A 42,896-nucleotide genomic window follows, 5' to 3' on the forward strand; every position below is an offset into this window, starting at 1 on the left:
GTTCCATGTGCGTAGTATCGCATAAACAGTGTCAGTAGTGTTAACAGGCCCTAGTTTAGGCGCTGCTCTCTGCCTGGCGGCAGGAGTAGCCGGTTGTTCAGGAGACGATCCCGCGACGCCTGCGGCAGGGCCCGCGCCTGCACCTACGCCTACTGCCACAGTCGACTTTAAAGTGACGGATATCCCGGGGCATTTCTTCGATCTTGATGGCATGACCAACCCAAATAAGGCGACTCGCTCCCTGGCGATCGTTCCCCCTGGCGCCAAGATTAATTTCTGGCAAGAGATTAACGGTGTGAAGGTTGCCGAAAGCAAGCACACCGTAACAAGCCTGATCTGGCCGTCTACGGCCTCGGTAAACGAGAGGATCGACCAAGCGTCGGCAAATCAGGACAATCATAGTGTGACGTTGAAGACGCCGGGCTTGTATGTTTACGTTTGCAAGCTGCACCCCTACATGCTCGGGGCGGTTGTGGTTGATGATCCAAATACCAAGACAGCCAAGGGTGATCCAGCCTTTGATATCGGTGAGAAGCTCACGTTACTCATCAAGCGAGAGGTGACAGATCCCGCGAACCTCACCTTTGACAGTTTTTCTGATCTCGGACTGCGAGCGTTACGTGCATTTTTCATCGTGACCGAACCGTCCAATTGGAAGGACTACACAAAGACGGCCTATAACCCGGCCTATCCCCCAGTACCGGTAGTCGTCACAGGCGGTACCGTGGTTGACGATCTGAATGCAGCGCTCCAGGATGCATTCCCCGGAGGCCCCATTGCTGCAAGTGCGACAAAAAAGCCCACAGTTAAGGGTGTCGGTGACGTGTGGGTCGATACTCAGTTTGAGCTAACCGAGAAGAAGGGGCCGGACTATCCCGGCACGATGACCAAACTGTCGGCTAGCACTTGGGAACTTGCACGAAAGGTTGGGCTGCCTGATCAGAAGATGAATAACGGCCACAACATCTGGCCCAGCCACGATCAAAAAGAACTCTATCAAACGGAATGGCAAGGCAATAGCCTCTATGTGATCAATCCTGAGACTGGGGCACTTATCCAAGAGCTGGATCTCGTCAATGGACCTGAGGTCACAAGCAAGGGGATTAAGTGTCATGACCCAGCTCACGTCATGACCCGTGTCGATACGCAGCAAGTACATACTGGGTGTAACGGTGATGATGGAGTGCTGGAATTGAATCGGTTGGCAGACGGAAAGCTTGAGATCAATCGGCTCATCTCGATGCAGGATCCGAACAAGCCAACAAAGCAAACCCAGCCGCATGCACATTGGATGGGATTCGACGGTAAACATATGGTCACGCCCAACTCCAATTCGGCAGACTCAACGATGTACAACTTTACCGGCTTGGCTACCGGCCAAGTGGTGTCCAAGAATGAGACCGGCGCGGTGTCCATCGCGAGCGGTATTATGCCGGATTCGAGTAAATATTACGTCACGAACTATTTAGGTCAATCGATCTCCGTGATGAATGGCCCGAACCCCCTGACGAACTATACGGGCACTGGTGGACTCAAAGGCGCCGGTCCCTATGCGCCGGGGGAGAAAATCAAAGACATTAGCTTGCTCGAAGGCTATGACCCGAAAACCGGATGCGGTGCCGGTTGCGTGGATGGATTGATCGGTGGATTCCCAGTGCAAGTTCCCGTCAGTCCGGATGGAAAATTTGCGATTACGGGTAATACCCTGGGTGCCACCATTTCTATTGTGGATACGGCAACCGATACCCTTGTGCGGCTCATCCCCTGCGATCCAGGCTGCCACGGGGTGAACTTTGGAGCAAAGGAGCCTTCGGCCAAAAATTCCAAAGGTGGGTACTACGCCTATATCACCAGCAAGTTCGCCAACCGTTTGATCGTCTTGGATTATGACCCGAACGGTGACGGCAAGGTGGATGATGCAGAAATTGCGGGAGCCGTTGTTCTGGCAAACGACACCGTACCAAATGACGATAAGATCGCAGGGAACAAGGGCCAGGGCGGCCAAGGCATCATGCCGGTGCCCAATGTTTACAACGGCTGGGTGCAGAAACTTCCCAAGAGCTTCTGTGATCAGCTTACAAAGGAGCAGCGGAATCCGATTGGGGCACCTGTTGAACAGTGCCCAGAGGAGGATCCCCAGTAGCCCGAGTGATGGATTCGCCTGAATCTGACACTCTGGCATACGTAGCGTCGTAACGGGCCCGGGGCGGTGGTGTTTACCACCGCCCCGGGCTCCGTACTTTTTGCTCCTCTGACCAAATCAACAATCCTCGACTGCGTTCGCCAGAATACTGACCTTCACAGAAATCCTATTACGAAGTTCCCAGACTCACCGAGCCCCGACTCCTCAGTCTCAACAGAAAACTGTTAGAGCTGTGCATCGTTTCTACCGCCGACAAGATCCAAATAGGTACACCTTGTATCTAAAAGGATACCTAATAATGTGGCGACGCGGGCACTGCAACGCCAAACAACGATTGTCCCGTTGAAATCATGGAAGATTTTGCAGGAGACGTTCCCCAGAGACCGAATGACGTTCGGCATTACTCTTGCTTTACACCAGGCCGTTCTAGGCTGCGCCTAGCAACAGACTCCAGCTAGTTCTCATAACCATTTCTTATTCTTAGGAGGTGTGTTCATGGAGAAACCGCGATTTCGGGTGTGTCTGCTTACCGCGGCTCTATCGCTTACAGCGATGGGCCTGCTTCCTGTCGCCCATGCCGACGATACGGTCGTCGTGACTTGGGATAAGGCAGCACTCCAAGCCATTCGGGATACACATCCCGGTCCGCCGATTGTGGCCAGGATGCTGGCAGTCACGCACACTTGTATCTACGACGCATGGGCTGCATATGACTCGGTTGCCGTTGGAACGAGACTCGGCGGGACATTACGCCAACCGGTGTCGGAACGAACTCCGGCAAACAAACAGAAGGCCATGAGCTTTGCGGCCTACCGAGCGCTCGTCGATCTGTTCCCGACAGAAGTCCTCAAGTTCAACACCGTGATGACTCAACTGGGGTACGACTCTACTGACACCTCCACCAATGTGAGCACCCCTTCAGGAGTCGGGAATGTGGCGTGCCAAGCGGTGCTGGACTATCGGCACCAGGACGGCTCCAATCAATTGGGGGATCTCCATCCAGGCCCCTACACTGATTACACCAACTATGTATCAGTGAACGATCCTGACCACATTAACGACCCAAACCGATGGCAACCTCTTCGTGTGAGTGACGGACACGGCGGATTTGTGATTCAGAAGTTCATCACGCCTCACTGGGGGCACGTCATTCCATTCGCGTTGAAACAGCCTGACCAATTCGCGCCGAAGGATCCGAATTTCTATCCCAAGGATGCAGCCCAATACCTGAAACAGGCTCAACAGGTCTTGGACTACAGCGCGAATCTGACGGATCGGCAAAAAGTTATTGCCGAGTATTGGGCTGATGGGCCAAGTTCCGAGCTGCCACCTGGCCACTGGGCATTGTTTGCCGAGTTCGTTTCAGGTCGGGACCACCATACCCTGGACCAAGACGCGAAGATGTTTTTCGCCATGACAAACGCCGTGTTGGATGCCAGTGTCTCCTCCTGGCATTTCAAGCGCGTCTATGACTATGTCCGTCCGGTGAGCGCCATCCACTTTCTCTTTACCGGACAACAAGTACAAGCTTGGGCCGGCCCTGGCCTCGGGACTCGGTTGATTGATGGTGCTAGCTGGCAGCCCTACCAGGCCACCACGATCGTCACCCCTCCCTTCCCGGAATATGTTTCAGGCCATAGCATTTTCAGTGGTTCTGCTGCGAAAGTCCTCAAGCTCTTCACGGGAAGTGATCGATTTGGCAACTCTGTGACCATTCAGGCCGGCACTTCACGGGTGGAGCCAGGATTGGTTCCAGTCTCGGATATTACGTTGCAATGGCGCACATTCAGTGATGCCGCAGCAGAGGCAGGTATTTCACGCCGGTACGGTGGCATCCACTTTATAGACGGCGATATCCAGTCCCGCAAGATGGGGAAAAAGATCGGGAAGCAGGCCTGGCGGAAGGCCCTCACCTACTTCCAGGGCACGGCCGGAACACCGCTGGACGACAGCAACCGCCCTGGACTGGAGAACGAGGACGACGATCGGGACGACAGAGACTAGAACTGTCGCCCACTGAAGCCTCATGGGGAGGTGGGGACATCCCTGCCTCCCCGTCCGGCACTGCATTCGCTAAAAGTCGACTCCTCCTCAGTCAATCACTCCACAAGACCTTCATCCTTCATTGATCACCGCCAAGACTCGCCGGCCGTATCGTTCTGCTTTCATCTCGCCGATGCCTGGAATCTCCAATAACGCTGCTCGCGTCTCCGGTTTGGAACCGGCGATGGCCTTCAACGTCTTGTCGTGAAAAATGAGAAACGGGGCCACACCCTCTTCCTCGGCCAGTTCCGAGCGGAGTTGTCGCAACCGTTCAACAAGCTGCCGATCCGGCAGCAATGGCACAGGAGTACCCGTAGGTACAGCATCCAAGCGACGCGGCTTTTGTCCTGGCCCGCGAGATGAAGTGTCTTCCCCTTGTTCCAGTTCAACCGTACGAAGCCCTTGCAGCACCTCCCGTCCGATGGACGTCACCTCAAGCGTCGGGTACTCCATCCCTTCTATACGCAGGTATCCGGAACTCACCATCGCTTTCACATGGCTTGTGACGGACAGCTTCGTCTCCGTTCGACAAACACCGTAGGTCGGACAGTCCGCGACACCGCACGCCGCAAGCACCTTCGAGCGGCTTCCGCGAAGAATATCGACGATCCGCCCCAACCCGAACCGCCCTCCGCACCAGGCCACGGTATCCAGGATGGCCTGTGCGATCGCATGCCCTTGAGGAACAACCTTCCGGCTTGGTTGTCGTGCCGGCGTCACACAGCGGTCACAGAGGCCGCACCGGCCCAGGGCGATCTCAGCCTGATCACTAAAATATTCCAGAATCGCGAGCTGCCGGCAGGTTGAGGCTGACACATACCCCAGTAATTCTTGTAAGAGCGTCGTCATGCGTCCCGCACGTTCAGCGCCGTCGGAATCCTTGGATGCCTGCGAAATGAAATATTCCTGCGTGGCCACATCCCGTTCATGGAACAGCAACACACAGGCCGCCGGTAGGCCGTCCCGTCCTGCGCGGCCGGCCTCCTGGTAATAGGCCTCTACGCTTCCTGGAATGTCGAAATGGACGACCAGTCGGACATCCGGCTTATCAATCCCCATCCCGAAGGCATTCGTCGCCACGAGGATTCTTACGGCCCCTCGGCGAAAATCCTGATGCACCAGACGCCGGGCGTCATCGGACAGACCCGCATGGTAGTAGCCGACCGACGGATGAGATTGCCCCAGCCACGCCGCCACCTCCTCCACCGTCCGACGGGTCGCGCCATAGATGAGGATGGTACCAGCCCCAGTCTCGCGAACTAGTCGGTCCACGCGGTCAAGTTTGTCCCGGAGGTTCTGACAGTGATGCACCGAGAACGCCAAATTCTTCCGCCGAAATCCGGCGACCAGTCGGAACGGATCCTGAAGCGACAGCCGCCGGCACACATCCGTCTGCACACGCGCCGTGGCCGTCGCCGTCAAGGCCAGGCAGGGCGGATTCGTAAGTTCCTGGCGCAGCCGGCCGATCTTCAGATAGTCGGGTCTGAAATCATGGCCCCACTGGGAAATGCAGTGCGCTTCATCGACGACCAATAACGAGACCCAGAGAGTCCGTAACAGGCGGAGAAATCCTTCATGCTGCATCCGTTCCGGTGCAAGATAGAGCAGTTGCACGCGCCGCTGTTGGAGATCCTCCAGTACGAGACTCTTTTCCAGCCCAGTGAGTCCGGAGTGAAACGCCGCAACCGCGATCTTGCGCTGCTTCATGGCCGTCACCTGATCCTGCATCAACGCGATGAGCGGCGAGATGACCAGCGTCAGTCCCGGCAGAATGGTCGCCGGCAGTTGGTAGCAGAGGGATTTGCCCTGCCCCGTCGGCATGACCGCCATGACATCGCGCCCGGCCAACACGGCGCGAATGACTTCTTCCTGACCAAGTCGGAATGCCGAAAACCCGAACCGTTCCTTGAGCTGTCGAGTCAGATCATTCACGGGGAGGCAAATCAGAGGGATAGGATAGTGATCAAGACCACGCGAGAAGGGAGTATAGATGAGCAGTTATAGGCAAGTCGAGCTGGTCGGACAAAAACCGGGAGTGAACAGATCCCTGTCGGCAGTCGCTGCATACCCTCGGGGAAAGCCGTCCTGAGGAATAGGACGAGAGCCCACTGAGCAGAGCGATATCGATGGAGGAATGGTCAGGCTGCCAGTGAATCGTCCTCCGCAGCCTGGTCTTCGACTTGATTGATTCCATCAAGTCGCTGAATCCTCGGCTGATAAGCAATCACCTTGCCGAGAATCATGGCTCGTAGATCTTCATCCTCGATGTGGGAGAGTGCGTCGTGAGCCCCGAACATATCTCCGTCTTGTGCCATATGAGCGGCGATGCCGATGAGCGGGAGGACCCCCGCGTTGCCCATCGCCTTCGCAATCTCAACGGCCCCGGAGCGATCTCCGGCTTTGAGAAAGAGTTGCGGAAGCTCCAGATAGAAATGACTGGCTAATAGTGACGGATCGGGACAGGAAAGAATCGTGTCTTTCACAGCCTGCACATTCCCCCGTTCCGACTCGACGAAGAGCATCATCTGCCAGGCGTCTCGCAGATATCGTGTGTCCACAATCTCGTTCGCCGTCTGTTGCGCTCCCGCCGTATCTCCCGCCAGCACTTGCCTGATCACCTGATTCTTCAACTCTTCATCGGTCGGTGTGTGAGTCGGCATCATCATGTAGCTCCTTTGTTGGCGTGAGTAGCTGAGTCAATCAGAAATTCTGAACACCTGTTTCGAAATGTAACCGTCAACGTTGTTCTTGTCGACTTTTTCTCGCAAAGCGACAACCGATCGCCGCAAACGTTTCGCCTGACCCGCGAGGAGGATGAAAATCTAACTATGGCGAGGAAAGAGCAGGGTAGTTCTTCATCTCTCTCCCTGTATCAGTGAGTCACTGAATACCCATGTTTGGTCGTGAGGCTTGAAGCTATCTCGCCCGTCGGAGACCAGCAAAAGGTGATCTGGCCTCGTCTGGGTGTTGCAGTTCGGATTGGAATATGCGGTGCTCTTAAGGATGTTGTGCGTGAATGTGAGGCCTGTCCAATTCAATGATTCCACAATTCTCTAACTACTCACCGTAATACAGACCGAATGGATCCCCCTATTGAAGTATCTTAGATGTACGAACAATCCTCTCGACTGCTTCTATGCCTTCCGGAGAATACGGAATCTGCGACACATGGAGATCCACGCATTTCCCATTTTTAACAAAGTAGCCGTGTGAATTCACTAAAGCAAACCGTTTCCCTTTGTACTCCCCCTCCGATCGATAGGTCACTCCAAGAAGAGCGGGTGTTTCGAAGAGCTCTGCGGACCCCTTGATGATATAGGGACTGGCTTGGGTTCTCTTCCAGTACTCGTCCCGACACTCTTTATGCGAGCCTCCCCTCGCATCCTCGGTGTGGATGCTAAACGTAATCCCGCTATTACCATCTGCCCCGGTATAGCTGAAACGTCCGCCGACGGTCGTGCTTTCAGAACTCGTTAGTGGCGGCGCTTCTACAACCAGATGCCAACCCTGAGTTGGAATCGTCACAATCTGTGGTTCAGCAAACGCGCTCGTGCTCACCAGGACCAACCCCAGACACAGACACCGCTTCATATTTCTCCTCCTCTGGTGCTTCCTTGGCCTGCCTATCGCCTCACGGTAAAAGCCCCACGGGCCGTGACCCGGCGCATCATGTACAGAAAATCCTGATACAGCTGATCGTTCACAGACTGTGAATGCCCGATTGCCATGAAGCCGTAACCCTCATACTGCGAATAAGCGATAGAACGATGGCGATAGGTTCCAGGCGGTAGGTTTGCCTTGCTTTGGAGCCTGGCATCGGTTGCAGAGCAGTACCAGACGTTACGCTCCACCTGAGATTTCTGGATGGACACGATACCTTCTGCGGATCCTGAATTCAGTCCCGCACACAGATCAACTATTAGTTCATCTCCGAAGCCCTCCGCGCGATGCCTTGCCTTCTCAGCATTCTCAACAAACACCGTGAACGAAAAATCTTTCACTCCAGGCCGCTCGTAGTGCACAAACTTGATGACATGGCTATTAGCGGCAGGATCTCGCACTACAGAGGCCTGGAAACCCGACGGCGGTTCAAACATCACAACAGGACCTTCTGGCAATTCAATCTCTGCGCTAAGAACAGCGCCCACGCCCACACAGAAGAAAGCGGTCAATATGCCGCACAGACAGGAACTCACCATCATGAAACGTCGCATGATCAAAATTCGCCTTGATTCCATGACCCACCGCCGTCAAGTGTACCACCAGCTACGCAATTGTAAAAAATCCACTAGGGTCAATAGGTGGCCACTAGCATCGATTGGTCGTGCGCAACAACAGGGGGCGAATACGACATAGGCCTTGCAATCCAACGCCTTTACGCACAAGGCTCTAGAAACAGAAACACCTTGATTCACTTACTCCCTGCTATTGATTTCAACAAAGGTTTTGCAGGGAGGTCTTGGACGGTTACAGTATTCTGAAGTTTTCAAGCGTCCACGCCTCTTTTGATAAACTCGCATCGTCGAATCGATTAGGCGAGAAGGAGGGGTTACTTATGTCAAGGTTGACGTGCGGCTTCCTCACACTTGGTTTACTGCTCTGCACAAGCTCGCTTCCTGCTTCAGCATCCGAACAGGTCTCGATTCAAACCCTCTTATCACCTGATGCAGGCAGTTATCAGCGTCATACGGTAACGATTGAAGGGGTAGTCAAGAATATGTCAATTCATCCTCCTGGAATGGATCGACAGGGTTGCGTCGTCTATGGCACCAGCACCTTCACGTTGGATGATGAAACTGGAAGCACGATACCCACAGAAGTCTTAGGGGCATGTAAGCCCTCTGCCGCCTTGGGGTTGCCAAAGAACGGGGATCATGTACGGGTGATCGCCGTAGTAAACGTATTTCGTAGCGATCATCCACGGAAAGTGAGGCTCCAGGCGACCAGCATAGAGGTCCTCAACACCCCGTGATCTCGTGATCTACGGAGACTCGTTGTTGACTGAAGTGGGATCTGGCTGTTCGAACCCATTCCCTATAGACCTTGGGCAAAACAGCCTCCGGTGTTGTCAGGATTCACCGGCTCAGACCCGCAAGTCCTCATGGCGATGACTGAGTAGAGTCCCACCATGGGACTACGCAGGACTGGCGTTACAACTCCTTCATGCGGATGTCTCAGGCTATTCCACACCGCACAGAAATCAACGGACACTTCATAAAGAAACATCATCAGAACGTTTAGCGATCCACATATCAAGCGTTGAGTCACCTGATTCCCCAAGGTCGCTTTTCGATGAGCGTGGCTCATCGAAAAATAGTTAGCCAGAGAGCCGAAGACCACAGGTACGTCAACGCTCCAACGCGTTGGTTTTCTTAATATTTACACCAATCGACACCGCTCAATTCTGTTTTCCGTCTTCACTTGCGCATATAAAATGTCCGGCTATACTTTCCAAATGCGTTCCTCCAAATACATTCTCTGGCAAGACGACAACGGCTGGCGCGGCTACCTGGAAGGCTACCCCGAGTACGAAGTCCAGGGTGAGTCATTCGAAGAACTGCAAGTGAAGCTGTGGCAGCTGCACCAAGAGCTCACGGGCCAGCATCAAGAATCTGAACTCGTCCAAGATCAAGGCCCCTATCAGCAGTCCGATACGAAAGAGTCCCATCAGTCTCACGGTCACGCCCATAGTCACACCCCTACCCTGCCTCGCCCCATGTCGCGCGCACAGAGCAAGCGCCGTGCACGAGTTGAAGAGCTGATGTTTGCGATGATCAGCAACCATTGAGGACCACGAACTTCGATTTCCCATGATCTTGTTTTCTGCAGAACGTGTCACAAGCTTGTGCGTCGTATGAACGCGGCCAGGGAGATGCTCTCGGAAAGGCTGGTTGGCTGATACGAAATCGCGTATTGGAATGAGCCCGTACGGTGACGAACCGTCCGCTCAACGGAAGGATGGAGTACCGATGCAAGCGATCAAGTGCTACTACTTGGATGAAGAGAAGCAGTGGCTGGGCTATCTGCCGAACTTCCCCGACCACTGGGCGCACGGAGAAACGCTTGAGGCCCTTCAAGCCAACCTCTATCGTTTGAACTTTGACCTGACCTTGGTGGAAGCCCTGCGAAAAGTGTCTGAACTCAGCCTCCCACTATGATGAGCGACCAAACACCCCTCCGACAGCCCGAGACCAACAGCTACTTCTGCCTGATCACCTTGTGAAATCAAAAACTCCTTCCTCAGTTCTACCTTCGCGATAAGCCTCCTGTAAGGTTTTCTTCTGGAAGTCGACTTATCTGAGTGAACAGCGTGGCAGCTGTCGACTTCAGCACAGGTAACCGAACCACATGTCCCGATTGACCTCGCAGCTGAAGATTGGTACATAGAGCCAGCTTCATATCATCCAGACAATCCTACGAGGCCTGGCATGCCCACCGATGCAATCACCCAGAAAGTCAGCGAACGCTATGCAAAAGCCGCCAATACCGGCGAGCAGATGTGTTGCCCCACCAGCTACGACATGGGGCACCTCAAAACCTTCATTCCCGAAGAAGTCCTGAGGATCTCCTATGGCTGCGGCACACCGGCCGGACTTAAAACCGTACGTGCGGGCGAGACGGTCTTAGACATCGGGTCGGGAGGTGGCATCGACTGTTTTGAAGCCTCTCGGCTGGTTGGTCCTACCGGACGCGTGATCGGCATCGACATGACGGATACTATGTTGGAGATCGCCCGCAAGAATGCGTCTGTCGTGGCGGCAAACCTTGGCTATTCCAATTCGAATGTGGAATTCCGAAAAGGCCTGGCCGATGCGATGCCGGTCGAGGACGGCACGATCGACCTCATCATCTCAAATTGCGTGATCAACCTGGCGCCGGACAAGCGGAAGGTGTTTCGCGAAATGTACCGGGTGGCCAAACCCGGCGGGCGATTCACGATCTCCGACATCGTATCGGACCAAACCGTGCCGCAGTACCTCGTCCACGACACCCAGAAATGGGGCGATTGCCTCTCCGGCGCCTTAACGCTCACGGCCTATATGACGGGCATGACGGAAGCTGGGTTTCTCGGCATCCACCTCGTCAAGTTTTCACCCTGGCGCGTGATCGACGGCCTCCACTTTTTCTCTGTTACCTTGACCGGCTACAAACTGCCTCCGGCAACAACCGCCTCTTCGGTTCGGTACGCCACGCTTCGAGGCCCCTTCAGCCGACTTGTGGATGAACGAGGTATGACCTATCACCGTGGGATTCCACAATCGATCACACCGGATGAGGCACGACTGTTGAGCGTGCCTTCCCTTTCTGAACACTTCCTTCTGACGACCGAACCGGTGACACTGGACAACCGCGATCCGCGTTGGAGCGCCGTCCTCCCCGCCGATGCTCCTTGCACCTGGCAAGGTCATTATGCGCTGCTGGCCGGTCCCTTCGTTGAAGCAGTCGATGACGATCACCATGTCTATCGCCGAGGGGAACCGCTGGAGATTTGCTCCAAGACGGTGGCAGTTCTAGAGACCAATGGCTATCAGCCCCATTTCGTCATTCTGAATCGTGCCGGTGAACCTGTGGGCGGTGAAGCTGTCACCTGTTCACCTGACGGAAGCTGCTGTTGATGAAGCGCGCCATCAATGCCAACGTACTCACTCCACGCCAATGCGCGTCGATTCTCAGGGCCCTGGGTGATGAAACCCGACTGCGCATCTTGGAATCCTTGCTCGTCGGTGAAAAGTGTGTGACGGATCTCGTGCAAGAGCTGGGGTGCTCTCAGCCTCATGCCTCCCATCACCTCCGCATTTTGCGAGACTCCAGCCTGGTTGAAGGCCACCGGTGCGGCAAACAGGTGTGCTACAGAGTGACGCCCGAGATTCAGCGTGCTCTCGCAAACGGGCAAGGACAGGCCCTGGATTTTGGTTGTTGCGAATTGCGATTTCCTGAGTCGGCCTTGATGACGATCGTCCGTGCGCACTGATGACCGTTATGTAGTGAGAAGATTCCAGTCGTCTGCTTGGAACCGATATGCCGCTGACTTTACCGGGGCAGCACAATCCTCTGGCCTCCGCCGCTGAACAGCTCAAGGTACTGGAACAGCCAAACCCGCACCTCTCTTTTCAGACTCAGCTTGATCGAGTCGGCCTATTTCCTCTGTACTCCACAGGGATCACGGTCTTCCAGATCAATGTCGGCAAACTCTGCAATCAGACCTGTCGCCATTGCCATGTCGATGCCGGTCCTGATCGTTCTGAAACTATGTCCTTAGAAACAGCAGAGCACTGCATGAAGGCTCTGGCCAGGACCGACATTCCGACGGTGGATATCACGGGCGGTGCGCCGGAACTCAATCCGCATTTTCGGTGGCTCGTTGAACAATCCCACAGACTCGGGCGCCACATCATGGATCGTTGCAATCTGTCTGTGTTACTGCTTCCCTCACAAGCTGACTTGGCAGAATTCTTGGCCCATCATCAGGTCGAAATCATCGCGTCATTGCCGTCCTACCAAGCCTCTCAAACCGATGCGCAACGAGGCGAGGGAATCTTTGAGAAGTCATTGGAGGGGCTTCGGCTCTTAAACCGACTTGGTTACGGTCGACCAAACAGCGGCCTGGTCTTGAACCTGGTCTACAATCCAGTCGGCGCGTTCCTGCCTCCAAGACAAGACGCCATTGAAACTCAATTCAAGAAGGAGCTACGGACTAAACACGGCATTGAGTTCAACCGGCTCTACACCATCACCAACATGCCCATCAGCCGGTTCCTGGAATTCCTGATCGAAAGCGGCAACTACGAGCAATACATGACGCGCCTGGCTCATGCATTCAATCCCGCTGCCGCCGCCGGCGTCATGTGTCGCTCGACCCTGTCGATCGGCTGGGACGGAAGGCTGTACGATTGTGACTTCAACCAGATGCTGGAGCTGACGGTCGACCATGGCGCACCGTCGCATATCCGTGACTTCGATCCGGCTCAGCTTCAGCACCGCCGAATCGTGACACGCAACCATTGCTACGGCTGCACGGCCGGTTCTGGGTCATCCTGTGGTGGAACCGTTACATAACAATTAATCTTATCTAAGATATGGAGATGTGTTGATGTATCGATATCTTGATCTTTACCGCCAAAAGAACGGCGCCTTGATCCCTGCGGTCCTGTTGCTTGCACTGTGGGGAATACCAGCAACCGCAATAGCCCAAACGACCGGAACTGATCAGCTGTCCGGCAAACTCGTGGTCACGGGTGCCAGCACCCTCGCCCCGCTGATCAGCGAGATCGGCAAGCGCTTTGAGAGTCTCTCCCCCAACGTGCGTGTGGATGTTCAGACCGGCGGCTCCTCTCGCGGTGTCGCCGATGCGCGCCAGGGACTCGCCGATATCGGCATGGTCTCGCGCGCGATGAAAGACGAGGAGAAGGATCTGCATGCTTTTCCGGTGGCGCGCGATGGCGTGGGAATCATTCTGCACAAAGACAATCCCGTCCAGTCCCTTACCGACGAACAAGTGATCGCGATCTATACGGGCAAGATCACCAATTGGAAAGACGTCGGTGGGAAAGACGCTCCCATCACTGTCGTCAACAAGGCCGAAGGCCGATCGACACTGGAAGTCTTCTTACACTACTTCAAACTGAAGAATGCGGACGTCAAAGCGCAGGTGGTGATCGGCGACAACGAGCAAGGCGTCAAGACTGTCGCGGGTAATCGCAACGCAATCGGATATGTCTCCATCGGAACAGCTGAATATGATGAATCACAAGGCGTGCCGATTAAGCTGCTCCCGGCCGGAGGGGTGGCTGCCTCTACTGAGACAGTGCGGAACGGAACCTTTCCGATTTCTCGCCCACTCCACATTGTCACACGAACTCAGCCGGCCGGATTAACCAAAGCCTTTATCGACTATGCTCAGTCCAAAGCCGTCCATGACATCATTGCACAGCAATACTTTGTCCCATTGGTCAACTGACGACTGCCTCTGCTGGTTCTTGCGTGTTCTTGCCGCCGTTGCCGGCACGATCGTCATACTCATCGTCACGTTTCTGATCATGGAGGCACTTCCTGTCCTTCAGGGAATCGGCCTGCTTCGATTCTTTACGGACCCGTCTTGGCACCCGGCCGAGGGCTTCTATAATCTCACGCCCATGCTATGGGGCACCTTGTTCGCCATGGCTGGTTCTGTGTTGATCGCCACACCCTTGGGCATTCTCTCAGCCGTTTTCTGCCACTATTACGCACCCGTCTCTCTTGGCAGACTCTATCGACGCCTCATTGAGCTACTCGCCGGCATCCCATCCGTTGTCTACGGATTCTGGGGACTCGTGGTGCTGGTCCCGATGCTTGGCGAGATCCACCCTCCAGGGCCCAGTCTCTTGGCGGGCATCCTTATCCTCACGATCATGATCCTGCCCACCATCGCCTTGATGGCCGATGCCAGCCTTGCCAACGTACCGCAACAGTATTTGCGCGGGGCGGCAGCCTTGGGACTTCCACGATGGGCGACGATTCGAAGCGTGGTATTTCCAGCGGCAAAGTCGGGATTGTTCACCGGCGTGATTTTGGAAACAGGACGAGCCATCGGGGAAACCATGGCGATCTTGATGGTCTGTGGGAATGTCGTCCAGACTCCTTCCAGTCTCTTCGACCCGATTCGTACGTTGACCGCCAATATCGCCCTGGAAATGGCCTATGCGCTCGGCGACCATCGCGCGGCGCTGTTCGTCAGCGGACTCGTCTTAATGGCCATGATCGTCGCCCTGGCAATCGCCGCCGAATGGATCAGCCGTGGGAGAATCTATGGTTAAGACACTGAGCCGATCGCAGAATCCTCGTGAAAGGTTGGCATTCGTCCTTGTGTGGGGAGCGGCGGCCGTTGTGACCGCCACCTTCTGCTGGCTGTTAGGAGACATTCTCTGGCACGGACTGAGTCGTCTCTCTTGGACGTTTCTGACTGCCCCGCCGGAAAACGCCGGACGACGGGGCGGGATCGGCCCGATTCTGGTTTCGACATTCTTGATTCTGGGCGTCTGCCTTGCCGTATCCCTCCCCATCGGTGTCGGCACCGCCGTCCTCCTCGCCGAATTTACCTCGGACCAAGGTCTGTTCGGGCGGATGACTCGCCGGAGCCTCGATGTCCTGGCCGGTGTACCGTCGATTGTATTCGGCCTTTTCGGCAACGCGTTTTTTTGCAAGACGCTTGGCCTCGGCTTCTCGATCCTGTCCGGTGGGTTGACGTTGGCCTGTATGGTGCTGCCTATTTTGATTCGATCAACTGAGGAAGGATTCCGCGCCGTTCCAGCCAACTACCGGCTATCCGCTGCCGCGCTTGGGCTCTCACGCACGACGACACTCCTTCACCTCCTACTACCCGCAGCAGTACCTGGCCTTATAGTTGGCCTGGTTCTTGGAGTTGGCAGGGCGATTGCCGAAACTGCAGCGCTCATTTTCACCAGCGGTTACGTGGATCGGATGCCGGAGTCGCTTCTTGATTCCGGTCGCGCACTCTCCATTCATATTTTTGATCTGTCCGTGAATGTCTCCGGAGGGGACGCCAACGCCTATGGCTCCGCACTGGTTCTAGTTGTCCTACTGCTCCTGATCAACAGCACCGCGTCATGGCTGGCAACCGTTGGGCTTCACCGAAAGATCGTGTCCGTATGATACCGATCGAACCATTCGCAGAACAGCGCCAGCAGCATCCTTCCAATACGGAACCTGCTTGCTGCAAACCTCACCCCTTCGTTGATGTGGATCGTCTCAGTTTGTATTACGGGGAGAAGTCAGCGTTTCAAGACGTGACTTTGTCGATCAGCAAGGGATGCATTACAGCTCTTGTGGGACCATCGGGATGCGGGAAGACCAGCTTCCTCACCTGCCTGAACCGCCTTACCGATCTGATCCCCGCATGTCTGGTCTCTGGACGGATCACGATCGACACGCTTGATGTGTTAGCGCCTCAGACCGATGTCATCCGACTCCGCCGCCGCATCGGCATGATCTTCCAGAAGCCGAACCCATTCCCTCTGTCGATCCGAAGAAACCTTGAGTTCCCGCTGCGTGAGCATGGCATGCGCGATCGGACACAGCTCAGCACTGCCATCGAAACCGCCTTACGGGATGTCGGGCTCTGGGATGAGGTCAAGGATCGGCTGGATTCGCCCGCATTGGCTTTGTCCGGCGGCCAACAACAACGCCTCTGTATTGCCAGAGCTTTGGCGCTTTCCCCGGAGATGCTGCTGATGGATGAGCCCTGCAGCGCCCTCGATCCGATTTCCAGCGGCATCGTTGAGGATCTCATTGTCAGGCTCCGTGGACGCTACACGATTCTGATCGTCACGCACAACCTGGCTCAAGCGCGCCGTATCGCGAACGATGCCGCCCTGTTCTGGGTTCACAACGGAGCGGGCCGGCTCATCGAAGCAGGCCCAGCCAAGCAAATCTTTGAAGACCCTCGTGATCCATTGACCGCCGCGTATGTCAGCGGGATGCGAGGGTAAATCATGGGGCATCAACAATTTTAGACAAGACAACGGAACCCACTGTCACGAGCTACCTTGAGGGAGGGAAATATAATGCACCAATCTCGGAAAATATTCGCACTAGGATGTACTCTGCTCGCTGCGTTTCACCTTGTCAGCTTTGTTGAGCATGCGTCGGCCGAGCACAGCGACCCCCTCACTACCTTGAATGTGAGTTCTGGACTCGCTCATTACGAGTCAAAAAGCCACGTCTCTGGTGGGTTCAAAGTACAATGTTCGGAAGCGTTGTATCCCCTGCTCACTCGCATTGCCATTGATTTTCAGAAATTCCAGCCAAAGATGCACATTGACGTCAGAAAGGGAAGCTCCAAAGCAGTCGCCGAATTTCTGCAGCCACCTCTTCACAAAACCGGCAAGATCAGAATGATCGACGATCGGGCCTCCAGCTTTCAACTGCTTGCTACTACACACCAGCTCTCTGAGACTGAGGTCAAAGAATTCATCGCACAACATGGCTATCAACCGACCATTGTGCCTGTGGCCGTTGATGCGGTTGCATTGTACGTGCACAAAGAAAATCCGCTCGTGGGGCTTACACTGGACCAAGTCGATGCCTTGTTCTCCTCGACTCGGAAACGAGGGGCGACAGCGTCTATTTCTCAATGGGGGCAACTTGGCTTGGCCGACGGCTGGAAAGAGGCTGCGATCCAACTTCATGGACGTGACCACCAGTCCGAAGCACGGGCGACCATTCAGGAGCAGGGCCTAGGTGGAGGAGATTTCAACGGAAACGTCCGGGAACATCCTGGGGCTGCATCTGTCGCCTTAACCATTGATCGCACCCCGACAGGGATCGGTTACAGTGGATTGGGCTTATACACATCGAATGTGCGAGCGGTTCCGATTGCGGAAAAAACTGGAGTGCCGTTTGTCATGCCGACTCCCGAGACCGTGGCTGATCACACTTATCCACTGCAACAAGTCTTGCACCTCTACATTGACAAATTACCCAAAGCATCGTTGCCTGATACGGTCAAAGAATTTCTTGCGTTTCTGATGAGTCATGAGGGGGAAGCTACGATCCTAAAAGCCGGATTGTTCCCCTTATCACCTACCCAAAGCGAAAGCCGAGCCGTGGCACTAGGTATATCTACAGGAAACGTGCAATCAAGAAATCCCCCAAACGTCCAATGAAAGCGGCTAGCCTTCAGGCTTGAAGCCGTATCGATTTTCTACTCAGGAGGATCTTGCATGAGAGGGTTGTACAGAATGTGGCATGCGCTTCATGTGATGGTCGTTGCTGTATTGAGCGTCGTTTCCGTCACGATGGCACAGGAAGCTCCGATGAACCAAGTTTCATCTCAGGCTCAAACGGACATTGCTCAGCGAACTGACTCCGTACAGGAAAAGCAAGGTCCACCGCCTGCCGCCCAAAAGCTGCCCGGCGGGATCTCACTTGAAGATCTCCTGCTCCAGAAGGGAACCATTACAAAGGACGAATGGCTCAAAATACAGGCGGAACAAGAATATCGAGCTGTTGAATACACCCGACGCGTGGATACTTTGGAGGACTGGAAGAGCAAAACCGAAGTCCTGCCGCTCCTACGGGACAAGGTCAATTTCGGTCTCAACGCGTTGCAATTTCTGTATGGACACGTCAATGCTAATGTTCCGGAAGGAAGAAGTCAGGACAGTTTCTCCGTTCGCCGCGCTGAAGTACTGTTCTGGGGAAAATTGAGCGACTACCTTCCTCGTTGGCACATGCTGATGGAATTCCAAAGTACCGGTAATACCAACAACACTCCCCTCACCGGAGCCTCCACAACGTCTGTGGGGACCTTCTTTCGAGAAGCCTACATCGATGTTCGCCCCATCCAATCATGGGCACCAAACCTGAATATGACCAGGATGGGGATCTTCCGAATGCCATTCGGTATCTTTACGGAAACGTCCGGGGGACTACGGGATATCATCAGTTCACCTTATCTGAATGGAGTAGGTGGTGGAGGGGGGCCGGGACAAAACCAGAATGGGACGGGTGGCGCCATCGAATTTCTTCAGGAACGCGATTACTTTGTCGATGCACGTGGAAAAATCATGAACCGGCTGGAGTACGTGGTTGGAATCATGAATAATAACAACTATCAGGCTAACGGCATCGTCAGTAACACGTCAGGAATTGGAGGAGCCAATCAGCCGAAAGCGGTATACATGCGACTCCGGCTCTTTGGCGACGATGTCTCGTTTGTCAGTTTCACCATGATTCAAGGGACCTCAAATAACGCCGGGACCTTCATCAATGGGCGTGGCAAGGGGCATTTCGATCGGTATGGGATCGATGCTCGCTGGAGCCCGAAGTTTCTCCCGGGTTTTACGACATATGGAGAATATTGGCAGGGGCATGACGGGTCGAATGCGACTACGGTGGGGACTGCCGCGAATGGGGCTTGCCTTGATACGTGCGGCGGCTCTCATGCCCCAGGGGTCCAGCGACGCACCTGGTACATCCTGGCGAAGTATCTCTTCACGGAAGGACCTCTTGAGAACTTTGAGCCGGTCTACATGTATGAGGAGTTCGATCCTAACACCAGACAGTCGAATGATCTCTATACCAGGCACATCGCTGGCCTGACCTACTATTTTGAAAACTTCCCTCCGAAGATGCAGTCCAAAGTGCAGTTCAACTATGAGTTTCGGCACCATTCGGGGTTGGGACCTGGCATTCCTCTTAATGCTGGCACGGACCCCTTTGCCCAAAATGCGTTTTTCTTCCAGTGGCAGGTGCGGTTCATGTAGCGATGCCATATCGTCTGATGAGGGAGATGTGTGACACCAATCCTAGAACAGTGCAGGAACGTCGTATAAACTGTCTCCCCACAGGTGAGCAAAAACTTGGTAAGCGATCCGCGCCGCGAAGGGCAAGGCGTAACACTTGAGAGGGCACATATGTGTAAACAGCCCATGGTTCTTCCGCTTTGCGGTCGGATTCGGACGATGCCTACAACGCCCTCAGAGAGCCCGCTCGTCGCATTACACTCTCTGTTGACTTGGAGCGCGTTCAGCCTGTGGTTGCTCATCACAGTCATCACCGGTCTAACTGGGTGTAGCTTTTTGAACAATGATCGGGTGGTGTACAACCAAGCCGGCATTCACATCGGACTGGAAGACGATCCCACAATCGCCCGCTCACATCAGCTTGTTTTAAATAATCATCCCCAGGACCTGACGCCGCATGAGATTGAATCGCTTCTTCAGCCCATTCAGGTCAGCGGGTACAGTGGTACGCTTACCGGCTTGATAATGAAGCCGCAGCCGGTTCCCCTTTTTACTCCTGCGGAGTTATCGAGGATCTCCGAACAGCTGGCCAATGCCTTACGAGAAGCGAAGCCTGATGAACGAGTGACTTTCTCATTACCGAAACCGGATGTGACATATAGTGAAGAGCGAACAGCGGGATCCTTGTTCTTTCGCGGGTCCTATCTCCACGTGGTTGTGAATGACCATTCCTCGGTCATTCGCACGGACACCGGGGGAGGGGATTATAAAGATATCCGCGATACCAAGGGTATGCGGCTAGGGATCGGGGGTCCAGCTCGAGCAGCAACGGTAGCAAGCCTCGAGGAGCCACGATGGGTGCCCTTTGAAGGGGTTCACATTTCGCTCGTCGTGAAAGAGCTGTTGGCTCGAAAGGGAACAACTTCGTCTACAAATACAATACAAGACAGAACTGAGCCACCGATTCCTCGTCTCCCCTCAACATCACCAGAACGGCCTCAGGTAAGTCCCTCACCAGAGGAGCTGCAACGTCAATTGCAAGAGCTTTCCGGTACAAATCAAGGACTGAGAGATCAGCTTTCTGAACAGAATAAGCGGATGGAGCGGTTACAGAAGCAGGTTGAGCAACTACAGAGAGAAATTCCCGCTTCGGATCCGAAAGGCCAGCCATAACGGGGCAGGCCCCGATCAGTGGCTGAGGATCTACATCCGTTAGTCTGCATCCCTCTGGAATCGATCACATCGCTTCATCTCTGCTCTCTTGCTTGCGGGTCTATCTGGACTTGTCACTCCTGGCTACACTCTGCTATGGTGCAACGCGGTTATTTCACCATCCATTGGATTTGGACATTGCCGAATGGTCTGGGACCCAAAAGATCCGTGGGGCAAGAAGCCCGATCCGCTTGAGGACGCGCTCAAGCAGGCCCAATCTCAGCTCAAAGATCTCTTTCCCCCCGGTGGGTTCAAAAGCCTCTTACCTTCCGGCGGAATCTTAAATCTTGTCATTGCTGCGGTAGTGATCCTGTTCATTTGGCAGGCGGTGTTTATCGTCGCGCCGGACGAAGAGGGGGTCGTCAAGCGATTTGGGGTGCCGGTTCGAACGGTCGAGCCAGGGCCTCATTTCAAGATCCCGTTCGCTGAGACCGTCCTGCAGCCCAAGGTCGCGAAACTCTACCGGGTCGAAGTCGGCTTCCGCACCAGCCAGCAGGGTCGCCAGCAAATGGTGCCGCAAGAAGCCTTGATGTTGACCGGCGATATGAACATTCTGGCGATCGAGTTTATCGTACAGTACAAGATCAAAGAAGCCGGTGAGTTCTTGTTCAACGTCGCGGATATCCATGAGACCATCGGCAAGGCGGCCGAAGCCTCCATGCGGGAAGTGGTGGGCAAAAGTAAGATCGACGAAGCCCTGACCACCGGCAAGGCGGTGATTCAGCAAGACACGATGACGCTGTTACAGACGATCCTGGATCAGTACCACTCCGGGGTGCAGATTGCGGCAGTCCAGCTGCAAGACGTGGATCCGCCGGAAGCGGTCGCCGCCGCGTTCAAAGACGTGACCAACGCCAAGGAAGACCGGGAAAAGCTCATCAATCAGGCGCAGGGATACCGCAACGACATTATCCCGAGGGCCAAGGGTGAAGCGGCGGAGCTCGTCAACCGTGCCAAGGGGTTTGCCCAGGCCCGCGTCAATCGCTCGCAAGGTGAGGCCAATCGCTTTCTGGCCACGCTCAAAGAGTACAACCAATCGAAGGATGTCATCAGCAAACGGATTTATATCGAAACGATGGAGGAAATCCTCCCCAATATGGAGAAGATCATCATCGATGGGAAAGGGGGCGAGCGCCTGCTCCCGTATCTCCCGTTGGATCGCCGCTCGAAGCTGACCGCAGCCAGTGGGGCAAAGGCCAGCTCGCAGCTGGAGAGTGAAGAATCCCGGCCAGAACCCTCGCCCACACTGAAATCGAGAGGAGCTCGGCCATGACCAAGCAGGGGTTGGTGCTGACCGTCGTGGCCGCGATTCTCGCGTTGTTTGTCCTCGGGGCTTCGCCGCTCTTCGTCGTGGACGTCATCCAGACCGCGATCGTGGTCCAGCTGGGGAAACCCGTTCGGAACATCACCGAACCGGGCCTCTACATGAAGGTCCCCTTCGTCCAAGAGGTCACCTACTTCGACAAGCGGCTGTTGGATTATGATTCGAACGCCCAGGACGTCATTACCTCGGACAAGAAGACCCTCTTGTTGGATAACTTTGCAAAATGGCGCATCGTCGACCCGCTCAAGGTGTATCAAAACTTCCAGAGCCAGCGCGGCGCGCTCCAACGCCTGCACGATATCATCTATTCCGAACTCCGCGTGGAATTAGGCCGGCATGAGCTCCTCGAGATCGTGTCGAGCACGAGAGCGGATATCATGCGGGTCGTCACCGAACGCGCGAAGGAAAAGGCGGCGGGGTACGGCATCGATATTCAGGATGTGCGGATCAAGCGCGCCGATTTGCCGGAACAGAACGAGAAAGCCGTGTTTGCACGGATGCAGGCGGAACGCGAACGCCAAGCGAAACAATATCGAGCGGAAGGCGCAGAAGAAGCGCAGAAGATTCGATCGGAAGCGGAAAAAGACCGGGAGATCATTCTCGCCCAGGCCTACAAAGAGTCGGAGGAGCTTCGGGGAGGCGGCGACGCCAAGGCGTTTCGCATCTACGCCGACGCCTACCGCCAGGACCTGAAGTTCTTCGAGTTTACCCGTTCAATGGAAGCCTACAAGAGCGCGTTCAAGGACGGTTCTACGCTGGTCATGAGCCCGGATTCCGAGTTCTTTCGGTACTTGAAGCAGCGCTGAGTTGCTACGAAAGTCCTACGATTTTTCCACTGGTCGCATCCAAGCTGATCCGCTCACCGGCCGGTTTCTTTGGTAACCCTGGCATCAACTGAATCCCTGAACAGACGGCTGTTACAAATCCGGCCCCGGCCAGGATTCGAAGCTCTTTGATCGGAACGATAAACCCTTTCGGTCTCCCCTTGAGTGTCGAGTCGTGTGAAAGTGAGAGAGGGGTCTTGGCCATACAGACCGGCAAGTTCCCATACCCTAACGCTTCAGCCCTATCTATTTGACGTTCAGCCTCCGGCTCGAATCGAACCCCGTCCGCTCCGTACATGGTCGTGGCAATGGTTTCGATCTTTTTCTTGATCGGCAAGGACACGTCATAGAGATGCCTGAACTGCCCTGGCGTTTGGACTGCTTTCGCCACAGCGACTGCAAGCTGCTCGGCCCCCTTGCCTCCATCCGTCCAATGAGCTGAGACGGCGGCATCTATGGCTCCCATCTTCATCGATTGCTCACGCACCCAGTCCAATTCATCCTGTGGATCGTCTTTGAAGGCATTCACCGCGACAACCACTGGTACCCCATGTGCCCGCACATTGGCCACATGTTGCTCCAAATTGGCGATGCCTTTTGATAAGGCTTCCTGGTTCGGCCCCGTGAGACTTGTGGGCAATGGCACACCTGCTTTTGCCACACCTCCTCCGCCATGAAGTTTCAATGCCCGCAGGGTCGCAACGACCACCGCCACTGCTGGTGAATTCCCCGAAACCCGGCACTTGATGTTAAAAAACTTCTCCGCCCCAAGATCACTCCCGAACCCTGCCTCCGTAACAACAAACTCGGCACATCGCAACGCAATCGCGTCAGAGATGATCGAGCAATTACCGTGGGCAATATTCCCGAATGGTCCTGTATGCACAAATGCAGGAGTCCCTTCCAATGTTTGAACCAAATTGGGCTTCAACGCATCCTTCAGCAGGACCTCCATCGCCCCTACACACCCAAGTTCCTCAGCTCTGACCGGCTTTCCAGACGTCGTCAATCCGACGACGATGCGACTAAGACGCTCCCGAAGATCTCGCCGATCCTTTGCAAGGGCCAAGACCGCCATGATCTCAGATGCCTCGGTAATGACAAATTGGCCTGCGCGGCTACCTGTCCCCTCTCCTAATACGATCTCTCGAAGTGCCCGATCGTTGACATTCAGCGTTCGCGGCCAAGTGATCTTTTGTGGATCAATCAAGAGCCGATTTCCATGAAACAGATGATTGTCCACGAATGCAGAGAGCAGATTATGACTGGCAGCCACCGCATGGGCGTCTCCGGTCAGGTGAAGGTTGATTTCCTCCATCGGAATGACTTGGGCATGCCCGCCACCGGTACCACCGCCCTTCACTCCGAATACCGGGCCGAGCGACGGCTGGCGCAGCGTAAGAGCGGTACGATGCCCGAGCCGGGTTAGCCCCATAGCCAGACCAATCGACGTCGTCGTTTTTCCCTCGCCCAGAGGTGTAGGATTGATCGCAGTGACAAGGACATAATGTCCCTTGGAGGTAGTGTGGAGACGGGCCAAAATCTCCGGCGAGACCTTTGCCTTATCCCGTCCATAACAGGTCAGCTCTTCGGCACGGATCCCGAGTTGAGCCCCGATATCGAGAATGGGGCGAGAGGTGACGGATTGCGCGATTTCTAGGTCGGTCAAGAGACACTCATTTTGGCGTGAGCTCAATCACACAGGGCCGGAGTATACCACTGTTTGTGAGTTATGAAGAGTGAGGAGCAGGCCAAACTGTCTTGGTTAAGGGGGGAAAAGCAAGTAACCGATACAGGAATGGGAGGGTTTCGTGAGCCTTCACCCCTTTTACTCTAGGATGTACTTGGTTGGATCAAGTGCCTGACCGTTCAACTTCACCATATAATGCAGGTGCGGGCCAGTCGACAGACCTGAACTGCCAACCAGCGCAATGACATCGCCACGATCGACTCGCTGACCTTCCTTGGCCAAAGCCTTGGCCAAATGCCCGTAGAGTGTTTCAACCCCGAACCCATGGTCGACGCGGACCATATTCCCGAGTTTCGGATCATAGCCTACTGAGGTCACCCGGCCTTGAGCCGGTGCACGAACCGGAGTATTGGGAGCCGCCCCGATATCCAACCCATCATGCCACGCTGGCTTCTCAGTGAAAGGAGAAACACGAGGACCAAACCCTGATGTCACCCATCCCTTTACCGGCCAAATAGAAGGTGTTGAAGCCCATCGAGAGGAACGTTGCTCCGCAGCCTCCGATAACTCCGACAAGATGCGTTCTTGGGCCGTGGTCGCCTTCGAGAGCCACTCCAGACCATCCTTCACAGCAGCCACCGCCTCAAGATGGTTCTTGGACTGGTCAACACCCACAGCAGACGCCTGGTTGGACTTTTCCCCTCCATCCTTTGAACTTGCAGAACTCGCCGAACCCGGATTCGTATTCCCATTGAGGCTTGGCATCGCCCCACCTTCAAGAAGCGGAACGTCCTCACCACCTCGGCCATTCACCATATCGCCTGACTTTGGAACTTCGATCCCCAGCATGACTCGAAGTCGTTGATTGACCTCGTTCATGGCCCCAATTCGCTTCTTGAGATCATCGATGGCTGTCGTAAATGCCGCAGTCTGCTCACGCGCACTCATTGCCTCACTGCGGAACGCAGACAGTTCCCATACCTCTCCCGTCCTGACAACATAGTGAGAAACGACGAGCAGATCGGCAACAACAAGAAGACCAACAGAGGTCAGCAGCGTCCGGAGAAGCTTTTTCGAAAAACTGAAGCGCAACGGTTTTGCCGTCGACCCTCGAAAGACGACAACCGTATAAGTCCCGCCGTCTTGATTCGTTGTCTGAGCCATAGTCATCGCCCCCCTGCCAATTGATCCCGGTAGGTTCACCCGGTGGAGACCGCCACGTTACCGACTTCTCTTCCTCCCGGTCAACCCCCCTAAAAACCGGTATGCCCCTGAAGTCATGTCAGCCCCATGAGTTTAGGAAACTTCGCTCCGAACCCAGTCCAGATACGGCTGAAATCCCTGTGTAACAGAAATTGCTATGATTTCAGGCACCTTATAAGTGTGAACTGTTAAAATCGCCTCTTGAAGGGGCAAGACTTTATCGGATGTTGTTTTGATGAAGATAAGCGACTCCTGATCGTTTACAATCTTTCCTTCCCACCGGTAGGTTGACTGGACTGTGGGAATAGTTGAAACACAAGCCGCAAGGCGGGATCTTACCACCAGGTCGGCGATTTTTCCTGCTTCCTCTTGGTTCGCCACGCTCACCATGACGACGACAACCTTCTGACCCAATTCGCCATCCATAGGCCGCCAGGATACCTAACCAATCCTTGCACATTCAACCGTGATGGGAGGACGAGTATCGAGACCGGAAACCCATAGAAAACCATATGCCCATCTCACCATTGAACAAATGAGCAACTTCTATGCCCTATGATTGAAGCGGCAGGCTTTTCCCAGCGCGTACTTTCAATGACTTGTGGGATCAGAATCGTTAAGAGTTGGGAAATTTCATCCTATCACTGCAGAAGAAACAACACAGTCAACCAATTTTTGTGAAGCTCTGTTCAAAACTGACCCTTGTGGGTCCCCTAAGCGAGCTATACAATTAGAGCTACATTCTACCCCTCACCCTTTCCCATTCGTGCTAACTCTTCAAAGTAACAGGCAAATGCCTTCATTCCACCGGAAGCTTGTCCCCAGTCGAAATATTCATTGGGCGCATGATAGCCATGTTCCGGCAAACTTAACCCCATGAATAAAATTGGAACCTTCCACATATTCTGCATCGTGACGACCGCCCCAATCGATCCTCCCTCACGTACGAAGGCCGGTTCTTTTCCGAATCCCGCTTTCACAGCCCGCTTCACACAATCCACATAAGGCCCGGTAAAGCTCCCCTTAAATGGATGGAGCATCCCCTCTCGCTCTACCTTAATAGTTGGATTGATCTTGGCGACATGTTTCTTGAAGAGGGTAAACACCCGTTCAGGAACTTGGTTGGGGACCAGACGCATGCTTATCTTAAGTTCAGCATGGCCAGGCACGACGGTCTTCACACCCTGTCCATGGTAGCCGCCGCTGAGACCATGAATTTCGAACGTCGGCGAGGCCCAAATCCGCCGCAGGACCTCGGCAGGATCCTGAACCCGTAGCGACCGAAACCCATAGGCCTCCTTGAAACCCTTCACCTGGAAACCGGACTTCAAGAAACTCTTGATCTCGGCCTTCGTGGGTTCCACCGCATCATCATAGAAGCCGGGAATCTTCACTCTCCCGGTTCGCGCATCGACACACGAGGTGGCCACCTCCATCAACTCGGCCAGGGGATTACGGGCCGCCCCCCCTGTGACACCTGAATGCGCATCTTTCTCCCCGGTGCGTAAGACCAGACGCGCCCCCAGCAGACCACGGAGACCATAGGGGACCGCAGGCCGCCCCTTGGCGATCCAGATCGTATCCGACACGATAACCGAGTCCGGTTTCGGGATCGCTGCACGATCCTTAAGCCCTGCCCGAAAATGCGGACTGCCGATCTCTTCCTCAAGCTCCCATAAGAACCGAATATTAATCGGCACCCCTTGCTCAATCGCATATTTTGCACCGAACAAGGCCGTAAGGGCCGGTCCCTTGTCATCGGTCGCCCCTCGGCCATGGTAGATCCCGCGATCGTTCCGAAACGCGAACGGAGCCTGTTTCCACTCAGTCTCTTGCGCGGGCTGCACATCCAGGTGATTGTAGATCGTGACGGTGGGGTACTCAGCCCCCGTAGTCCAGCCTCCCGAAACAATGGGAGCTCCCCCGGTCTCGACGATGTGCGGATCGGCCCCCAAATCATCGAGATACTGCTTCGCAAGCTCGGCCATACGCCGCATATCTCCCGCACGAGACGAATCCATACTGATCGACGGCACTTCCACCATCTGGCCCAAGAGATCCTCGAACTGAGGCCGTGTCTCCGCGATAAAGGCCCCGAGTCGTTGCTCATGTCCCATGCCCGTAATCCTCCTTGCTCAACGAGGCTGAATTATAACGATGCGAGGTGTCTAAGACAAAGCTGCTGCGGGTTTCTTATGAAGAACATGTTAAACTGACGCCCACTCCGAGCAGTTTCCACTCATGATTTGTCGTGCAACTCATCGCCTCTATTGCCTTACGCTCTCCGCCTCGATCCTATCTTCGACCCTGGGCTGGGCCGGAGATCCTATCAGCCTCCAACAGATTCTCGATGAACCGAAGATCTACCATCTTCGGCATGTGACCGTACGAGGCACTGTACGAGATGTGCAACCGCTGGCCCCGTATACCTTGGCGAATGGAGATCCATGTTATGGCGCGTACCTGTTCCGTCTGGAAGAGGATGAGGCGACCCTGTCAGTGGCCGTCTTGGGGATCTGCGGCAAGCCAGTCGTTCGCGACCCGGAGGTCGAAGACGGTGATCGGGTTGAGGTCAGCGCCACGATCCAGGCACCAAGTCACGGAGGAACGATTCTAAGCTTCAAGGGTCCGAAAACGACAACTGAAGAAGAAGCCGTCGTGCAGGCGGTGGCTGATCGCATTCTCCCCATCGTGGAATAGTTCCCCCCTGGTGTCGGCTATCCTCGCTTTTCTTTACAGCTCCACGACCCAGGGATATAGTTCCCACAAGTTCACGACTTCTGAATACCCGTTCAACGGAGCGCCCATGACGTGGATTCCATTGATCGTCCTGGCAGTGTGCGTGCTGATCGTCATCGGCATCTACAACAGCCTGGTTCGGTTGAAGGTCCAGTCTGAGAGTGCCTGGGCTGACATCGATGTGCAACTCAAGCGGCGGCATGATCTCATCCCCAATCTGGTCGAAACGGTCAAAGGCTATGCGGGCCATGAGAAACAAACCCTAGACGCCGTAATCGGGGCCCGCAATCGCGCAATGTCAGCAACAACTCCCTCCGCAAAAGCGGAAGCAGAAGGCCTATTGGCGCAATCCTTGAAATCTCTGTTTGCCGTCGCTGAAGCCTATCCGCAATTACGCGCGGTCGAAAGCTTCACGCAACTTCAGGCGTCCCTCAGCCACATCGAGGAGGCCCTGCAGAATGCTCGCCGCTACTACAACGCCGTCGTCCGAGACCTGAACACCAAGATCCAGGAATTCCCCTCCAACATGATCGCGAATCTCTTCAGCTTTAAAGCACGCGAATTCTTTGAGCTCGTCGATGTTGTCGAGCGCGGCGTGCCGAAAGTCAGCTTCGAACAGACACGCTGATTGCCCCGTGACAAGGCGCATCCCATCCATCCTCCGATCAAGTTATTTTCCGCTGCTCTTTACCCTGTGGCTCGTGGTTGATGTCGTCCTGCTCACCAGTCCCCCTGCACAGGGCCGGACGATGGTCATCGAACAGTTCCACGCCGAGATTCAGGTCCTTACGAATGGGGACCTGATCGTCACCGAAACGATCCGACCTCGATTTACAGGCTCGTGGAACGGGTTGAAACGTGATATTCCAGTCGAATACCGAACCCCGCAAGGATTCAATTACACCCTATGGCTGGATCTCCTCAGTGCAACGGACGAGCACCAGGTCCCACTCAAGTACGAGAGTTCACGCGATCGGCATTATCAAGTCTTCAAGGTCTGGTTGCCGGATGCACAGGACACCACCAAGACGCTGACTTTGCGCTACAGGGTAACCAATGGGCTGAAATACTTCGAAGAACACGACGAACTGTACTGGAACGTGACGGGCGACGAATGGGACGTACCGATCGAATCAGCGGGGGCGCGCATTCTCCTTCCTGCCGGAGCGACGGGTGTCAAAGCTCTCGCTTTCAGTGGGGCCTACGGAGCACGTGAACAACAAGCGGACATAGGTATTACCGGCCCTGAAATCCGCTATCAGATGACACGGCCACTCGGCTTTCGTGAGGGGCTCACGGCTGTGGTCGGCTGGGATAAGGGACTCGTCATCGAGCCAAGTTCTCTGAAATTATCTGGTTACTTCCTCCGATCCAACTGGCCGTTGCTCCTCCCGATCGGTGTCTTTGGCCTGATGTGGCGCCTGTGGTATCTGCGAGGCCGTGATCCACATCGACGTCCCATCACGGTTGCCTATGAACCTCCGGCACAACTGACACCCGCCGAGCTCGGCACCTTGATTGACAACTCGCCGGATCTGCGCGATATCACAGCAACCGTGGTGGACCTCGCCGTTCGAGGATTTGTCCGCATTGAGGAACGCCAGGAGCCCCAGCTCCTCGGTTTGTGGTCAAGTACAGAGTTCTCTCTGCACCAAGTGAAGTCCGCCGGGGAGTGGACGGAGCTCAAGCCGCATGAACAGATCATCATAAACGGAATCTTTTCGAACGGCACCATGACAGTTGTGCCCCTCTCCGATCTGAAGAATCGCTTCTATACCTATCTTGATGGGATCAAATCATCGCTCTTCGATCAACTCATGAAGAGAGGATACTATGCAAGTCGGCCGGATCGGGTCAGGTACATCTATGTGGCCATCGGTATCGCTGCGGCGGTCGCGTCACTCTCCGGGGCGGCATTCTTACAGGAACACTATGGTCTCGCACTCCAGACCGGTCTCGCAGGGGGACTGCTGTCCAGCGCGATCATCATGGGATTCGGATGGGTGATGCCTGCGAGAACGATTCGTGGCACGCGGGTGTTGGAGCAGATACTTGGCTTCGAAGAGTTCTTGACCCGGGTTGAGTCCGATCGCTTTGCACGAGTCCTCAAGACTCCCCAGATGTTCGAGAAATTTCTGCCCTTCGCGATGGCGTTGGGCGTCGAGCGCAATTGGGTCCGCGCTTTTGAGGGCATTTACACGCAACCGCCTACCTGGTATCAAGGAAGACATCTCAAAGACTTTCAGCCTGGCCGATTTGTCGAGAACCTCTCGCAGATGTCGACCGCAACCGGAGCGGTCATGGCCTCTGCACCACGAAGCTCCGGAGGATCCGGCTTCAACAGTGGCAGGTCTTCCGGCGGATCGTCGGGAGGCGGCTTTGGCGGCGGAGGGGGAAGCGGATTCTAACAGATGGAATGCGATGCGACGGCTCAGTAGGACGGTAACCCAGTATTCCTTTGGAATTGCCCTCGCGCTGATCGTGGCAGGGTCGGCTGGCTGTGCAGGCAGTCGAGGGTTCGATCAGGCTGCAATGCGCGAAGCCCTTCACCTCGACTCTCCCTCAGCCTCGGAAACCCCACCTGTCTTGCCAGGGAGCGCTCGCCCCTCCCCACCGTTTCGCCTCGGGATCTTCTTTGTTAAACATCAAGTTCCCGACACACCATCCATCAGAAAGGTTGAGTGGCTGAGCGCAGATCGAGATCAGCTCCTCCGCGAGCTCGCACCGCTGCGAGATGAGCGGCTCCTTGCGGACATGTTCGTACTCACGGATGTCAGACTGCGCGGTACCGATATCAAAGAAATCAGGCAGGCGGGGGCTCGGTTCGGCGCCGATATGACCTTGATCGTTGATGGGGTCGCCGGCATCGATCGGTACAACAACTACTTGGCCTGGTTGTACCCGACTCTCCTCGGAGCCTATCTCGCTCCCGGTACCGAAAGCGACGCGCTCGTGATGGCCACAGGAAGCCTGTGGGCCGCCCACTCTGACTGGCATACTCGGATCCAGACTGTCGAAGAACGATCAAAGATAGTGGGAGCGGCGGCCTTCCTTGATGACAATGCCCCATTGCACGACGCGAAGAGGCTAGCCATCCAAACACTCGGCAAGTCTATCGTAGAGCAACTGCGGCTCCTCAAGTAGCACTGGTCTCACGCGACAGAGGGTTAGAGTGAATCGAAGCTCACCAAGACTCCCAGTAAGAAAAGATGTTGTCCCGGCACAATGCCGGGAACCCCGGGACGGATCTCGCCGCTCTTGAAAAAGCCACCTCCTGCCCCGGTGGAGTCGTCATACCGATGCTCAACCCGCACGATCGTATTCGTCCATTTATGGGGAAGCTGGTACTCGACTGTGGAAGTAATGGCCTTCACGAACTGTTCAGCCCCTGTCCAGCGACCGTTCCGATCCCAGTAGAATTCAGGCCGCAGCGCCACAGACCACGGCCCGGCGACATGCCACCTGGCGACCAGGTTTCCTCCCATGACAAAGGCTCGGGGATTATCCGGCTGACTTGCAATGCGTTCAGTTCCAATATCGAGAGACGCCGCGATCGTCACGTCGTCGCCTTTCCATTCTAGAATCTGATTGCCGTACAACCGCCAGAACTCCATCGACGTATTTGGTTGGTCCGGTCCTGCATAAAGCGTTTGCATGAGGGTGAATCGTGGTGTGGCTTTCCAGATCCATCGACCTCCATAACTGGGGTGATCGTTAGGATGGGCAAGATGATAATAACTGCTCACGACAAAGGCCGTGACGGTGAGAGCGTCGCTCACAGGATACTGGGCATTTACGCCGAACATCATGTACGGCGTGTTGTCCGCAATCCATGATCGCGTGTAGTTGGCATTGTCTTTTGCATAGAGCGACTCATACCCCATCAAACTGTTGAATAGGCCGGCGGTGATCGTCAGCCCTTTGCCGACCGGAGCAAGATACGACACATTCGCACGATGAAGATGTCGAAGCACATCCGATCCCTCGACGCGTCTCTCGCCCACTAAGAAGGCAAACTCTTCAGAGTCTCGCCCTCCCTGGAAACCCAGTTCCATGCCCCAACGTGACGTCTCTCTCGCATCCTTGCGCACATAGGCCAGTCCCATGTTGGGAGAGAGCTCGTTATGATGAGCCGCCGTGGCGCGATGCCGCCAAAGATGATTGTCGGGAAAATTAAAATTTCCGACGTACCCGACATCGACATAGGCTCCATAATGCCATGGAGAGGTGGATATCGTAGGTGTACGAGATGCGAGATCGCTTGGATTTCCTGATTCCTGGCCAAAGGCCGATGCAGTCAGCAACGCCACAATAAGACAGACACTTGACAGGGTAGTGATAGGTGACACGACCTGTGGCTCCTCACATTCGATTGGCCTGCTTGGATATCGTAAGAGAGTTGGTACACCCACGCAAGGAGGGATCGCTATTCCCAGAGTCGGCGGGAGTGACGCAGCAAGAGAGTGCCTCCCCAGAGGAAGGAAGCGAGCATCAGAAGTATTCCAAGATTATAGGTCAAGTGAGCCAAGCGATGATCCCACTCCAACAAGTCCAGCATCGTCAGGATGTTGTTCCAGTCATGCCCGTCCGTTTCCTTTCCGGTGACTCCACCAAGTAGCATCAGATCCATCGCGCGCGCATCGTTGATGTAGGGCGCGATGTCCATCAAGCTCTCTGCCATCCACCAGAGGGCTACGGAGGCACCGAACGGATCATGGGTCTTCACCAGGAATGTCCCGAGACAGATCACCGGCATAAGAATCTGCCCCAGGGTGCCGCCCAGAATCGTCATAAAGCGCCCGAAGGGGATGAAGAGAATATGGCCGGCTTCATGAAACGGCAGATTGATGAGATGAACAAATGACTCACCGGTGTAATTCGTCTCAAGCGGGGTGGTCATGAATGCCCAGCCCCACCAAACCATGGCCACGAACACCGCCGCTCGACCATAGAAGGTCATGGATTCGGTCGTCTGGTCCGATTCAATCAGCCACTGCTTGGCTGTCAGGAACCACCTAGACTCTATGACTGCTGGCCGAGATGGTGAAAGACGCCCCTTCGCCGCTAGAGGTTTGTGTTTGGCAAAGATAATCCCGCATCGTCCACATTCCTCTGCTCCATCAGGCCGTTGCGCCTGACACTTCGGGCAATGTGGGACCGATACACTCTCTGCAATCATTTCTCCACTGTAGGGCTCCTCAGAAAATCGAACAAGGAAATCTGAAGAAGGTTGCAGGCGTTGCAACCTCCGGTCAGCCTGGCCCCAGAGAAGCAGCAGATCGCTTCAGCTCGAGAGCGCAGACATGCTAATATGTGCGTATGAGCGAACGTTCATGCCGACGGTTCTAAGGGCTGGTCCGTATCGGTTCTTCTTTTATGCGGGTGATCGAGAAGAACCGACGCACATACACATTGAGCGGGAAGACAAGGTGGCAAAGTTTTGGCTCGATCCGATTCGATTACAGGAAAGTGGAGGATTTTCTCGTTCGGAAATCGTCCGTTTGCATAAGCTCGTGATTGAGTATGAAAACAGCCTTCTGGAGGCATGGGATGAATACTTCGGCAGTTGAAATCTCATTACCGGTCGCCGAAACGGTGACCGTGACGGAAGACACGCTCACCGTCGAGTTGAGCGATGGACGGAGCCTGTCCGTGCCACTTGCTTGGTTTCCACGCCTCGTTCATGCCACACCTGTAGAACGCAGAGGCTGGCGATTGATCGGCAGAGGGCATGGAATTCACTGGGAGAAGCTTGATGAGGACATCAGCGTTGAAGGTCTCCTCGCGGGCAGACCGTCCGGAGAAAGCCAAGCATCGTTTAAAAAATGGCTCTTCGCTCGCAGGACCAGCCGGGCACGAGGTTCTACTCGACGTACCAGAAATGGCCGTCACTAGCTAGTCAACAAGCGTTCCCTTCCAACTGAATTTGTTCATCTATATGTGGCAATTAACCGAAAAGATGAAATATCGAATTGCTCATCAGTACCGTACCTTGAAGGTTGGACTATCCTCCGACCTTGCCTTCCATCGATCATAGAGGCAAGTCGTGGACACATAGGCATGCACCAGTCACTACCGGTTCACTCAACACTCCAATGCTTCCAACCAGTGAATCCTGGCCATCAAATATAGATGAGCAGTCTGACCTCAGTGCCACTTCTCGTGATCTTGCACGTCGTGGCAAGTCCATATAAACAGCCTGTCAGTGGACGGAAAACGGCACCGGCACGAAAGTGACAATAAACACGGCCAACGCAACCCAGCCGACGATCGTCCGGTTACGCCCCAACGGGATGTGAGGGTCTAGAACTGGTGGATGGCCGAGGCCCCACAATCCCGCCATAAAGGCCCAGAGGAACCAGCCGGGCCAGCCGAAAAATCCTAAGGCTAAGAGGACCGGGAGAAACGCCAGCGCCATGGTCCGTTGTCGCTTCCCCCACAAGGCATAGGCGACATGGCCGCCGTCCAGCTGGCCGATGGGCAACAGATTGAGCGACGTCACAAACAGCCCGAACCAAGCGGCAAACCCGATCGGATGAAGTACCACATCCGCCTCCGGCGGGAGCGGCCCGATGATGAGCCAGGACATGAATTGGAGGAGCAACGGTTCACCGAGCTGCAATCCCAACGTGGCGGTTCGATCCACGACCGTCGACAGATTCAATCCGACGATCAGCGCAGCGACAGCAACCACGAATCCGGCCAAAGGACCGGCGACGCCGATGTCGAACAGCGCACGGCGGCTCAGAATCGGCCCTCGCATACGAATGATGGCGCCGAACGTTCCGATGAAATACGGCGGCCCCGGAATGAACAGCGGCAGGGAGGCAGGTACTCGATGGATCTTCGACAGCACATAATGTCCCAACTCATGCGTGGTGAGGATAAAGAGTAAGGCCCCGGCAAACGGAATGCCTCGCCAGAGCAGCTCAGGAGATGTCAGGAGAAAATTCAACGGGCCGCGCGCCGGACCATTGTACGTTTGGTAGGCCCCGGCCCACAGCGTCGTAAAGACCGTCAGGAGGAAGAGGACAATCGGAAGCGTCCATTTGGAAAAAAACGACGGCGCACCCTCGTCTTCGTCCTCCGTGACATCGACGATCTGGGGTGGAGGCTGTTCCCCCACATCAAGAACAGTCCCGTTCTCACGGTCTCGATATTCCTCTCGCCCCAAACCATTCATAATCACTCTGCGTTATGGAAGCGCTGCAAACGGATTGTGCTCGAGTTCTTCCTCGACAGTCGTAGCAGGTCCATGGCCGGGCAGAAGACGATAGTCCGGCGAGAGTTTCAGCACGCGGTGGGTGACTGAATTGAGATGTGATGGGTACAACTCTTTGGGATTGGACCGTCCGATCGATCCGGCAAAGAGCGTATCCCCGACGAAGCAGACCGGCCACTGGGCATCATCCGCGCAGTAACAGATCCCTCCCGGCGTATGCCCGGGCGTCGTCATACATCGGAGCGTGCGACGGCCGAACCGGATCATGAGATCATTGTCCGGGACCACCAGCAATTCCCGCCGCGGTCGCCAACTGAGCAGCTCCACATCCTCTGGCCCGAGGTAGACGGGGACTTCATACCGGTTAAGAATCTGCTCAATCCCCTCGGCATGATCCGCATGGCCATGCGTCAAACAGATGCCGAGCAGTCTCAACCCGCGACGGCGAAGCTGATCCAGCATGGCCGGCGCGTTATAGGCGGTATCCACCAGCAGCGCTTCCCCCTCATCGTGCAGGAGGTATCCCTGGACGCCATACCCGTTGATGGACCCCTGCACCACCTCCACCCATGGCGGCATGCCTTGGGCAACCGGCTCCCACTTATCGATCGCGATCTGCGCCAGCGGCTCCGGACGCAAGCCCAACGCCGTGGCCAGCGCACGCACCTCCGTGCGGTCTCGCGGCTGATCGCCACGTTCCAGCGCCGTGATATCGCCACCGGGCAATCCCGTCATGCGGGCCACATCGCCGACGGACAAGCCCTGTCCGGCACGGGACTTTTTCAGAATGTCACAAAAATCATCTTCAAGCGGCATGAATTAGCCCTCGGCGGTGAGTTCTTTTTCCCCTTATCCCAACCCTACGCATGGTGGCGAGTCCGTGCTTTGTGGCGTCGACGTCGCGAGTCGACCTTCATGAGCAAGACGCCCAGCACGCGACGGCATTGCGGCCCAAGGCCGCAGCCTTAAAGGAGCGTGATGCCATGTCGATAGTAATGCCGACAGCCATACTGATACGAACGCATGGCGATACGCCAAAACGCACGGGCTAGCCGCCGCGTCCCTCTTCACCCTTCCGGGCTCAGCGTGATCTCCTTCACCTCTCCGAACGTCGCCAAGGCTTTCGGCAGGGCCTCACCGGATCCAACCGCAACAATCTTCAAACGATCCGGGCGCAAATGTTTCTTGGCCGCTGTCTGAACCTCCTCCTTGGTCAACGACACGACCTTAGCGCGCAGCTGCTGCAGAAAGTCCTTCGGCAACCCGTCATACTCCAACTCGACCAACCGGCTGACAATCGCCGAAGGACTGGCAAAGGAGAACACGAACGAATTCACGTAGGCCTCCTTGGCCTCGGCCAGTTCCGTATCGCTCACCGGCTCCGCACGCATCCGTTCGATATTCGCCACAAACCGCTCGATCACTTCCTGCGTGGAGGTCAGTTTCGTTTCCGCCCGCATCAGCCAAACCCCTTGGTCGTGCGTGCCTGTATTGAGACGGCTGCCGACGGAATAGGCCAGCCCGCGTTTGGTCCTCACATCATTGAACAGGCGACTGCGAAACGAACTTCCTCCTAAGATGTCGTTGGCGATGGCCAAGGCGACGTAGTCGGGATCATTCTCCTTGATCGAGAGATGTCCCAGACGAAGATGGGTCTGCGACGTCTCCTTACTGACGAACCTGACCACCGGCCTGGACGGCTCCGCTTCCGGCACATCGGCAATCCTCAATTCCGGCACCGTTCCCTTTTTCCAGTCTCCGAATACTTTGCGCAGTGCGGCCAGCATCTCATCTTTTTTGAAGTCGCCGGTCACACCGAGAATCATCCCATTGGGATGAATCGTATCGCGATGAAAGGTAACCAGATCGTCCCTCGTCATCCGTGTGATCGAATCCAGCGAGCTTTCTCGGGCACTGGGATGATCAGGCCCATAGAGCACCTTGGCAAATTCTCGACCGACGATGGACCCCGGATGATCCTGCCTTCGGCGAATCCCTTCGATCGCTTGCAGCTTAGCGAGATCCACGCGAGCCGGGTCAAACGCAGGTCTTCGCAAGAGACCGGCCAAGATTTCCAACCCACGGGGGACATCTTTGCTCAACACATCCAACGACGCCGACCCTGATTGCCGACCGATTCCGATGCTCACATCGCCCGCGAATTGCTCTAACTCCGCATCGACTTGCTCGGCCGACAGTCCTCCTCCACCGCCCGTCCGCATGACCGCACCGGTCATGGATGCCAATCCGATCTTGTCGATCGGATCAAGCCAACTCCCGGTTCGCATCGTGACCGTCACCGACACAAGCGGCAACTCATGGTCTTCCAGAAGATAGACGACCATGCCGTTCTCGAGAACCACCCGATCCGGCTCCGGCGGTGAAAATTCCACGGGTTGAAACGCCATGGATCGAGGATCACCGAGTACCGGTTCACCGGCAGAGACCGTGACGGCTGAAGCCAGCAATACGGCCATCCCCAACAAAGCAGTGATTCTCCATCCCTTCACCCCTTGCCCCTCACCCCTCACTATCCTCATGGCTGCACCTCGTTGCCCGACATGGCGGTCACACTTTTACCGAGACTTTTCTTGACCAACACCGCGACGGTCCGATTCGACCTGGTAAAGTATTGCGCGGCGACTCGCCGGACATCGGCAGCCGTCACCTTACCCACATTGTCGCGTGACGTCAGAATGTAGCGCCAATCGCCGGCAACCGCCTGGTACAGAGCCAGTTGAGACGCCAATCCACTGTTGGATCGCAGTCCACGCACGAGATCTGCATCCAAGTTATTGAGCACTTTCTCCAGCTCCTGTGCCGAGACCGGCTCCTGCTTCAGCCGCTCAACCTCCTCATAAATCGCCGCTTCGACTTCCGAGGCCGTATGAGGAGCCAATGGCGTCGCCGTGAGCACGAACAGATTCGGCGCACGCACTCCGGGATGACTGGCATCGGACCCGACCGAGACAGCCAAACGTTTCTCCCGCACCAGTTTCTGATGCAAGCGGGACGTGAGGCCGTCGCTGAGCACCGCATCGATCACGTCAAACACATCATCATCCGGATGGCCCAGGGTCGGCTTGTGATAACCGATCACAAGAGCCGGCTCGGCATCAAACTCCACCTCCACCCGGCGTTCCCCTCGTTGTTCCGGCTCCACCGTCACCAAGGATGGCGCCGGCGGCGCGGCAGGAATCTTCCCGAACGTCCGCTCAATCAAGGCAATGACTTCCTTGGGATTGATATCCCCCACCAAGGCGATCGTGGCGCGATTCGGGCCATAATAGGTCTTGAAGAAGGCTTCCGTGGCAGCCGGTGTCAACGAGAGGATATCGGAGCCCCACCCGATGGTTGGAATTCCGTACCCGTGGGCCCGGAATGCCGCCGAGGTAAAGGTTTCAAACAACAGCCCGTTCGGACTGTCGTCGTTGCGCAGACGCCGCTCTTCCATCACGACGCCGCGTTCCTTGTAAAACTCGCGTAAGACAGGGTTGGCCATCCGGTCTGATTCGATTGCCGCCCACAGCGGGAGTCGATTGGAGGGCAAGCTGATCATGTACCGCGTCAGATCTTTCCCGGTTGAGGCATTGAGTCCCACGCCACCGTGCCGCTGGTACATCAGCGCCATTTCATTGCCGACTACATACTGACCGGCCTGCGCTTGCAGGGCCAGAAACCGCTTCTGCAGCGATTCGATTGCCGCTCGTTCGTCTTCCGTCGCCCCTCCCCCTTCTTTGGCCGCCACCTCTCGTTCCCGCAGATCGAGTTCCGTCCCGACGACGGCCAGCTCATCGAGGAGCGGTTTTTCCTTCTCGTAGTCGGTCGTCCCCACGACACGCGTGCCTTTGAAGGCCATATGCTCGTACAGATGGGCAATGCCCGTCTGGCCCACCTGCTCATTGATGCCGCCCACGGCAAAGGTGATGTTGATGGAGACAACCGGCGTCTGATGCCGCTCGACCATGAGCACCGTCAGCCCATTGGCAAGCCGATGCTCGATCACCCGATCGGCAAAGCTCGGTGACGCTGCAAACGACAGATCGACGTTGAGAATCAGGCTTAGCGCCAGCAGAAGCACGGTGACGTATGACACACGGAGCTTCGTCCATGGCTCACCCGAAAGTTTCGAATTCCATGTTTCTCGTTTCATGTTTGAGGTTCCTCCGGCAACTCGAAATCTGAAACTTGCAACGTGAAACTTTTGAGCGGGAGACGCTTCACGAGATACGCGAGACGGATGAATAGTCATATGAAAATCTCCGTGAGTTGTTCCGGTGTTTCGATGAACCAATCAGGCTGGCAGGCTTCCATCTTCTGCCGATTGCCCATGCCGTATCCTACGGCACAGACCCGAATGCCTGCGTTATGCCCGCCATTGATATCGTTCGTACTGTCTCCGACAAGGACCGTCCGATCCTTCGGTACGCCCATCTTGCTGATGATGTGGAGGAGCATACCGGGCTCCGGCTTCAGGCCGAACCCATTGTCTCCGCCCACCATGTACATGAAATGTTGTGGTCCCAACCCATTCAAGATCACGCGCGTGTATTCAATCGACTTGTTGGTCGCGATCACTTTCTGCTTGTGCGCAAAATGCTCGAGCATGGGTTCGATTCCTGGGTAGAAGGTCGTCCGGTCCAAGCAGTGTTCGAGATAATGACCCCGGAACACTTTCAAGGCTTCTTCAAATTTCTCCTGATTCCCTTCCCCGACCGCCAGGCGCAGCAGCCGCTTCACCCCGTCTCCGACAAACCCGAAGATCTCTTCAAGAGGACGCTCCGGCAATCCCAACTCATTCAACGTGAAATTGACGGCATGGGCGATGTCCCATTTGGACTCGATCAACGTTCCGTCCAAGTCAAAGATCAGGAGGTCCACAGGCGTCTGTGCCATTAGTTTGCCTTTCGCAACGATTCGATAAGGTCGGTGAGTACTGTGCGTTGGATGTCGTCCGATTCGTGGAGAGCCGCATCTCGAGCAAAGCTCACCATCCGCCTCAACCCGACATGGGGCGGGATGACTGGTGAGAGGATACGCCAGTAATTGCCCACGACTTTCACGTGAAAGCGAACCTCTTCGGTCCTGTCCTCAGGGACAAAGCTGGCCGTCTCGAGATACACCGAGCCTCGCACCTGAAAGGTCACCGGGATGATAACTTCTAGATTGTTCACAATCTCCCATTGCCGGTAATCCTCGGACACGGTGGTTTTTTGCACCACCACGATATGCCCCCACGCCGGTTCCTCTTTCCACTCGACATAGGGCATGACCGTATCGAATGAGGAGGCGTCGAGGCGTGCTCCTTTCTGATCCAGCAACACATACCGCTTGACGACGTCCGCCGGGGATCTCCGCATCGAGCCGCTCGGACTCAACTGCGCATTCGACGTCCCCGCCAACGTGAGGAGTACGAGCACAAGTAGAGTGGAGACACCGGCCCGTGATACACAGACCGAGCCGCTCGAGCCACTCCTCAACACAGCAAATACATTCCGCAAGATAATCAGTGACGATATGATGATTCGGTTTTGTTCGCGGCACACACCGGCCCGCTCATTCTAGCAAACAGGGCTGAAGACATCCAGGCAAGTACGTGAATCCCTGAGGAGAGGGTTTGACCTTCGCGAAAAGAGAATGCTACGGTCGTCTCATCTGAGCCACACATCCGCACAGGAGAGAACCTGTGTCCACCCGTCGATGGCAGCAGCTCCAACACTTCGGCCTACTTGTCGCCCTCTGCTGCACGATCCTACTTGTTCCATCGATCGGTACCACAACTCCAGACCTCGTCTCCCACACTCCGACCACCAGCGCCTCGATTCTTCTCCCTCCGCAGACCGACGATCCTTCGTGGTTTACAACCCCGCCTGAAAAAGCCTACGATCTCCTCACACAACTGGAAAAGCGAGGAGGGCGTCCACTTCCAGGTTATGTCGGGGGACGTGACTTCCAAAATCGAGAACGCCGTCTTCCTCCCGGTCGCTATCGGGAGTATGATGTCAACCCGAAGATCTGCGGGCGCGGGCGTGACGCCGAACGGATTGTGATCGAGCAACGAACCGGGAAGGCCTACTATACCGGAGATCACTACAGAACGTTTGTCCCCCTCAATTGACAGAAACTGCAGCACGTGAGCGCCCTATGCCGGTAACACTGTCTCTCCGCACCCACCTCAGCACCTCAGCACCTCCCTGGTCAGGACTTCTCGTCTTACCTCGCGGGAGTGCGGCCACAACGATAGTCACAGCTCCCGCCGGATTTCTAATGCGCACGATCGAAGGCAAGAAATGTCGAACGACGTCGGGCCTCTTCGATGAATTCGCGCAGGCACTGTCATTCCCGGAATACTTCGGACACAACTGGGATGCCTTGGAGGAATGTCTCGCTGATTTCGAGTGGCTTCCCGCCAAAGGCTACATCCTCCTCATTTCGAACGCCCATGCGGTACTCCCGGATGATGAAGAAGAGTATGAAACGTTGCTGGAAGTCCTCAACGACGCCGGAGAGGCCTGGAGCAAAGGACAAACGGCGGACGGCCGAAGCGCCCCGTTTCATGTGGTACTTGCCGTGACGGCACAGGATAAGTCGACGCGACATCGTTGGGAGCTGGAAGAGTTCAGCTCCACCGAGCAGGGAAAGTCCGGAAGAAAACCCCTCCGAAAACGCTCAGCAACTTCCAAGAAGAAATCTGCCAAGAAATAGCAGGGCAGCGATAACGGCTAGGCCCTGTAGCTCGTGCACGTCGTTCGTGAAACGTGAAGCGCCCGGATCCCGAAACGAAATACGCTTCACGTACGGCACTTCACGGCTTTGGGATCACGTTGTGCAGAAATCACAAACCTGAAACAGGAAACCCAAAACTTGAAACCGTCTCAGGAGAAGCGTTCATGAAGAATGCGGTTAGCTCATACAGCAGCCAGGGCTCCGGATAAGCCTGGGAGGAAGGGATAACACGCATGTCGTTTGTCGACGCGCCTCCCAACGAGCCCTGACCGCTCTCTCATGCGTGAGGCAGATGCTGTGCGTCTCCCGGGGATCATCGAACGGCGCTTTCTCCCCGACGAAACCATCCTGACCTTCGCCTCGGCACCAAGAACACACCACTTTCATGGCGATCTCACTTTCCTAACTTGCCGGATACAGCAAGAATCACGCCGCCCTCAACCCCTGACGACTCAGCAGCCAAATACAACGGAAAATGAAGAACCCCGCCCTTCCAGGCGGGGTCTCCTTACAATTCAAGCTGCGCTT

General features: G+C 55.5%; 42 protein-coding genes. 26 read left to right on the forward strand and 16 right to left on the reverse strand.

Going from position 1 to position 42,896, the window contains the following annotated elements:
* The first annotated feature begins 28 nt into the window (after nt 1-28).
* Both ACMTNU_RS14040 and ACMTNU_RS14045 read left to right on the forward strand, forming a co-directional pair.
* The gene (locus ACMTNU_RS14040; RefSeq protein WP_413935887.1) at nt 29-2,143 is read left to right on the forward strand and encodes a copper oxidase; all 2,115 of its coding nucleotides are present in this window, start codon (nt 29-31) and stop codon (nt 2,141-2,143) included.
* 495 nt (nt 2,144-2,638) lie between these two features.
* Nucleotides 2,639-4,147: a vanadium-dependent haloperoxidase gene (locus tag ACMTNU_RS14045; protein ID WP_413935888.1), complete on the forward strand. Its 1,509-nt coding sequence runs from the start codon at nt 2,639-2,641 to the stop codon at nt 4,145-4,147.
* A gap of 111 nt (nt 4,148-4,258) precedes the next feature.
* On the opposite strand, the gene ACMTNU_RS14050 is transcribed toward ACMTNU_RS14045, so the two are convergent.
* The 4 genes from ACMTNU_RS14050 to ACMTNU_RS14065 form a co-directional block, all read right to left on the reverse strand.
* Entirely contained in the window at nt 4,259-6,118 is a 1,860-nt protein-coding gene (locus ACMTNU_RS14050) for a RecQ family ATP-dependent DNA helicase (protein WP_413935889.1), read from the reverse strand.
* 206 nt (nt 6,119-6,324) lie between these two features.
* Complete coding sequence (locus ACMTNU_RS14055) at nt 6,325-6,852, reverse strand: hypothetical protein (protein ID WP_413935890.1); 528 nt, start codon at nt 6,850-6,852, stop codon at nt 6,325-6,327.
* A gap of 424 nt (nt 6,853-7,276) precedes the next feature.
* Nucleotides 7,277-7,777 carry a hypothetical protein gene (locus tag ACMTNU_RS14060; protein WP_413935892.1) on the reverse strand — a complete coding sequence of 167 codons (501 nt, stop codon included), beginning with the start codon at nt 7,775-7,777 and terminating at the stop codon, nt 7,277-7,279.
* A gap of 32 nt (nt 7,778-7,809) precedes the next feature.
* On the reverse strand, nt 7,810-8,400 hold the full coding sequence (locus tag ACMTNU_RS14065) for a hypothetical protein (RefSeq protein WP_413935893.1): 591 nt from the start codon (nt 8,398-8,400) through the stop codon (nt 7,810-7,812).
* Nucleotides 8,401-8,741: 341 nt separating this feature from the next.
* Here ACMTNU_RS14065 and ACMTNU_RS14070 point away from each other — a divergent pair, with 341 nt between their 5' ends.
* From ACMTNU_RS14070 to hflC, 15 genes are all read left to right on the forward strand, one after another.
* On the forward strand, nt 8,742-9,158 hold the full coding sequence (locus tag ACMTNU_RS14070) for an OB-fold nucleic acid binding domain-containing protein (RefSeq protein ID WP_413935894.1): 417 nt from the start codon (nt 8,742-8,744) through the stop codon (nt 9,156-9,158).
* Nucleotides 9,159-9,620: 462 nt separating this feature from the next.
* A complete protein-coding gene (locus ACMTNU_RS14075; RefSeq protein ID WP_413935895.1) occupies nt 9,621-9,974 on the forward strand; it encodes a hypothetical protein in 354 nt (117 codons plus the stop codon).
* 181 nt (nt 9,975-10,155) lie between these two features.
* Complete coding sequence (locus tag ACMTNU_RS14080; protein WP_143838799.1) at nt 10,156-10,344, forward strand: type II toxin-antitoxin system HicB family antitoxin; 189 nt, start codon at nt 10,156-10,158, stop codon at nt 10,342-10,344.
* 270 nt (nt 10,345-10,614) lie between these two features.
* Nucleotides 10,615-11,802 (forward strand): methyltransferase domain-containing protein, encoded by a 1,188-nt coding sequence (locus tag ACMTNU_RS14085; RefSeq protein WP_413935896.1) that lies wholly within the window; start codon nt 10,615-10,617, stop codon nt 11,800-11,802.
* Nucleotides 11,802-12,158: an ArsR/SmtB family transcription factor gene (locus ACMTNU_RS14090; protein WP_413935897.1), complete on the forward strand. Its 357-nt coding sequence runs from the start codon at nt 11,802-11,804 to the stop codon at nt 12,156-12,158. Before ACMTNU_RS14085 ends, ACMTNU_RS14090 begins: the two co-directional genes overlap by 1 nt.
* Nucleotides 12,159-12,205: 47 nt before the next feature.
* On the forward strand, nt 12,206-13,243 hold the full coding sequence (gene arsS, locus ACMTNU_RS14095; protein WP_413935898.1) for an arsenosugar biosynthesis radical SAM (seleno)protein ArsS: 1,038 nt from the start codon (nt 12,206-12,208) through the stop codon (nt 13,241-13,243).
* A 34-nt stretch (nt 13,244-13,277) separates the two neighbouring features.
* Entirely contained in the window at nt 13,278-14,144 is an 867-nt protein-coding gene (locus tag ACMTNU_RS14100; protein ID WP_413935899.1) for a phosphate ABC transporter substrate-binding protein, read from the forward strand.
* Nucleotides 14,101-14,979 carry a phosphate ABC transporter permease subunit PstC gene (pstC, locus tag ACMTNU_RS14105; RefSeq protein WP_413935900.1) on the forward strand — a complete coding sequence of 293 codons (879 nt, stop codon included), beginning with the start codon at nt 14,101-14,103 and terminating at the stop codon, nt 14,977-14,979. Before ACMTNU_RS14100 ends, pstC begins: the two co-directional genes overlap by 44 nt.
* Nucleotides 14,972-15,835, forward strand: coding sequence for a phosphate ABC transporter permease PstA (gene pstA, locus ACMTNU_RS14110; RefSeq protein ID WP_413935901.1), 864 nt, complete (start codon nt 14,972-14,974; stop codon nt 15,833-15,835). The genes pstC and pstA overlap by 8 nt, the downstream gene beginning before the upstream one ends.
* On the forward strand, nt 15,832-16,671 hold the full coding sequence (locus ACMTNU_RS14115; protein ID WP_413935902.1) for a phosphate ABC transporter ATP-binding protein: 840 nt from the start codon (nt 15,832-15,834) through the stop codon (nt 16,669-16,671). Before pstA ends, ACMTNU_RS14115 begins: the two co-directional genes overlap by 4 nt.
* A 75-nt stretch (nt 16,672-16,746) precedes the next feature.
* On the forward strand, nt 16,747-17,847 hold the full coding sequence (locus tag ACMTNU_RS14120; RefSeq protein ID WP_413935903.1) for a PstS family phosphate ABC transporter substrate-binding protein: 1,101 nt from the start codon (nt 16,747-16,749) through the stop codon (nt 17,845-17,847).
* Between the two features lie 57 nt (nt 17,848-17,904).
* A complete protein-coding gene (locus ACMTNU_RS14125) occupies nt 17,905-19,449 on the forward strand; it encodes a hypothetical protein (RefSeq protein ID WP_413935904.1) in 1,545 nt (514 codons plus the stop codon).
* Nucleotides 19,450-19,647: 198 nt separating this feature from the next.
* Nucleotides 19,648-20,601, forward strand: a complete 954-nt coding sequence (locus ACMTNU_RS14130) for a hypothetical protein (RefSeq protein ID WP_413935906.1) — start codon at nt 19,648-19,650, stop codon at nt 20,599-20,601.
* A gap of 184 nt (nt 20,602-20,785) precedes the next feature.
* On the forward strand, nt 20,786-21,913 hold the full coding sequence (gene hflK / locus ACMTNU_RS14135; protein ID WP_413935907.1) for an FtsH protease activity modulator HflK: 1,128 nt from the start codon (nt 20,786-20,788) through the stop codon (nt 21,911-21,913).
* Nucleotides 21,910-22,770 (forward strand): protease modulator HflC, encoded by an 861-nt coding sequence (gene hflC, locus ACMTNU_RS14140; RefSeq protein ID WP_413935908.1) that lies wholly within the window; start codon nt 21,910-21,912, stop codon nt 22,768-22,770. Before hflK ends, hflC begins: the two co-directional genes overlap by 4 nt.
* Before the next feature lie 4 nt (nt 22,771-22,774).
* Here hflC and ACMTNU_RS14145 read toward each other — a convergent pair whose 3' ends face one another.
* The 4 genes from ACMTNU_RS14145 to ACMTNU_RS14160 all read right to left on the reverse strand — a co-directional run bounded on the left by ACMTNU_RS14145 (nt 22,775) and on the right by ACMTNU_RS14160 (nt 27,798).
* On the reverse strand, nt 22,775-24,457 hold the full coding sequence (locus ACMTNU_RS14145; RefSeq protein WP_413935909.1) for a formate--tetrahydrofolate ligase: 1,683 nt from the start codon (nt 24,455-24,457) through the stop codon (nt 22,775-22,777).
* A gap of 159 nt (nt 24,458-24,616) precedes the next feature.
* A complete protein-coding gene (locus tag ACMTNU_RS14150; protein WP_413935910.1) occupies nt 24,617-25,642 on the reverse strand; it encodes a M23 family metallopeptidase in 1,026 nt (341 codons plus the stop codon).
* A 132-nt stretch (nt 25,643-25,774) separates the two neighbouring features.
* A complete protein-coding gene (cutA, locus tag ACMTNU_RS14155; RefSeq protein ID WP_413935911.1) occupies nt 25,775-26,107 on the reverse strand; it encodes a divalent-cation tolerance protein CutA in 333 nt (110 codons plus the stop codon).
* 317 nt (nt 26,108-26,424) lie between these two features.
* A complete protein-coding gene (locus tag ACMTNU_RS14160) occupies nt 26,425-27,798 on the reverse strand; it encodes a M20/M25/M40 family metallo-hydrolase (RefSeq protein WP_413935912.1) in 1,374 nt (457 codons plus the stop codon).
* Between the two features lie 124 nt (nt 27,799-27,922).
* Here ACMTNU_RS14160 and ACMTNU_RS14165 point away from each other — a divergent pair, with 124 nt between their 5' ends.
* The 4 genes from ACMTNU_RS14165 to ACMTNU_RS14180 all read left to right on the forward strand — a co-directional run bounded on the left by ACMTNU_RS14165 (nt 27,923) and on the right by ACMTNU_RS14180 (nt 31,564).
* Nucleotides 27,923-28,381: a hypothetical protein gene (locus tag ACMTNU_RS14165; protein ID WP_413935913.1), complete on the forward strand. Its 459-nt coding sequence runs from the start codon at nt 27,923-27,925 to the stop codon at nt 28,379-28,381.
* Nucleotides 28,382-28,487: 106 nt separating this feature from the next.
* Entirely contained in the window at nt 28,488-29,048 is a 561-nt protein-coding gene (locus ACMTNU_RS14170) for a LemA family protein (RefSeq protein WP_413935914.1), read from the forward strand.
* Between the two features lie 7 nt (nt 29,049-29,055).
* The gene (locus tag ACMTNU_RS14175) at nt 29,056-30,828 is read left to right on the forward strand and encodes a DUF2207 domain-containing protein (protein WP_413935915.1); all 1,773 of its coding nucleotides are present in this window, start codon (nt 29,056-29,058) and stop codon (nt 30,826-30,828) included.
* A 13-nt stretch (nt 30,829-30,841) separates the two neighbouring features.
* Complete coding sequence (locus ACMTNU_RS14180; protein WP_413935916.1) at nt 30,842-31,564, forward strand: hypothetical protein; 723 nt, start codon at nt 30,842-30,844, stop codon at nt 31,562-31,564.
* 23 nt (nt 31,565-31,587) lie between these two features.
* Here ACMTNU_RS14180 and ACMTNU_RS14185 read toward each other — a convergent pair whose 3' ends face one another.
* Both ACMTNU_RS14185 and ACMTNU_RS14190 read right to left on the reverse strand, forming a co-directional pair.
* Nucleotides 31,588-32,769: an outer membrane beta-barrel protein gene (locus ACMTNU_RS14185; protein ID WP_413935917.1), complete on the reverse strand. Its 1,182-nt coding sequence runs from the start codon at nt 32,767-32,769 to the stop codon at nt 31,588-31,590.
* 77 nt (nt 32,770-32,846) lie between these two features.
* Nucleotides 32,847-33,599 carry a zinc ribbon domain-containing protein gene (locus ACMTNU_RS14190; protein ID WP_413935918.1) on the reverse strand — a complete coding sequence of 251 codons (753 nt, stop codon included), beginning with the start codon at nt 33,597-33,599 and terminating at the stop codon, nt 32,847-32,849.
* A gap of 154 nt (nt 33,600-33,753) precedes the next feature.
* Between ACMTNU_RS14190 and ACMTNU_RS14195 the strand changes: the two genes are divergently transcribed.
* Together ACMTNU_RS14195 and ACMTNU_RS14200 are read left to right on the forward strand one after the other, a co-directional pair.
* A complete protein-coding gene (locus ACMTNU_RS14195; RefSeq protein WP_413935919.1) occupies nt 33,754-33,990 on the forward strand; it encodes a DUF4160 domain-containing protein in 237 nt (78 codons plus the stop codon).
* Nucleotides 33,971-34,315 carry a DUF2442 domain-containing protein gene (locus ACMTNU_RS14200; RefSeq protein WP_413935920.1) on the forward strand — a complete coding sequence of 115 codons (345 nt, stop codon included), beginning with the start codon at nt 33,971-33,973 and terminating at the stop codon, nt 34,313-34,315. Before ACMTNU_RS14195 ends, ACMTNU_RS14200 begins: the two co-directional genes overlap by 20 nt.
* A 307-nt stretch (nt 34,316-34,622) precedes the next feature.
* On the opposite strand, the gene ACMTNU_RS14205 is transcribed toward ACMTNU_RS14200, so the two are convergent.
* On the reverse strand, nt 34,623-35,603 hold the full coding sequence (locus ACMTNU_RS14205; protein WP_413935921.1) for a site-2 protease family protein: 981 nt from the start codon (nt 35,601-35,603) through the stop codon (nt 34,623-34,625).
* A gap of 12 nt (nt 35,604-35,615) precedes the next feature.
* Nucleotides 35,616-36,458 carry an MBL fold metallo-hydrolase gene (locus ACMTNU_RS14210; RefSeq protein ID WP_413935922.1) on the reverse strand — a complete coding sequence of 281 codons (843 nt, stop codon included), beginning with the start codon at nt 36,456-36,458 and terminating at the stop codon, nt 35,616-35,618.
* 71 nt (nt 36,459-36,529) lie between these two features.
* Here ACMTNU_RS14210 and ACMTNU_RS14215 point away from each other — a divergent pair, with 71 nt between their 5' ends.
* Nucleotides 36,530-36,694 carry a hypothetical protein gene (locus tag ACMTNU_RS14215; protein ID WP_413935923.1) on the forward strand — a complete coding sequence of 55 codons (165 nt, stop codon included), beginning with the start codon at nt 36,530-36,532 and terminating at the stop codon, nt 36,692-36,694.
* Nucleotides 36,695-36,709: 15 nt separating this feature from the next.
* Here the strand turns inward: ACMTNU_RS14215 and ACMTNU_RS14220 are convergent, their stop codons facing one another.
* The 4 genes from ACMTNU_RS14220 to ACMTNU_RS14235 form a co-directional block, all read right to left on the reverse strand.
* The gene (locus tag ACMTNU_RS14220) at nt 36,710-38,182 is read right to left on the reverse strand and encodes a M16 family metallopeptidase (protein WP_413935924.1); all 1,473 of its coding nucleotides are present in this window, start codon (nt 38,180-38,182) and stop codon (nt 36,710-36,712) included.
* The gene (locus ACMTNU_RS14225) at nt 38,179-39,795 is read right to left on the reverse strand and encodes a M16 family metallopeptidase (protein ID WP_413935925.1); all 1,617 of its coding nucleotides are present in this window, start codon (nt 39,793-39,795) and stop codon (nt 38,179-38,181) included. Before ACMTNU_RS14225 ends, ACMTNU_RS14220 begins: the two co-directional genes overlap by 4 nt.
* 95 nt (nt 39,796-39,890) lie before the next feature.
* Nucleotides 39,891-40,538 carry an HAD family hydrolase gene (locus tag ACMTNU_RS14230; RefSeq protein WP_413935926.1) on the reverse strand — a complete coding sequence of 216 codons (648 nt, stop codon included), beginning with the start codon at nt 40,536-40,538 and terminating at the stop codon, nt 39,891-39,893.
* Complete coding sequence (locus ACMTNU_RS14235; protein ID WP_413935927.1) at nt 40,538-41,002, reverse strand: hypothetical protein; 465 nt, start codon at nt 41,000-41,002, stop codon at nt 40,538-40,540. Before ACMTNU_RS14235 ends, ACMTNU_RS14230 begins: the two co-directional genes overlap by 1 nt.
* 326 nt (nt 41,003-41,328) lie before the next feature.
* Here ACMTNU_RS14235 and ACMTNU_RS14240 point away from each other — a divergent pair, with 326 nt between their 5' ends.
* A complete protein-coding gene (locus tag ACMTNU_RS14240; RefSeq protein ID WP_413935928.1) occupies nt 41,329-41,760 on the forward strand; it encodes a ribonuclease domain-containing protein in 432 nt (143 codons plus the stop codon).
* Nucleotides 41,761-41,909: 149 nt separating this feature from the next.
* Nucleotides 41,910-42,347 (forward strand): barstar family protein, encoded by a 438-nt coding sequence (locus ACMTNU_RS14245; protein ID WP_413935929.1) that lies wholly within the window; start codon nt 41,910-41,912, stop codon nt 42,345-42,347.
* Nucleotides 42,348-42,896: the final 549 nt, after the last annotated feature.

Source organism: Nitrospira sp. BLG_1, from assembly GCF_047338595.1.
Taxonomy (GTDB): domain Bacteria; phylum Nitrospirota; class Nitrospiria; order Nitrospirales; family Nitrospiraceae; genus Nitrospira_D.

Coding starts and splice junctions, on each gene's coding strand:
- ACMTNU_RS14045 (WP_413935888.1), top strand. CDS start 2,639: ATGGAGAAACCGCGATTTCGGGTGTGTCTGCTTACCGCGGCTCTATCG.
- ACMTNU_RS14055 (WP_413935890.1), bottom strand. CDS start 6,852: ATGATGATGCCGACTCACACACCGACCGATGAAGAGTTGAAGAATCAG.
- ACMTNU_RS14060 (WP_413935892.1), bottom strand. CDS start 7,777: ATGAAGCGGTGTCTGTGTCTGGGGTTGGTCCTGGTGAGCACGAGCGCG.
- ACMTNU_RS14065 (WP_413935893.1), bottom strand. CDS start 8,400: ATGCGACGTTTCATGATGGTGAGTTCCTGTCTGTGCGGCATATTGACC.
- ACMTNU_RS14070 (WP_413935894.1), top strand. CDS start 8,742: ATGTCAAGGTTGACGTGCGGCTTCCTCACACTTGGTTTACTGCTCTGC.
- ACMTNU_RS14075 (WP_413935895.1), top strand. CDS start 9,621: ATGTCCGGCTATACTTTCCAAATGCGTTCCTCCAAATACATTCTCTGG.
- ACMTNU_RS14080 (WP_143838799.1), top strand. CDS start 10,156: ATGCAAGCGATCAAGTGCTACTACTTGGATGAAGAGAAGCAGTGGCTG.
- ACMTNU_RS14085 (WP_413935896.1), top strand. CDS start 10,615: ATGCCCACCGATGCAATCACCCAGAAAGTCAGCGAACGCTATGCAAAA.
- ACMTNU_RS14090 (WP_413935897.1), top strand. CDS start 11,802: ATGAAGCGCGCCATCAATGCCAACGTACTCACTCCACGCCAATGCGCG.
- arsS (WP_413935898.1), top strand. CDS start 12,206: ATGCCGCTGACTTTACCGGGGCAGCACAATCCTCTGGCCTCCGCCGCT.
- ACMTNU_RS14100 (WP_413935899.1), top strand. CDS start 13,278: ATGTATCGATATCTTGATCTTTACCGCCAAAAGAACGGCGCCTTGATC.
- pstC (WP_413935900.1), top strand. CDS start 14,101: ATGACATCATTGCACAGCAATACTTTGTCCCATTGGTCAACTGACGAC.
- pstA (WP_413935901.1), top strand. CDS start 14,972: ATGGTTAAGACACTGAGCCGATCGCAGAATCCTCGTGAAAGGTTGGCA.
- ACMTNU_RS14115 (WP_413935902.1), top strand. CDS start 15,832: ATGATACCGATCGAACCATTCGCAGAACAGCGCCAGCAGCATCCTTCC.
- ACMTNU_RS14120 (WP_413935903.1), top strand. CDS start 16,747: ATGCACCAATCTCGGAAAATATTCGCACTAGGATGTACTCTGCTCGCT.
- ACMTNU_RS14125 (WP_413935904.1), top strand. CDS start 17,905: ATGAGAGGGTTGTACAGAATGTGGCATGCGCTTCATGTGATGGTCGTT.
- ACMTNU_RS14130 (WP_413935906.1), top strand. CDS start 19,648: ATGCCTACAACGCCCTCAGAGAGCCCGCTCGTCGCATTACACTCTCTG.
- hflK (WP_413935907.1), top strand. CDS start 20,786: ATGGTCTGGGACCCAAAAGATCCGTGGGGCAAGAAGCCCGATCCGCTT.
- hflC (WP_413935908.1), top strand. CDS start 21,910: ATGACCAAGCAGGGGTTGGTGCTGACCGTCGTGGCCGCGATTCTCGCG.
- ACMTNU_RS14150 (WP_413935910.1), bottom strand. CDS start 25,642: ATGGCTCAGACAACGAATCAAGACGGCGGGACTTATACGGTTGTCGTC.
- cutA (WP_413935911.1), bottom strand. CDS start 26,107: ATGGATGGCGAATTGGGTCAGAAGGTTGTCGTCGTCATGGTGAGCGTG.
- ACMTNU_RS14160 (WP_413935912.1), bottom strand. CDS start 27,798: ATGGGACATGAGCAACGACTCGGGGCCTTTATCGCGGAGACACGGCCT.
- ACMTNU_RS14165 (WP_413935913.1), top strand. CDS start 27,923: ATGATTTGTCGTGCAACTCATCGCCTCTATTGCCTTACGCTCTCCGCC.
- ACMTNU_RS14170 (WP_413935914.1), top strand. CDS start 28,488: ATGACGTGGATTCCATTGATCGTCCTGGCAGTGTGCGTGCTGATCGTC.
- ACMTNU_RS14180 (WP_413935916.1), top strand. CDS start 30,842: ATGCGACGGCTCAGTAGGACGGTAACCCAGTATTCCTTTGGAATTGCC.
- ACMTNU_RS14190 (WP_413935918.1), bottom strand. CDS start 33,599: ATGATTGCAGAGAGTGTATCGGTCCCACATTGCCCGAAGTGTCAGGCG.
- ACMTNU_RS14195 (WP_413935919.1), top strand. CDS start 33,754: ATGCCGACGGTTCTAAGGGCTGGTCCGTATCGGTTCTTCTTTTATGCG.
- ACMTNU_RS14200 (WP_413935920.1), top strand. CDS start 33,971: ATGAATACTTCGGCAGTTGAAATCTCATTACCGGTCGCCGAAACGGTG.
- ACMTNU_RS14205 (WP_413935921.1), bottom strand. CDS start 35,603: ATGAATGGTTTGGGGCGAGAGGAATATCGAGACCGTGAGAACGGGACT.
- ACMTNU_RS14210 (WP_413935922.1), bottom strand. CDS start 36,458: ATGCCGCTTGAAGATGATTTTTGTGACATTCTGAAAAAGTCCCGTGCC.
- ACMTNU_RS14220 (WP_413935924.1), bottom strand. CDS start 38,182: ATGAGGATAGTGAGGGGTGAGGGGCAAGGGGTGAAGGGATGGAGAATC.
- ACMTNU_RS14225 (WP_413935925.1), bottom strand. CDS start 39,795: ATGAAACGAGAAACATGGAATTCGAAACTTTCGGGTGAGCCATGGACG.
- ACMTNU_RS14230 (WP_413935926.1), bottom strand. CDS start 40,538: ATGGCACAGACGCCTGTGGACCTCCTGATCTTTGACTTGGACGGAACG.
- ACMTNU_RS14235 (WP_413935927.1), bottom strand. CDS start 41,002: ATGCGGAGATCCCCGGCGGACGTCGTCAAGCGGTATGTGTTGCTGGAT.
- ACMTNU_RS14245 (WP_413935929.1), top strand. CDS start 41,910: ATGCGCACGATCGAAGGCAAGAAATGTCGAACGACGTCGGGCCTCTTC.